This window comes from Enterobacter sp. CGMCC 5087 (assembly GCF_003144775.1).
Taxonomy (GTDB): Bacteria; Pseudomonadota; Gammaproteobacteria; order Enterobacterales; family Enterobacteriaceae; genus Enterobacter; species Enterobacter cloacae_M.
In genome coordinates, this window is sequence record NZ_QFXN01000221.1 from 1 (window position 1) to 55,697 (window position 55,697).

Sequence of the window (55,697 nt, forward strand, 5' to 3'; positions counted from 1 at the left end):
GCGTCTGGTTGCCGGGCCTGAAGCGGATGCTACCGTCATTGACCTGGTGCGTAAGCAGCTTGGCCTCGACCAGCCGCTGTATATGCAGTTCATCCATTACATTTGCAATGTTCTGCAGGGCGATTTTGGTATCTCGATGGTGTCGCGCCGTCCGGTGTCGGAGGAGATTGCCAGCCGCTTTATGCCGACGTTCTGGTTAACGATAGCCAGCATGAGCTGGGCGGTCGTGTTTGGGCTTGGTGCCGGGATTATCGCGGCCGTCTGGCGCAACCGCTGGCCGGACAAGCTCGGCATGGCGCTGGCGGTGACCGGCATCTCCTTCCCGGCGTTCGCGCTGGGGATGCTGCTGATGCAGATCTTCTCCGTCGAACTGGGCTGGCTGCCGACCGTCGGGGCCGATACCTGGAAGCACTATATCCTGCCTTCCATGACGCTGGGGGCTGCCGTTTCGGCGGTAATGGCCCGCTTTACCCGCGCCTCGTTCGTTGACGTGCTGAGCGAAGATTATATTCGCACCGCGCGGGCGAAAGGGGTCAGCGAGAAGTGGGTCATTCTCAAGCACGGGTTTCGCAATGCGATGATCCCGGTGGTGACGATGATGGGGCTCCAGTTTGGCTTCCTGCTCGGCGGCTCGATCGTCGTGGAAAAGGTCTTCAACTGGCCGGGACTGGGACGCCTGCTGGTCGACTCCGTCGAGATGCGCGACTACCCGGTGATTCAGGCGGAAGTTCTGCTTTTCTCGCTGGAGTTTATTCTTATCAACTTAGTGGTGGACGTGCTCTACGCCGCCATTAACCCGGCCATCAGGTACAAGTAAGATGCGATTGTTGAACTGGCGACGTCAGGCCGTTTTAAACGCGATGCCGGGGCTAAAACCGGACCACGTCCGCACCCCGTGGTCTGAATTCTGGCGGCGTTTTCGCCGTCAGCCGGTCGCGATGACCGCGGGGCTGTTTGTGCTGCTGCTGATTGCGGTGGCGGTGATTGCGCAGTGGGTGGCGCCGTTTGATGCGGAAAACTATTTTGACTACGACCGTCTGAACGACGGACCGTCGATGCTGCACTGGTTCGGCGTTGACTCACTCGGGCGCGATATCTTTAGCCGCGTGCTGGTCGGGGCGCAGATCTCGCTTGCCGCCGGGGTGTTCGCGGTGCTGATCGGCGCGGCCATCGGTACCGTACTGGGTCTCGTTGCCGGGTATTACGAAGGCTGGTGGGACCGCATCATCATGCGCATCTGCGACGTGCTGTTTGCTTTTCCCGGCATTCTGCTGGCGATTGCCGTGGTGGCGATCATGGGCAACGGCATGGCGAACGTCATCATTGCGGTCGCGGTCTTTTCGATTCCGGCGTTCGCGCGCCTGGTGCGCGGGAACACGCTGGTGCTGAAACAGCAGACGTTTATCGAATCCGCCCGCAGCATGGGGGCCAGCGACGCCACGATCCTGTTCAGCCATATTTTGCCGGGTACGGTATCGTCCATCGTGGTCTATTTCACCATGCGTATCGGCGTGTCGATTATCTCGGCGGCCAGCCTGTCGTTTCTGGGGCTAGGGGCGCAGCCTCCGACCCCGGAGTGGGGCGCGATGCTGAACGAGGCGAGGGCGGATATGGTGATTGCGCCGCACGTGGCGATCTTCCCGAGTCTGGCGATTTTCCTGACCGTGCTGGCGTTTAACCTGCTGGGTGACGGGCTGCGCGACGCGCTGGATCCGAGGATTAAGGGGTAGGGCAGTGAAATGTGCCGGGTGGCGGCTACGCCTTACCCGGCCTACAAAAGCGGAGTGGGGTGATTAAACCCGGCTACCCCACAGGTCATATTCGTCGGCGTTTTCAACCTTCACGCGAATAATATCACCCGGCTTAACGTTGGTTTCGCCGTTCAGGTACACCGCGCCGTCGATTTCAGGGGCGTCCGCCATGCTGCGGCCAATCGCGCCTTCTTCGTCCACTTCGTCAACGATGACCATGATCTCGCGGCCCACTTTTTCCTGCAGACGCTCGGCAGAGATCTGCTGCTGCAGCTGCATGAAGCGGTTCCAGCGCTCTTCTTTGACTTCTTCCGGCACCTGGTCCGCCAGCTCATTGGCGGTTGCGCCTTCTACCGGGCTGTACTTGAAGCAGCCTACGCGGTCCAGACGCGCTTCTTTCAGGAAGTCGAGCAGCATCTGGAAGTCTTCTTCGGTTTCACCCGGGAAGCCGACGATGAAGGTGGAGCGCAGGGTCAGATCCGGGCAGATTTCACGCCACTGCTTGATGCGCGCCAGCTGGCGATCAACGGAGCCAGGACGCTTCATCAGCTTCAGGATACGCGGGCTGGCGTGCTGCAGCGGGATATCCAGGTACGGCAGAATTTTGCCTTCCGCCATCAGCGGGATCACGTCGTCAACGTGCGGGTACGGATAGACGTAGTGCAGACGCGTCCAGATACCGAGTTTAGACAGCTGCTCGCACAGGCCGACCATGCTGGTTTTCACCGGCTCGCCGTTGTGGAAACCGGAGCGGTGTTTAACGTCCACGCCGTAAGCCGAGGTGTCCTGGGAGATGACCAGCAGCTCCTTCACGCCCGCGTCGGCCAGACGTTTAGCTTCCGCCAGCACTTCGCCAATCGGACGGCTTACCAGATCGCCACGCATGGACGGGATGATGCAGAAAGTGCAGCGATGGTTGCAGCCTTCGGAAATTTTCAGGTACGCGTAGTGGCGCGGCGTCAGCTTCACGCCCTGCTCTGGCACCAGGCTCAGGAACGGGTTGTGCTTTGGTTTTGGCACGTAGTGATGAACATGTTCCAGCACCTGCTCGTAGCTGTGCGGGCCGGTGATCTCCAGCACCTTCGGGTGCACTTCGCGGATCTGGTCTTCTTTCGCGCCCAGACAGCCGGTAACAATCACTTTGCCGTTTTCCGTCAGGGCTTCACCGATGGCTTCCAGTGACTCCTGAACCGCGCTGTCGATAAAGCCGCAGGTGTTCACGATCACCATATCGGCGTTGTCGTAGCTTGGCACCACGTCATAGCCCTCGGTGCGCAGTTCGGTCAGGATGCGTTCGGAATCCACGAGGTTTTTCGGGCAGCCCAGGGAGACGAAGCCGATTTTCGGCTGGTGCGTAACATTGCTCATAGGTTAAAAATTCATCAATTATGGAGTTATCAGGGCGGGATTTTACAGCGTATCGCGGGGGATTTATACACTCTTTGCAAGGCGGATGCGCCGGGCAGACGTTGTAACATTGTAAATAATGTTAATCAGTTAATAAAAATTGATCCCAGGCATTAAACTGTACAAAAAATGAACTTATCCTGACTATGCACAATGGCTGACAGAGGAGGAAAGAGCATGACCGTTGACAGACTTAAACGCGATCTGCTTACCAAGCTGATCAACGCCCGAATCGACCTGGCCGCGTACCTGCAGTTGAGGAAGGCAAAAGGGTATATGTCAGTCAGCGAAAGCGAACATCTGCGTGATAACCTGTTTGAACTTTGCAATTTCATGCGTGAAAAAGCACCGACCCTGAAGGCGAAATACGGCGAAAGTGAGCTGATCGCCCTGCGCCGCGCCGCTGAGGTGCTTTCTATCGCTGGGGTATGTTTGATGAACGGACGCCACGACTGCCCTAATTTTATCGCTGTTAACGCGGAGAAGCTTGAGAACTGCCTGACCACGCTCTCTCTATGCATCATGTGCCTGAACGAGCACGAGAAGCTTGAACAGCACTGACCCAGGGGGAGGCAACTCCCCCTTCTGATTAAGCTTTTGTAAAAGTGGTAACGCGCCCGGATGCAGTGGCTAACCTTTATGCCATATGCCGATAAAGGAGCGCGTTATGCCTCGATCCTCGCTAATTTCCCTGCCTGCGTTGTTCATTCCGTTTTCGCTTCTTGCTGCCCCAGAGGCGGTCAAGGTCGAGGTGCTGCAAAACAAACTCGATCATCCCTGGTCTCTGGCGTTTCTGCCGGACAATAAAGGCCTGCTGGTGACCCTGAAGGGCGGTCAGCTCAAACGCTGGCAGGCCGGAAAAGGGCTGTCCGATCCGATTGTCGGCGTGCCGAAGGTCTGGGCAAACGGTCAGGGAGGATTGCTGGATGTGGTGCTGGCGCCGGACTTTGAGAAGTCGCGCCGCGTCTGGCTGAGCTTCGCCGAAGCAGGAAGTGACGGCAAAGCCGGAACGGCGGTGGGCTATGGCCGGTTAAGCGATGATTTTACGCGCATTGAAGCCTTCCAGGTGGTGTTCCGCCAGATGCCGAAACTCTCCACCGGGAACCATTTTGGTGGGCGGCTGGTATTCGACGGCAAAGGCTCGCTCTTTATCGGACTCGGCGAGAACAACCAGCGTCCGACGGCGCAGGATCTGGATAAATTGCAGGGTAAAGTGGTGCGCCTCACCGAAGACGGAAAAGTGCCGCCGGATAACCCGTTTGTGAATACCCCCGGCGCGCGACCCGAAATCTGGTCTTACGGCATTCGCAACCCGCAGGGGATGGCGATGAATCCCTGGAGCGACGCGCTGTGGCTGAACGAGCACGGCCCGCGCGGCGGGGATGAGATCAACATCCCGGAGAAAGGAAAGAACTACGGCTGGCCGCTGGCGACGCATGGCATTAACTACAGCGGTCTGAAAATTCCGGAAGCCAAAGGCGAGCACGTTGAGGGAACCGAAAAACCGCTGTTCGTCTGGAAAGTGTCACCTGCCGTGAGCGGTATGGCGTTTTACAACAGCGACGTTTTCCCGCAGTGGAAAAACAAGCTGTTTATCGGCGCGCTGAAGGAAAAGGACGTTATCGTGCTGAGCGTGGAGGGCAATAAGGTAACGGAGGACGGGCGAATTCTGGGCGACCGGGATAAACGTATTCGCGATGTGCGGGTGGGGCCGGACGGCTATTTATATGTGCTGACCGACGAGACGGACGGGCAGCTGTTAAAAGTCAGCCCGTCCGGTGCGTAATCAGGTGACCGGGATCATTACCACGTTGCGGTACGCCGGGCGATCGCTCAGCTGTTTTAGCCAGCGCTCAAGGTGAGGGCGCGGCGTCCACTTCAGGCCCATATTGGTCAGGTTCCAGACGAACGGCGCCACGGCGATATCGCCCACGCCGAACGCCTCGCCGGAGAACCAGGCGTGCTTCGCCAGCTCGTCATCCATCATCGCGAAAAGATTTTCGCAGGCATCCTGCGCGGCGTGAATCGCGGGATAATCGCGTTCGGCTTCCGGCGTGCGGATAAGTCCCATCAGGATCACGCGGTGGGTCGGGGATAGCGTCTGGTTCGCCCAGTCCATCCACTTTTCACCCTGGGCGCGCTGCGCCGGGTTTTCTACCCACAGACGCCCTTGACCATACTGGGCGGCGAGGTAACGCACAATGGTGTTAGATTCCCAAAGCGTCGCGTCGGTTTCATCATCGCGCAGCAGCGGCACCAGGCCGTTCGGGTTCATGGCCAGATAGTCGGCCTCTTTATTCACGCCGAACGACATGCCGGCCATGATTTGATTGAACGGTAAATCCAGCTCCTCGAGCGTCCAGAGCACTTTCTTAACGTTGGTCGAGTTGTTCCTGCCCCAAAGCGTAATCATATTTACTCCTGATGAGATGTGAATCCGGGTCAGCTTTCGCCATGGTGAGATAAACCTAACAATTACGCAACAGAAGACAAAAAAATCGTCTGAATCAAAGCGTATCTGAATGTTATTGCATAAACTTTAATAACTTTACCCTCGTTGGGTTTCTTTAACCGTTTTAGTGCGCTATTACTCATCGCTTCTTGCGACACGGTGATGTGACGTAATTTTTGAATGGACACTCGGGTGGCATTTATGACGCGTAAAATGACTTCTCTGCGCAGCCTTGCGACAGGCTCTGCGCTCCTTTTCCTGTTTGCACCAACGCTCTACGCAGCTGAACAGGCTGCTCCCGAAGCGCCGCCTGTGGATGCGCGCGCCTGGATCCTGATGGACTACTCCAGCGGTAAAGTGCTGGCGGAAGGGAATGCGGATGAGAAACTCGATCCGGCAAGCCTGACCAAAATCATGACCAGCTATGTGGTCGGCCAGGCGTTGAAAGCGGGCAAGATCAAGCTGGACGATATGGTCACCATCGGGAAAGATGCCTGGGCGACCGGTAACCCGGCGCTGCGGGGCTCTTCGGTGATGTTCCTGAAGCCGGGGGATCAGGTCTCCGTTTCCGATCTGAACAAAGGGGTAATTATTCAGTCGGGAAATGATGCGTGCATCGCGCTGGCCGACTACGTTGCCGGCAGCCAGGATTCTTTCATTGGCCTGATGAATGGCTACGCGCAGAAATTGGGCTTAACCAACACCACGTTCAAAACGGTTCACGGTCTGGATGCACCGGGACAGTTCAGTACCGCGCGCGACATGGCGCTGCTGGGGAAAGCGCTGATCCACGACGTGCCGGATGAATACGCCATCCATAAAGAGAAAGAGTTTACCTTCAATAAAATCCGCCAGCCGAACCGCAACCGCCTGCTGTGGAGCAGCAACGTTAACGTGGACGGAATGAAAACCGGCACCACGGCGGGCGCGGGCTATAACCTGGTGGCCTCCGCGACCCAGGGCGACATGCGTCTGATTTCGGTGGTGCTGGGCACCAAAACCGACCGTATTCGCTTTAATGAGTCAGAAAAACTGCTGACCTGGGGCTTCCGCTTCTATGAAACCGTGACGCCGATTAAACCGGATGCCACGTTCGTCAGCCAGCGCGTCTGGTTTGGTGACAAGAGTGAAGTCAATCTCGGGGCGGGTGAAGGCGGCTCGGTGACCATTCCGCGCGGTCAGCTAAAAAACCTGAAGGCCAGCTACACCCTGACCGACCCGCAGCTCACCGCGCCACTGAAAAAAGGCCAGGTGGTCGGGACGATTGATTTCCAGCTAAACGGGAAGTCGATTGAACAGCGTCCGCTGATTGTGATGGAAGCGGTGGAAGAAGGCGGCTTCTTCAGCCGGATGTGGGATTTCGTGATGATGAAATTCCACGGGTGGTTTGGCAGCTGGTTCAGCTAAACCTGATGGGTTTTCTCCCTCTCCCTGTGGGAGAGGGCTGGGGTGCGGGCATCAGACCGCACCCTCTTAATACATCAACTTCACCTGCTGCGCCTTCGCGTGGGCCACAATCTCGTCGTCCGGGCGGCAGTCGCTGACGATGGCGTCGAACTGCGCCAGCTCGCCCATTCTTGCCGAACGGACCTTGCCAAACTTGCTGTGATCGACCACCAGAACATGGTACTGCGCGGCGCTTAATGCCCAGTGCTTCACCGGCAGCTCTTCCAGGTTAAAGCAGGTCGCGCCCTGACGCACGTTGACGCCCGCGGCGGAATAAAACGCGATATCCGGGCAGAGATTGCTGAGCGTATCCTGCAGGTTGAGCGGCTTAAAGATGGCGTTGCTGGCGTGAAACTCGCCGCCGCAGAGGATCACCCGGCACTCGGGTTTCTCCTGCAGCGCCAGAAAGGTGTTCAGGGAGTAGCACACGGCGGTAAAAGGGATGCTGCTGTCGATAGCTTCGATAATCCACGGCGTGGTGGTTCCGCAGTCAAAAAACAGCGTCTGGTGCGGCTGTACCAGTGAGGCCGCAAGCCGGGCGGCCTTACGCTTCTCTTCCACCAGGCGCGTCTTCTGGTCGCTGATCAGATAATGGCTGGCGCTACGCGGCTCAAGCACAATATACCCGCCCAGCAGCACGACGGGCGCGCTTTCGCTGTTCAGATCCCGACGAATGGTCATCTCTGAGACGCCGAGGAGGTTGGCGGCTTCCTTAAGATGCAGCTTATCACTGCGCTTCAGCGCCTGTAGCAGCTGAGCAATGCGGTCATCGCGACGTGTTTCCATAGTTCCTCGGGATAAAAAAGTGAACCCCCGCAGGGCGGGGGTTCAAGTGTAACCTGTCAGGTTGGGGTTAGTCACGTATCCAGCCTTTGCGGATCGGGATAGCGAAAATGGCGCGATAGAGCGAAGACAGCGTGCGGTAGAGCGCTTCACCGAAGAGGCTCCACAGGATAGCCGCGCTCACGCAGCCAATCATCCCGACCAGGAAACCGCCCACCATATCCAGCGGCCAGTGAACGCCCAGGTAAACGCGAGACCAGGCGATTGCCAGGGCCGCCACCATCAGGACCGCGCCGGACCACAGGCGATGCCAGAACAGGAAAGCCAGCGCGAAGGTAAAGATCACCGTTCCGTGATCGCTCGGGAACGAGTCATCCGGCGCGTGGTGCAGGAAGGTATAGCCGACGTGATCGACAAAAGGACGATCGTGCGGGAACGCATGGCCGAGAATGTAGCTGACCAGGACGCTTACCCCGAGCGCCATCGCGACTTTAATCACCAGCTGGCGCTGCGCCTTCACCTGGCTGCGGGGACCCCACAGCCAGAGAATCGCAGCCAGTGCAGGCACGATACTGATCAAATCTTTTGCCAGAAAGGTGGCAAAATCGATCGTCCACTCAGGCGAGGCTGGCGTGGCGTTGATCAGATAAAACAGCTGATAATTCAGATTCTCTAACATAGCGTTATCACTCTTTAGCAAACCGGGTGGAAATGAGTCCGTAGACAACCACCTGGGAAAACCAGACCCACCACCCGGCCCACAGGTTGTGAGAGAAAAAATGCGCCCCGCGCATGACCTGGCCGTAGCCCATCGCCAGACCTAACACCACGCCCAGCGCGACGAAGCACCAGGCGAGACGCGGACGCTCGCGCCAGAAGGCAAAAAACAGCCCCATCACCATAAAGCCGCTGGAGGCGTGACCGCCGGGGAAACAGCGCCCCGGACCGCTGTCGGCAGGGACGGCGCTGAAAAGGGGATAAGACACAGCCTTACCGCCATATTCCACCAGATCCCACGGGCAGCTGTGATGGCTCACGCTTTTCAGCACGCCTACCACCAGCGCACCAACGCCCATCAGCAGCGCCGCCGTGACCAGCCTTGCGTTGCGCTTCCAGGCGCCGTAAAACAGCGCTACGGCACCTAAGCCGATGGCGATGTACTTCGCCAGGCGGTGGTTCAGCAGATCCAGCAGGTGGTCCTTCTGCAGCGGAAAGCTCTGCGTTGCCGCGTCATACCAAAAGGAGGTGATCCATCTGTCGAGCGCTTCACTGCGCGATAGCCACGTAAACACCACGGCAAGGGCGATCAGTACGAAAAGCTGATAACCATAAAAGCGGGTCGGTAAGCGGTAAAGTCGTTTTGTCTTATTTGTCTGTAAGTTAGACAATTCTGAACGGCTGGAGGTGAGTGCCATAATTTGGGATCGTTGACGAGTAATCGGGCTATCATAAAAGCGTCAACTTAAGGAAACCTTAAACGAAGACGATATGTGCTTTATTTCTGTTTATCCTCGATAAATCACTATCTCGGGCTGCGGCATTTCATTAAACTCGTCGCGATTTTGTCATTATAAAGAGATTGCATGTTAAACCGTTCTTCTTCTGGTTCACGTCTGGGTCGTCAGGCGTTGCTTTTCCCCCTGTGTCTGGTGCTCTACGAATTCTCTACCTATATCGGCAACGATATGATCCAGCCCGGTATGCTGGCCGTTGTGGCGCAGTACAACGCGGGTATTGAGTGGGTGCCGACCTCCATGACCGCCTATCTGGCCGGCGGCATGTTTTTGCAGTGGCTGTTAGGGCCGCTGTCGGATCGTATTGGCCGTCGTCCGGTGATGCTGACGGGCGTGGTGTGGTTTATCATCACCTGTCTCGCCACGCTGCTGGCGCAAAACATTGAACAATTTACCCTGCTGCGCTTCCTGCAGGGGGTGAGCCTGTGCTTTATCGGCGCCGTGGGGTATGCCGCCATTCAGGAGTCGTTTGAGGAGGCGGTGTGTATCAAGATTACCGCGCTGATGGCGAACGTCGCGCTGATCGCCCCCTTACTCGGGCCGCTGGTGGGTGCCGCGTGGGTGCACGTTGCGCCGTGGGAAGGGATGTTTGTGCTCTTTGCGGTTCTCGCCGCCTTCGCGTTCTTTGGCCTGCACCGGGCGATGCCGGAAACGGCCACCCGCATCGGTGAGAAACTCTCGCTGAAAGAGCTGGGTCGGGATTACAAAGAGGTGCTGAAGAACGGCCGCTTTGTGGCGGGCGCGCTGGCGACCGGGTTCGTTAGCCTGCCGCTGCTGGCGTGGATCGCGCAGTCGCCGGTCATTATCATCAGCGGTGAAAAGCTCAGCAGCTACGAGTATGGCCTGCTGCAGGTGCCGATCTTTGGCGCGCTGATTATCGGGAACCTGGTGCTGGCACGTTTGACGTCACGACGCACCGTGCGTTCCCTGATTATCATGGGCGGCTGGCCGATTGCGGCAGGGCTGATTCTGGCTGCGGTGGCGACCGTCGCGTCATCCCACGCCTACCTGTGGATGACGGCGGGGCTCAGCCTCTATGCCTTCGGGATTGGCGTGGCCAACGCCGGGCTGGTGCGCCTGACGCTGTTTGCCAGCGAGATGAGTAAAGGCACGGTCTCAGCGGCAATGGGAATGCTGCAGATGCTGATTTTTACCGTCGGTATTGAAGTGAGCAAGCATGCCTACGCGATGGGCGGCAACGGGCTGTTCAGCCTGTTTAACCTCGCCAACGGCGCGCTGTGGGTTGGCCTGATGGTGGTGTTCCTGAAAGACAAACGCGTCGGCAACGCCCTGCAGCCTTAATTCTTATTCCCTCTCCCTGCTGGCGAGCACGGAACAAGTCCCCTCTCCCTGTGGGAGAGGGCCAGGGTGAGGGTACCAGACCGCACCGGTCAATTAAACGGCGCCTCTCCGTTCAACACCTTCTCAATCACGTTTAAAACGCCTTCATCATTATTATGCGGCGCTTCAAAACGCGCGGCCGCTTTAATATGCGGTCTGGCATTCGCCATCGCAAAGCTGAACCCGGACTGACGCAGCATCTCCACGTCGTTGCCGCTGTCGCCGAAAGCCACCACTTCGCTGTCGTCAATGCCCCAGCGCTTTTGCAGGATCCGCAGGCCGTTGGCTTTATGCACGCCGGGGATAATCAGGTCGATACTGCCGTGACCGGTGGTGACAGGCACCATGATGTCGCTCAGCTTTTCATGCAGCAGCGCCTGAATCCGCGGAATTTCATCATCAGATACGTTAAGCCCGAACTTGAAGAAAATATCGTTCAGGTTGTCGAAATTGCTGACCATTTCGAGGCGGTGGTAATACTTCGCCGCGATATCCTTAAAGCCCTCGTCATAGCATTTCAGCGTGTACGCGCTGCTTTTCCCGCAGGCGATGATCTCAATGCCCGGAACCTCGTTTAGCACGTTCGCTACGGTCTCGAAATGGGCTTTCGACAGTTCGCCGTTAAAGATGTCTTCACCTTCGCTCACGACCCAGCCGCCGTTTTCGGCGACGAAGGCAATTTCATGCGCAATCTCCGGGAAAAAGGAGATCAGCTGGTAGTACTGGTTGCCGCTGGCGACCACAAACCGAATGCCTTGCGCCTTCATGCGGGCATACTGCGCCAGAAAGCGCGGCCGATTATAGGTCTTGGCATCGCTCAGAAAAGTACCATCCATGTCGACGGCGATCAGTTTAACGCTCATATCCCTTCTCCAGTGTCGTTTGATTCGTTTCCGGCTTTGCCACCGCGCGCGCCACCAGCGCCGCGATGATGACTAACCCTAACACCACCAGCATGGCGCTGCGCAGCCCGTAGTGCTCGCCGAGGAAGCCGAGCAGCGGCGGCCCGACCAGGAAGGCGAGATAGCCCGTGGTTGCCACCACGCTGACGCGCGTCGGCGCATCCGGGCCGGTATCGCTGGCGGCTGAAATGGTCAGCGGGAAGCCGAGCGACGCGCCCAGTCCCCACAGGATCACGGAAACGCCGGCAATCCAGTCCACGTCCACAAAGATGATCATCGCGATACCCAGGCCGCCCAGCAGGGCGCTGGCGCGTACCACCGCCACGCGACTGTAGCGGTCGATAAACCAGCCGCCGGTGAAGCGCCCGACGGTCATCCCCAGCGTAAACCCGGCGTAAATCAGCGAGCCGGAGGTCGGGCTAAAGCCGTGACCGTCCACCATCAGCAGCGGCAGCCAGTCGTTGGCGGAACCTTCCGCGAACGCCATCGCCAGCACCACCACGCCGATCAGCATCAGCTGGAAGTCGCGGTAGAAGGGCTGCCCTTTTTCGGCCGAGTGCTGTTCGTCAGCGGAGTTCTTACCGGTGCCGTCCGGGATCGCCCGGATGCCGGTCAGAATGGGAATGATGCACACCAGCGCCGCCAGCAGGATATGCAGATTCGCGCTTACGCCAGTGGCCGTCAGCGCCATCCCCACGCCCGCACCGGCCAGCGTGCCGAGGCTGTAAAAACCGTGCATCATCGGCAGCACGGTTTTATTCATCTCATGTTCGACCGCCGCCCCTTCCACGTTGATAGCAACTTCAGCCGAACCGAAGCTGCCGCCAAATACCGTCAGGCCCAGGGCGAACAGCACTGGCGAAGCAAACCACAGCGCCACGCTCAATATTCCCATCCCGAACACGGCAAAGCACATGGTGGTGCGGATCACCGCTCGCGTACCAAAGCGCTTTACCAGCCACGCGGAGCAGAGGATGCCGCTCATGGAGCCTATCGACAGGCCGAACAGCACAATGCCCATCTCCGCGGTAGAAACGGACAAAATATCGCGAATGGCGGGGGTGCGCGTGGCCCAGGAGGCCATCAGCAGGCCGGGAATAAAGAAGAACATAAACAGCGCCCACAGGCGTCGCTGCAGGGCTTTGCGGGGAGAGGTCAGCGTCATCGGGATAGCACCAGAAGTACAACAATAGCGACAACACTAGCAAGTTTGTGTACATTTGTACACAAACCACGTGAGGAATTTATGAGCAGATCACCGAACGATCCGCATCGCCGGGAGAAGATCCTGCAGGCAACGCTCGATACCATCGCCGAGCACGGCATTCACGCCGTCACGCACCGTAAAATCGCCACCTGCGCGGGCGTGCCGCTGGGGTCGATGACCTACTATTTCGACGGCATGGAGCCGCTGCTGGAGGAGGCCTTCACGTGGTTTACCCGGCAGATGTCGCAGCAGTATCGGGATTTCTTTGCGGGCGTCACCGGGCCGGAAATGGCGTGCGAATCCATCACCACGCTGATCCATAGCTCGCAGGTGACCACGCCGCACAACATGGCGCTGATGTATCAGCTCTACGCCTTTATGCACCGCAGCGCGGCGCTCAAAACGGTGATGCAGGACTGGATGAAGATGAGCCAGACCACGCTGGAGCAGTGGTTCGACCCGGTTACCACCCGCGCGCTGGACGCGTTTATCGAAGGGATGACGCTGCACTACGTCACCGACCGGGCGCCGTTAACCCGGGAGGAGATCCGGGCGATGGTGGGGAGAATTGCGGGCGAGGGTAACCTTTAGGTAACACTCGCCCTGCCAGTTTTACCTGCGTTCGATTTTTTTCCCGCTGGCATCCACCACGGCTTCGCCATCCTCTTTCGTAAACGCCCGTTTCTGTGCATCCGGCAGGATGTCGAGGACGACTTCAGACGGTCGGCAGAGGCGGGTGCCCAGCGGCGTCACCACGATCGGACGGTTAATCAGGATCGGGTGTTGCAGCATAAAATCAATAAGCTGGTCGTCGTTGAAGCTATCTTCGGCAAGGCCGAGCTGTTCATAGGGCTCCACGTTTTTACGCAGCAGGTCCCGCACCGAAATGCCCATATCGGCAATCAGGGCGGTCAGCTCATCGCGCGACGGCGGGGTTTCCAGATAGAGGATAATTTCTGGCTCCGTGCCGCTGTTGCGGATCATCTCCAGCGTGTTGCGCGAGGTGCCGCAGGCCGGGTTGTGATAAATGGTGATGTGGCTCATATCAGTGGCTCATTACAGTGTGAAAGAGAGACGTAGCGCTAGCGCGGCGAGCGTCACAAACAGGACGGGCAGCGTCATAACGATGCCCGTCCGGAAATAGTAGCCCCATGTGATCGTCATGTTTTTCTGCGCCAGCACGTGGAGCCAGAGCAGGGTGGCGAGGCTACCGATAGGCGTGATTTTCGGCCCCAGGTCGCAGCCAATCACGTTGGCGTAAATCATTGCTTCCTTGATCAAACCTGTCGCCGTACTGCCCTCGATGGAGAGCGCGCCAATCAGCACCGTGGGCATATTGTTCATTATGGATGAGAGAAACGCGGTGATGAATCCGGTTCCCAGCGTGGTGACCCACAGTCCGTGTCCGGCCAGGCTATTCAGTACGCCTGAAAGAGATTCCGTCAGCCCGGCATTGCGCAGGCCATACACCACCAGATACATCCCCAGCGAGAAGATGACGATTTGCCACGGTGCGCCGCGCAGCACTTTTCCGGTGTTTATCGCATGTCCGCGCTTTGCGACAGCGAATAAAATCAGCGCGCCGACGGTCGCGATGGCGCTGACCGGAATGCCGAGAGGTTCAAGCACAAAGAAACCCACGAGCAGAAGCAGCAGGACGATCCAGCCCGTTCTGAACGTCGGGAGATCGTGAATGGCCCGCGCGGGCTCTTGGAGTTTCGCCAGGTCATATTCCGGGGGAATTTCCTTACGGAAGAAAAGATGCAGCATCATCAGCGTTGCGGCAATGGCGGCGATATCAACAGGGATCATCACCGAGGCGTATTCGCTGAACCCCAGCTTAAAGAAGTCTGCCGACACGATGTTGACCAGGTTGGAGACAATCAGCGGCAGGCTGGCGGTATCGGCGATGAAGCCCGCCGCCATGACAAACGCCAGCGTGGCCTGCTTGCTGAACCCCAGCGCCAGCAGCATGGCGATAACGATAGGCGTCAGGATCAGCGCCGCACCGTCATTGGCAAACAGCGCCGCCACGGCTGCGCCCAGCAGCACAATATAAGTAAACAGCAATCGCCCGCGACCGTTCCCCCAGCGGGCAACGTGCAGCGCCGCCCACTCGAAAAAGCCGGACTCATCCAGCAGCAGGCTGATGATGATGACGGCGATGAACGTTGCCGTGGCGTTCCAGACGATATTCCACACGACCGGAATATCGTTAATATGAATCACGCCGCTGGCCAGCGCCAGTACGGCGCCGATAGTCGCGCTCCAGCCGATACTGAGCCCTTTGGGCTGCCAGATGACCAGTACCAGCGTAAACAGAAAAATAGCCCCTGCCAGAAACATCGCTTACTCCATTATATCTGTTTTTGTGAATGTGTTTTGCCTAGCACGAGCCCGAGAGTCGGTTTTTCAGCTTCATGCGCGTCTCTTCCCGCAGGCAGTTCCAGCTGTTGTCGATAACGGTTGCCGCCCAGGCAGGCATGTTGGGAGATAGACGGTAATGGACCCATTTCCCTTCACGGCGATCGATAACCAGCCCGGATTCGCGCAGCAGGGCCATGTGGCGGGAGACCTTCGGCTGCGATTCTGTGGTCGCGGCACAGAGATCGCAGACGCACAGTTCTCCCGCTTCGCGGAGCAGCATGACGATGGCGAGCCGCGTTTCGTCGGAGAGGGTTTTGAAGAGCTGGAGCGGGTGGAGCATGGGATTTCCTGCAGGTGTGATTTTATATATGTTTAATCATATGTGTTTTGGTGGCAAGAGAGAAGAAAAGAATAGAGGAAGGTGAATTTAAGGCAACAAAAAACCCATCAACCTTGAACCAAAACGGCGGGGTTGATGGGCTCCACAAATTGGGGACATCAAAGAAAAGCAGTGGCACTAGTTATGACTGCCCCCCGATAAAAAAGTTCTGCGCGTAACAAAAATATTTTCCACTACGCGCATTCTTAGGAGTTATCCGAGTCCTGGCCAGATGATGATAATCAGCGTACCCGCCAGTGTCAGCAGCACGTTAGCGATAGCATACGTGCCCGCATACCCCAGCGCCGGGATGTTGCTGCGCGCGGTATCGCTGATGATTTCCATAGCAGGCGCACAGGTACGCGCCCCCATCATCGCCCCGAAGAGCAGGGCGCGGTTCATGCGCAGCACGTAGGCGCCGAACAGGAAGCAGATCACCACCGGCACCAGGCTGACGATAAGTCCGGAAACCAGCATCTGCCAGCCGACGGCGCCCAGACTGTGGCCGATACCGCTGCCCGCGCTTAAGCCGACGCCCGCCATAAAGACCATCAGACCGAACTCTTTCACCATGTTCAGCGCGCCCTGCGGAATGTAGCCGAAGGTCGGGTGGTTTGCTCGCAGGAAGCCCAGCATAATCCCGGCAAACAGCAGCCCGGCGGCGTTACCGATGCCGAAGCTAAAGTTGCTGAACTGGAAGGTGATCATCCCGATCATCAGGCCAACGATAAAGAAGGCGCAGAAGGCCAGCAGGTCGGTGACCTGGCTGTGAATGGAGATAAAGCCGATGCGGTCGGCAACGGTTTTCACGCGTCGCGCGTCGCCGCTAACCTGCAGTACGTCGCCTTTGTTGAGCACGACGTTGTCGTCGATCGGCATCTCTATCTGGCTGCGGATCACGCGGTTGAGGAAGCAGCCGTGGTCGGTCAGCTTCAGCTGGGCCAGTCGGCGGCCCACGGCGTTATGGTTTTTCACCACGATCTCTTCGGTGACGATACGCATGTCGAGCAGGTCGCGGTCAAACACCTCTTTGCCGTTACGGAAGCTCGGGTCGAGACGGGCGTGGGCGTCCGGGTAGCCCACCAGCGCGATGTCGTCGCCCATCTGCAGCACCGCGTCGCCGTCCGGGTTCGCCAGAATGCCGTTGCGGCGGATACGTTCGATATAGCAGCCCGTCTGGCGGTAAATCCCCAGCTCGCGCAGGTTTTTGCCGTCAGCCCATGCCACCAGCTCTGGCCCGACGCGATAGGCGCGGATTACCGGAAGATAGACTTTACGTTTGGAATCGGTATCGAGACCGCGCTCGCGCGCGATTTGCTGGGCGCTGGTCTGCAGATCCTGGTGCTGCAGTTTTGGCAGGTAGCGTGCGCCGACAATCAGGCTCACCAGACCAATCAGATAGGTCAGGGCATAGCCCAGGCTCAGGTGGTCGAGCGCGGTAGAGAGCTGCGCGCCGGCCATGCCGGAATGGCGAAGGGTATCACCGGCACCCACCAGCACGGGGGTGGAGGTCATAGAGCCTGCCAGCATACCGGCCGTTAACCCGATATCCCAGCCAAACAGTTTACCCAGCCCTAACGCGATCAGCAGCGCGCTGCCGACCATCACCAGCGCCAGCATCAGATAATTTTTGCCGTCGCGGAAGAAAATTGAAAAAAAGTTCGGTCCCGCTTCTACGCCAACACAAAAAATAAACAGCATAAAGCCTAAGTTGAGCGCGTCCGTGTTAATGCTGAAGTGCTGTTGACCTAATAATAAGGAGACGACTAAAACGCCAATGGAATTACCAAGTTGAACTGAACCCAGGCGCAATTTACCCAGGCAAAGGCCCAGCGCCAGTACCACAAATAATAACAGGATGTAATTCCCATTTAACAAGTCTGCGACGTTTATATTCACGGAGGCTAACTTCTTGTTTACCAGTAAGTTGTTGAATGAAAGGACTATTTGGGCTACTGTTTTCTGGGCCAGGGAACGCGTTCAACCCTCCCTGTTACCTAATTTATTCCCTAAAACATTAGCTGGCCGATAGTTTAATCGTATTAGCTACTGACAGCTACCTATTATCGCATCACCCTGTGCGTACTTTGGCAAGGATTGCCGCACTGCTTTATCTGACTGGGCGTCTACCCGACGAAGGTGTATTTGATAGAGATAAGTCAGGAGGATAGTTTGAACATTAAACGAAACTGGGCGGGGGTGATCAGCTGTTTTTTGCTGTTTACCGTCGTGTGCATGTCGCTCGCTTTTAATGTGAAAGGGGCATTCAGGGCAGCCGGACATCCGGAGCTGGGGCTGCTCTTTTTCACCCTGCCGGGAGCCGCTGCCAGTTTTCTTTCCCGTAAAGGGGAGGTGGTCAAGCCGCTTATTGGCGCAATGCTGGCGGCACCGCTGTGTCTGCTGCTGATGCGCATGCTGTATGTGTCAACGCGAAGTTTCTGGCAGGAGATGGCGTGGTTGCTGAGCGGCGTCTTCTGGTGCGCCCTCGGCGCGCTGTGCTATTTGTTTGTGTGCAGCCTGATTAAGCATCGACGGCACCACAAATAAAAACGCCCTCCGGGTGAGGGCGTCTTCGTATTACTGGGCGGCAAACAGGCCCAGATGCTCTTTGGCGTAAGCTTCAAAGTCAGTGCAACCACCGATGTGTTTCTGATCGAGGAAGATCTGCGGTACGGTTTCAACCGGCTTACCGACGGTTTTTTCGAGATCCGCTTTGGTGATGCCTTCCGCGTGGATGTCCACGTAGCGGAAGTTGAAGTCATCGCGCTCTTCAGTCAGTTTCTCAGCCAGCTCTTTCGCGCGCACACAGTAAGGGCACCCTGGACGACCAAAAATTACTGCAAACATTTCTCTCTCCTCAAAAAACAAGCCTGACGGCGAATAGGACATATAGTGCCCGATAACCTGCCGCCATTAAAGAAGGTTTCGCCTGTCGCTTTGATACAGTAAGGCTATGTTTCGCCAATTACACCGCGCAAATCATTGCCTATACTGGCTGCCATACGGTTTAAGCACGACAAAGAGAGACAAGATGACGCCAACCATAGACCTGCTCACATCCCACCGTTCCATCCGCCACTTCACCGACGAGCCGATTACCGAGGCGCAGCGCGAAGCGATTATTAACAGCGCCAGGGCGACCTCCAGCTCCAGCTTCCTGCAGTGCAGCTCGATTATCCGCATCACCGACCCGGCCATGCGTGAACAGCTGGTGACGCTGACCGGCGGGCAGAAGCATGTGGCCCAGGCCGCGGAGTTCTGGGTGTTCTGCGCCGACTTTAACCGCCACCTGCAGATCTGCCCTGAGGCCGAACTGGGGCTGGCCGAACAGCTGCTGTTGGGCGTGGTGGATACCGCGCTGATGGCGCAAAACGCCTTTACTGCGGCGGAGTCGCTGGGATTAGGCGGCGTCTACATCGGAGGCCTGCGTAACAACATTCAAAGCGTGACCGACCTGCTGAAGCTGCCAAAACACGTCCTGCCGCTGTTCGGCCTGTGCCTCGGCTGGCCTGCGGATAACCCGGATCTAAAGCCGCGCATTCCTGCCGCCATGCTGGTGCACGAAAACCACTACCAGCCGGTCGATCAGGACGTCCTGAATCAATATGACGAAGAGCTGGCGAACTACTACCTGACGCGCGGCAGCAATAACCGCCGCGATACCTGGACTGACCATATTCGTCGCACCATCATTAAAGAAAATCGCCCGTTTATTCTTGATTACCTCCACAAACAGGGATGGGCGACGCGATAGTCCATTCCTCCTGCGCCTGCCTGCGTATATGATACTCAGGCTTTTTCCATGTCTTCAGAGAGGTGCAGGGTGAAAATTGCCATATTGTCCCGGGATGGAACGCTCTATTCATGTAAACGCCTGCGTGAGGCGGCGGCGAAACGCGGGCATCAGGTTGAGATCCTCGACCCGATGTCCTGCTATATGAACATTGACCCGGCCGCCTCGTCGATTCACTACAAAGGCCGCAAGCTGCCGCACTTTGATGCCGTGATCCCGCGCATCGGCTCCCAGATCACCTATTACGGCACCGCCGCGCTGCGCCAGTTCGAGATGCTGGGCAGCTATCCGCTCAACGAATCCGTCGCCATATCCCGCGCCCGCGACAAGCTGCGCTCGCTGCAGCTGCTCGCCCGTCAGGGGATCGATCTCCCCGTTACGGGGATTGCCCATTCACCGGACGACACCAGCGATCTTATCGATATGGTGGGCGGCGCGCCTTTGGTGATTAAGCTGGTGGAAGGGACGCAAGGCATTGGCGTGGTGCTGGCGGAAACGCGTCAGGCGGCGGAGAGCGTCATTGACGCCTTTCGCGGCCTCAATGCCCACATTCTCGTGCAGGAGTACATCGAAGAGGCGAAAGGGCGCGATATTCGCTGCTTCGTGGTCGGCAATGAGGTGGTGGCGGCCATTGAGCGCCAGGCGAAAGAGGGCGATTTCCGCTCTAACCTTCACCGCGGCGGCGTGGCGCGGGTAGCCGATATTAGCGATCGCGAACGGGAAATTGCCGTGAAAGCGGCGCAAACCCTGGGGCTGGACGTGGCGGGCGTAGACCTTCTGCGGGCGACGCGCGGGCCGCTGGTCATGGAGGTGAACGCCTCGCCGGGGCTGGAAGGCGTGGAAAAAACCACAGGAGTCGATATTGCGGGTAAAATGATCTCATGGATCGAGCGTCATGCCACGCCGGGCTACTGTCTGAAAACGGGCGGTTAAATGGTATTGAACGCACTTTTTGCGTACCCTATGCACAGATTATATTGAAGAGGCTGCACAGCGATGGATTTACAGGTCGTACCTACACTGGATACGTTACGTCAATGGCTTGATGATGCCGGAATTACATTCTTCGAATGCGATTCCTGCCAGGCGCTGCATCTGCCTCATATGCAGAATTTCGACGGCATTTTCGATGCCAAAATCGATCTCATTAACGACGTAATCCTTTTCTCCGCGCTGGCCGAAGTGAAGCCGTCCGCGCTTCTGGCGCTGGCCTCCGACCTGTCAGCGATCAACGCCAGTTCTTTGACGGTGAAAGCATTTCTCGACATACAGGATGATAATCTGCCAAAACTGGTCGTTTGCCAGTCTTTATTCTCCGGTGCCGGGCTGTCGTTCAAGCAGTTCTCCTGGTTTATGCGCTTGAGCGAAGAGCAAATTTCCATGGTCATGATGGAAGCCAATGCGCACCATCTGCTGTATAGCGCGGAAGATGATGCAGAGAATAATGATGCATCTCCCAATTTTCTTCACTAAGCCTGTCTGACTTTTGCGCAGTCGCTGCCATAGCGGCTGCAGAAGGCCATTTTTTCTGCTGCTTTTAACCTTTCTTTAAAGAATTTTTCACCTCCCTGAAGGCCGTTTCGGCTTATCACGTAGACATAACCTGCATAAAAAATTGATAAAAGGCGTTTTTTCGTCTGGGCTATAGCCGGAGACACGGGCTACAGTTATTCTTGCGATGCTTAAAAAAGCGAGCGGAAGCTGCCGGGTAAAGAGGTTTCTTTTTATTTTAGGCAGAGCGACAAACTATGCATGATTATTGCATATCTTCAGATTGCACAGTTTTAGTTCGTTTGTTAACGAGCTTTCAGAAGGAATAAAGATATGATCGCCTTGAATAAAAAATGGTTATCGGGTCTGGTTGCGGGTGCTCTGATGGCCGTCTCTGCCGGCACGCTCGCTGCGGAACAAAAAACGCTGCACGTTTACAACTGGTCTGACTATATTGCGCCGGACACGGTGGCGAATTTTGAAAAAGAGACCGGCATTAAAGTGGTCTACGACGTTTTCGATTCCAACGAAGTGCTGGAAGGAAAACTGATGGCGGGCAGCACCGGGTTTGATCTCGTGGTGCCTTCTGCAAGCTTCCTTGAGCGCCAGCTGACGGCAGGCGTCTTCCAGCCTCTGGACAAGAGCAAATTACCGAACTGGAAAAACCTCGATCCGGAAGTGCTGAAGCTGGTGGCGAAGCATGACCCGGACAACAAATACGCGATGCCTTACCTGTGGGCGACCACCGGTATCGGCTACAACGTAGATAAAGTCAAAGCGGTGCTGGGCCCGGACGTCAAGCTGGACAGCTGGGACGTGGTGCTGAAGCCGGAAAACCTTGAGAAGCTGAAAAGCTGCGGCGTCTCCTTCCTCGATGCGCCGGAAGAGATTTTCGCGACCGTGCTGAACTACCTGGGCAAAGACCCGAACAGCAGTAAAGCCGATGATTACACCGGCCCGGCGACCGATCTGCTGCTGAAGCTGCGTCCAAACATTCGTTACTTCCACTCGTCTCAGTACATCAATGACCTGGCGAACGGCGACATCTGCGTCGCGATCGGCTGGGCAGGGGACGTGTGGCAGGCGGCTAACCGCGCGAAAGAGGCGAAAAACGGCGTGAATGTCTCTTACTTCATTCCGAAAGAGGGGGCGCTGGCCTTCTTCGACGTCTTCGCGATGCCGGCTGATGCGAAGAACAAGGACGAAGCCTATCAGTTCCTCAACTACCTGATGCGTCCTGAGGTGATCGCCCACATCAGCGACCACGTTTACTACGCGAATGGTAACAAGGCCTCCCTGCCGCTGGTAAGCGAAGAAATCCGTAACAACCCGGCTATCTATCCGCCAGCGGATGTGTTCGCCAAGCTCTTCACCCTGAAAGTTCAGGATCCAAAAATTGACCGCGTGCGTACCCGCGCGTGGACCAAGGTGAAAAGCGGTAAATAACGGCGTTGGGTATTGTTGCCCGGTGGCGCTGTCGCCTACCGGGCCTTCACAACCCGTAGGCCGGGCAAGCGTTAGCGCCGCCCGGCGATGCGCACCCTGACGGTGCGTTTGCACCAGTACTGATCTATGCCGGAGAACACCCCGTGAATGACGCGATCCCCCGCCCGCAGGCGAAAGTCCGTAAAGCGCTGACCCCGCTTCTTGAAATTCGTAACCTCACCAAATCTTTTGATGGCCAGCATGCCGTGGACGACGTCAGCCTGACTATCTATAAAGGCGAAATTTTTGCCCTTCTGGGGGCTTCTGGCTGCGGTAAATCGACCCTGCTGCGTATGCTGGCCGGTTTTGAACAGCCCACCGCCGGGCAAATCATGCTCGATGGTGTGGATCTCTCCAGCGTGCCGCCGTATCAGCGTCCGATTAACATGATGTTCCAGTCCTACGCGCTGTTCCCGCACATGACGGTGGAGCAGAACATCGCCTTTGGCCTGAAGCAGGACAAGCTGCCGAAGGCCGAAATTACCGCGCGTGTGGCCGAAATGCTGAGCCTGGTGCACATGCAGGAGTTCGCGAAGCGTAAGCCGCACCAGCTCTCCGGCGGCCAGCGCCAGCGCGTGGCCCTGGCCCGCAGTCTGGCAAAACGCCCGAAACTGCTGCTGCTCGACGAACCGATGGGCGCGCTGGATAAAAAACTGCGCGACCGTATGCAGCTCGAAGTGGTGGATATCCTCGAGCGCGTGGGGGTGACCTGCGTGATGGTGACCCACGACCAGGAAGAGGCGATGACCATGGCCGGGCGTATCGCGATCATGAATCGCGGGAAGTTCGTGCAGATCGGAGAGCCAGAAGAGATTTATGAGCACCCGACGACCCGCTACAGCGCGGAGTTTATCGGCTCGGTCAACGTTTTCGAAGGGCTGCTAAAAGATCGTCAGGAGGATGGCCTGGTCATCGAATCGCCGGGGCTGCAGCATCCGCTTAAGGTCGATCCTGACAACTCGGTGGTGGATAACGTGCCGGTCTACGTCGCGCTGCGTCCGGAGAAAATCATGCTCTGCGAGGATCCGCCTGCCGATGGCTATAACTTTGCCGTGGGCGAAGTGGTGCACATTGCCTATCTGGGCGACCTGTCTATCTACCACGTGCGTCTGAAAAGCGGGCAGATGCTCAGCGCGCAGCTTCAGAACGAACATCGCTACCGCAAGGGGCAGCCGACCTGGGGTGACGAAGTGCGCCTCTGCTGGGACGCTGACAGTTGCGTCGTGCTGACGGTATAAGGAGCGGCAAATGAGTGCACTTGAACCTCCAGCCCGCGCAGAAAAGCCGGGCGGCCTTGCCCAGTGGCTGACGCGCATGCAGATGAAACACGGCCGCAAGCTGGTGATCGCCTTGCCGTACGTGTGGCTGATCCTGCTGTTCCTGCTGCCGTTTCTGATTGTTTTCAAGATAAGCCTGGCGGAAATGGCGAGGGCGATACCGCCTTACACCAACCTGCTGGACTGGGCCGACGGGCAGCTTACGCTGACGCTTAACCTCGGCAACTTCCTGCAGCTCACCGACGACCCGCTCTATTTCGAAGCCTATCTGCAGTCGCTGCAGGTGGCGGCGATTTCGACGCTCTGCTGTCTGGTGATGGGCTACCCGCTGGCGTGGGCGGTGGCGCACAGCAAGCCGTCGACGCGTAACATCCTGCTGCTGCTGGTGATCCTGCCGTCGTGGACCTCGTTCCTGATCCGCGTTTATGCCTGGATGGGGATCCTGAAAAACAACGGCGTGCTGAATAACTTTCTCATGTGGCTTGGGGTTATCGATCAGCCGCTGACGATCCTGCACACCAACCTCGCGGTCTATATCGGCATTGTGTACGCCTATCTGCCGTTTATGGTGCTGCCGATCTACACGGCGCTGACGCGCATTGATTATTCGCTGGTGGAAGCGTCGCTCGATCTCGGCGCCCGCCCGTTAAAAACCTTCTTCAGCGTCATTGTCCCGCTGACCAAAGGCGGCATTATCGCCGGGTCAATGCTGGTCTTTATCCCGGCGGTCGGGGAGTTTGTGATCCCGGAACTGCTCGGCGGCCCTGACAGCATTATGATTGGCCGCGTACTGTGGCAGGAGTTCTTCAATAACCGCGACTGGCCGGTGGCCTCGGCGGTGGCGATTGTTATGCTCCTGCTGCTGATCGTGCCGATCATGTGGTTCCACAAGCATCAGCAGAAACAGATGGGAGATCACGGATGAACAACTTACCGGTAGTGCGCTCCCCGTGGCGAATTGCGATCCTGGTGATTGGCTTTACCTTCCTGTATGCGCCGATGCTGATGCTGGTGATCTACTCGTTCAACAGCTCTAAGCTGGTAACGGTCTGGGCGGGCTGGTCGACGCGCTGGTACAGCGAGCTGTTCCACGACGATGCTATGATGAGCGCGGTGGGGCTGAGCCTGACGATTGCCGCCCTGGCGGCGACAATGGCGTCGGTGCTGGGCACGATCGCCGCGCTGGTGATGGTGCGCTTCGGGCGTTTTCGCGGCTCAAACGGGTTCGCCTTTATGATCACCGCGCCGCTGGTTATGCCGGACGTGATCACCGGACTCGCGCTGCTGCTGCTGTTCGTGGCCCTTGCGCACGCCATCGGCTGGCCGGCGGATCGCGGAATGCTCACCATCTGGCTGGCGCACGTCACCTTCTGTACGGCCTACGTGGCGGTAGTGATCTCCTCGCGCCTGCGCGAGCTGGATCGCTCCATTGAAGAGGCGGCGATGGATCTTGGCGCGACGCCGCTGAAGGTCTTTTTCATCATCACCCTGCCGATGATTATGCCGGCGGTGATCTCCGGCTGGCTGCTGGCGTTTACGCTGTCGCTGGACGATCTGGTTATCGCCAGCTTTGTCTCCGGACCGGGCGCGACGACGCTGCCGATGCTGGTCTTCTCCAGCGTGCGCATGGGGGTCAACCCGGAGATTAACGCCCTGGCTTCCATCATCCTCGGCGTGGTCGGAATTGTCGGATTTATCGCATGGTATTTGATGGCGCGCGCGGAAAAACAGCGCGTGCGCGATATCCAGCGTGCAAGACGCGGCTGAAGGATTTAAAATTTCCAGTGATGTGCCGCGCATGACGCGGCACTGTTTTTCAGGGAAGTAAAACATTGGGATTATTAAAAAAATCACGTACTACGCACGCGCGACCTAACGTACCTGCTCTGGTTCAGGTGGCGGCGCTCGCCATTATTATGATCCGCTGCCTCGACGTGCTGATGATTCTGAACACCCTGGGCGTGCGCGGCATCGGTGAATTCATTCACCGCAGCGTGCAGACGTGGAATCTGACGCTGGTCTTTTTGAGCAGCCTGGTGCTGGTGTTTATCGAGATCTACTGCGCGTTTTCGCTGGTTAAAGGGCGCAACTGGGCGCGCTGGGTCTATATGCTGACGCAGATTACCGCGGCGAGCTATCTCTGGGCCGCTTCGCTGGGGTATGGCTACCCGGAGCTGTTCAGTATTGCCGGTGAGTCCAAACGCGAGATCCTGCGCGCGCTGTTTATGCAAAAACTGCCGGACATGCTGGTGCTCTTTCTTCTCTTCGTTCCGGCCTCCAGTCGGCGGTTCTTCCGCCTGCAATAATGTGTATAATCGCAGCCCTCGTGATTTTTAAGGTTTTCATATGCAGTGCGCACTCTATGCCGCCGGACGCTGCCGCTCCTGTCAGTGGATAGAACAACCGGTCTCTCAACAACTCACCGCCAAAATGGCCGACCTGCAACAGCTGCTGGCAGAACACGCGGTGGGCGAGTGGTGCGCACCCGTCAGCGGCCCTGAGCAGGGTTTTCGCAATAAAGCCAAAATGGTGGTCAGCGGCAGCGTGGAAAAACCGCTGCTGGGGATGCTGCACCGCGACGGCACGCCGGAAGACTTAACCGACTGCCCGCTCTATCCCGCTTCCTTTGCGCCGGTCTTTGCCGCACTCAAGCCGTTTATTGCCCGGGCAGGGTTAACGCCCTATAACGTGGCCCGCAAGCGCGGCGAGCTGAAATACCTTCTGCTGACGGAAAGCCAGGTCGACGGCGGCATGATGCTGCGCTTCGTGCTGCGTTCGGAAGCCAAGCTCGAGCAGCTGCGCGCGGCGCTGCCGTGGCTGCAGGAACAGCTGCCGCAGCTGAAGGTCATTACGGCGAATATTCAGCCGGTGCATATGGCAATCATGGAAGGGGAGGAAGAGATTTTCTTCACCGACCAGCACGCGCTGGCGGAGAGCTTCAACGGCGTGCCGCTGTGGATCCGCCCGCAAAGCTTCTTCCAGACTAACCCGACCGTGGCAAGCAGCCTGTACGCCACCGCCCGCGACTGGGTACGTGCGTTAAACGTCCATCATATGTGGGATCTCTTCTGCGGCGTGGGCGGCTTTGGCCTGCACTGCGCCACGCCAGAGATGCAGCTCACCGGCATTGAGATCTCTGCCGAAGCGATTGCCTGCGCGAAGCAGTCCGCCGCCGGGCTGGGGTTAACGAATCTGCACTTCCAGGCGCTCGACTCCACGCAGTTTGCGACCGGCCAGGGCAACGTGCCGGAGCTGGTTCTGGTTAATCCGCCGCGCCGCGGCATCGGCAAGGCGCTGTGCGACTATCTGAGCCAGATGGCGCCGGAATACATCATCTATTCCAGCTGTAACGCCCAGACCATGGCGAAAGACATCGCCAGCCTGCCGGGCTACCGCATTGAACGCGTTCAACTTTTCGATATGTTCCCGCATACCGCGCATTACGAAGTGCTGACGTTGCTCGTGAAATCTTAAACAAAATGTGAACTCTTCCCCCGCTCGAAATCAGGTAAGCTTACGTCATAAGACATGAATAAAGGCTTACCCATGAAGCAGATCCTGCTGGTGGAAGACGACCACGATATCGCGGCGCTTCTGCGACTCAATTTAGAAGACGAAGGCTACGCCATTACCCACGAGCCCGACGGGGGCAAGGCCTTACTGCGTCTTGAAAAACAGCCGTGGGATGCGGTGATCCTCGACCTGATGCTGCCCAGCGTTGACGGTCTGGAGATTTGCCGCCGCATCCGTCAGATGACGCGCTACCTGCCGGTGATCATCATCAGCGCCCGCAGCAGCGAGACCGACCGCATTACCGGGCTGGAAACCGGCGCCGATGATTATCTGGCTAAGCCGTTTTCGGTGCAGGAACTCATTGCGCGCATCAAAGCGCTGTTCCGCCGCCAGCAGGCGATGGGGCAGGCGCAAACTGACGGACACATTCAGGCGCACGGACTGACCATCGATCCGCTGGCGCGCAGCGTGCTGCTACACGGCCAGGTGGTGGACCTCACCCCGCGCGAGTTCGAGCTGCTCTACTTCTTTGCCCGTCATCCCGGCGAGGTGTTCTCCCGTCTGGCGCTGCTGGAGCAGGTCTGGGGCTACCAGCACGAAGGCTACGAGCACACCGTCAACACCCATATCAACCGCCTGCGCATCAAGATAGAGAAGGACGCCGCCGAGCCGGAGATCATTCGCACCGTCTGGGGCAAGGGCTACAAATTTGCGGAGCCGCAGAATGATGCGTCGCTTTAGCCTGAGCCAGCGCCTGACGCTGCTCTTCATCATGCTGATGATGCTCTGCGCCGCCGTCGCCTGCGCGGTACAGCTCTACAGCAGCATGCAGTACGGTAACGCAATGGTGCAGCGTTTGTCGGGTGGGCTGGCGCAGCAGATCGTCCAGCGCGAACCGATTCTGGACGCGCAGGGCCGGGTCGACCGCAGCGCGCTGAAACCGCTGTTTGGCCGGCTGATGACCTTTAATCCGAGCGTTGAGCTGTACGTTGTCTCCCCGGACGGCGATATCATGGCCGATGCCGCACCGCCGGGCCACATTCAGCGGCAAAAAATCGATCTGGCCCCGGTTCAGACCTTCCTGAGCGGTACCGCCATACCGGTCCTGGGCGACGATCCTCGTAGTCAAAATAAAAAGGTCTTTAGCGCCACGCCGCTGCGGCAGGACGGCGAGCTTAAGGGCTACCTGTACATTATTTTGCAGGGAGAGGAGTCAAACGCCCTGGCGGAAATGGCCTGGCATAAGGCGCTGTGGAGCACGGTGCTGTGGTCATTGCTGTGGGTCGCGCTGTTTGGCCTGCTGGCAGGTTTACTGGTCTGGTACTGGGTCACGCGCCCGGTAAAACAGCTGACGGTGGAGCTCGCCGGGCTGGAGCAGGACAGCATCAGCGCTATCAGACAGCTGGCGGCGCAGCCGTCGGACGCGGCGGCGAAGGATGAAGTGGCGATCCTGCGCAACAGCTTTATCGAGCTGGCGCGCAAAATCACACGCCAGTGGGACCAGCTGGCCGACAGCGATCGCCAGCGCCGGGAGTTTATCGCTAATATTTCGCACGATCTCCGTACGCCGCTGACCTCGCTGCTGGGCTATCTGGAAACCCTGTCGCTCAAATCCGCCACCCTGACGCCGCAGGAGCACCAGCAGTATCTCGCCACCGCGCTGCGTCAGGGACAAAAAGTCCGTCATCTTTCGCAGCAGCTGTTCGAGCTGGCGCGCCTTGAGCACGGCGGCATTAAGCCGCAGCGCGAGCGTTTCGCGATGGGGGAGTTAATTTCCGACGTGGCGCAGAAGTTTGAGCTCACCGCCCGCACGCGAGAAGTGAATCTGCACATTGACGTGCCGGGACCGCTGCCGCTGATTAACGCCGACGTGTCGATGATCGAACGCGTGGTGACCAACCTGCTCGATAACGCGATGCGCCATACGCCATCTGGTGGGGAAATTCGTCTGGCGGTCTGGCAGGAGAATGAACGGCTTCAGGTCGAAGTGGCTGACAGCGGAACGGGCGTGGATGCCGCGCTGCGCGACGATCTGTTCCAGCGGCCATCGGCGTTGAATACCCAGGCATCGCGGGAGAATCGCGGCGGGCTGGGGCTGTTAATCGTGAAACGTATGCTGGAGCTGCACGGCGGCGGGATCAGGCTGATGGAGTCGGTGAGCGGGGCGCGGTTCAGGTTCTTTGTGCCGCTGTGAGAGAGTGCCGGGTGGCGGCTTCGCCTTACCCGGCCTACAGACTACCACCCCCGTAGGCCGAGCCACCCGGCAAAAAAATCTTACTGCGGGAACCACTGATCGCTGATTTTCTGATAGGTGCCGTCCGCTTTAATCGCTTTCAGCGCGCCGTTCAGTTTTTCCAGCAGGGCCTTGTTATCCGGACGTACCGCGATGCCCAGACCCGTACCGAAGTACTGCGGATCGGTCACTTTCTCGGTTGCGGTGCCCAGCTGCGGATTGGTTTTGAGCCACTCGTTCACCACGGCGGTATCGCCGAACACGCCGTCGATACGGCCATTTTTCAGGTCGATAATCGCGTTCTGGTAGCTGTCGTAGGCTACGGTTTTCACTTCAGGATGCTTGTCCTGCAGGTATTTCTGGTGCGTGGTGCCGTTTTCCATCCCGATGCGTTTGCCTTTCAGCTGATCGAAAGAGGTATACGCGCCTTTCTTCGCAATCACCACCGCCGAGTTGGCGTAGTACGGGTCGGTGAACGCCACCTGCTTGCTGCGCTCAGGCGTGATGTCCATCCCGGAGATCACCGCGTCGTATTTTTTGAACTTCAGCGACGGGATCAGGCTGTCAAAAGCATGGTTAGTAAAGGTGCAGTCGGCCTGCATCTGTTTGCACAGCGCTTTCGCCAGATCGATATCGAAACCGACGATCTGGTTGCTGGCATCCAGCGACTCAAACGGCGGATAGGTGGCGGACACGCCAAAATTGATTTTATCAGCTGCGGATGCGCCAGCGGCGAAGGTGGCGAGTAATGCGGCCAGAACTAACTTTTTCATTGTAATGCTCCCGTCTGTCTTATTTATGCGCCGTGTCTGCGGCATGGATGTACAATGCCATTTAATGAATTTGTATGCAATAAAAATGATTAATTATTATTTTTATGGCAAAAAAAAGCGGATAACCAGAAAGTTACCCGCATTGATTAATCACATTTATGCACTTCTTGCCGGGTGGCGCTGCGCTTAGCCCGCCTACGATCTGCGCTCAAACGCCAGCGCTTTACGCTCGATCAGGCGCATCATCAGCGTCAACAGGCCGTTAACCACCAGGTAAACCACGCCTGCGGCACCGAACACCATCACGTCATAGGTGCGTCCATACAGCAGCTGTCCGTGACCCATCACCTCCATCAGGGTGATGGTGTAGGCCAGGGAGGTACTCTTGAACACCAACACCACTTCGTTGGAGTAGGAGGAGAGCGCGCGCTTAAAGGCGTACGGCAGCAGGATCGCCAGCGTGTCTTTCTTGCTCATGCCCAGCGCTCCGCAGGACTGCCATTGTCCTTCCGGAATGGCGCGGATCGCGCCGTAGAACAGCTGGGTGGTATAGGCCGCACTGTTAAGCGAAAGGGCAATCAGGGCACACAGCCACGGTTCAGAGAGCAGATGCCAGATAACCGGATATTCCTGCAGCGACGGGAACTGGCCCGGGCCGTAGTAAATCAGGAAGATCTGCACCAGCAGCGGCGTACCGGTAAACAGGGTGATGTAGCCGCGCACAATCCACACCAGCACCGGCGTTTTCAGCGTCAGGATGATGGTGAAGATAAGGGCCAGGATCAGCGCCACGATAATGGACGCCACGGTCAGCGTCAGGCTGGTGTGCAACCCTTTCATCAGCTCGGGGAAATATTCAAGCATCAGCCTGGTCTCCGTTCAAAGCGCGTCGCACGCAGGTCAATACGCTTGAGGATGTACTGACTGAGCAACGTGATCACCAGGTAGATAGCCGCCGCCACAATGTACCAGGTAAAAGGCTCCTGGGTGCGGGTGGCGATGCTTTTGGTTTGCAGCATCAAATCGTTAACGCTTATCAGGCTCACCAGCGCGGTATCTTTCAGCAGCACCAGCCACTGGTTGCCGAGGCCCGGCAGGGCATGACGCCACATCTGCGGCATCACCAGACGGAAAAAGATGGCGGATTTCGACAACCCTAACGCCTGACCCGACTCCCATTGTCCCTGCGGCACGGCCTTCAGCGCACCGCGCAGGGTTTGCGACGCGTACGCGGAGTAGAGCAGGGAGAGGGCAATCACGCCGCACAGGAACGGGCTGACGTCGAAGTTTTCAATCTGCATCTGCACCGGGATCTGCGCAAAGCCAAGATTGATCGTGAAGCCGTCCGACAGCGTGAGCAGCAGCTGTGAGGAGCCGAAATAGATAAACAGGACCACCAGAATTTCCGGTAGCCCACGCAGCACGGTGACCAGCGCGGAGCCTGTCCAGGCGACGGGGAACCATTTCGCGGATTCCCACACCGCAAAGAACATCGCCAGCACGAGGCCGATAATCAGTGCGCAAACGGCAAGGCCGACGGTCATCCCGGCGGCGCTTGCTAAAGGAAAAATTTCATTCATCAGGAATTACTTCTGGAACCATTTTTTGTAGATGGTTTCGTAGGTGCCGTCTTTCTTCACTTTTTCCAGCGCAGCGTTGAATTTCTGCTGCAGCTCAGTGTTGCCCTGACGAACGGCAATCCCCAGACCGGTACCGAAGTAATCCTTATCGGTCACTTTGTCGCCCACTGGCGCCAGCTTATCGTTGGCTTTCAGCCACTCGGTCACGACTGCGGTATCACCAAATACGCCGTCGATACGGCCATTTTGCAGATCCAGCTTCGCGTTCTGGTAGCTGTCATACGGAACGGTGGTGATTTCCGGATGTTTATCCATGATGAATTTCTGGTGCGTGGTGCCGTTCTGCACGCCAACTTTTTTGCCTTTCAGCTGATCGACAGAGGTGAATTTACCTTTCTGACCAATGAACAGGGCGGAGTTGTCGTAGTAAGGGGTGGTGAACAGCACCTGCTTTTCACGCTCCGGAGTGATGTCCATACCGGCCATCACGGCGTCGATACGGCGGAACTTCAGGCTCGGGATCAGGCTGTCGAACGCCTGGTTGCTGAAGGTACAGGTCGCGTCGATCTCTTTACACAGGGCGTTAGCCAGGTCCACGTCGAAGCCAACAATTTTGTTGTTCGCATCAATCGACTCAAACGGAGGGTAAGAGGCTTCCGTGGCGAAACGAATGGTCTGGGCTGCGGTAGCAGAAAGGGTAACGCCAGCAAGCAGCACGGCAAGTAATACTTTTTTCATTATATTTCCCCTGACACAATCAATGAGATAAATAGTTTTTGAAGGCATCGGTTTGCGGGTTCGCGAAGCAGCTCGCATCACCTTGCTCAACGATATACCCGTTTTCCATGTAGACCACACGGCTGGCGGTTTTACGCGCCACTTCCACTTCGTGGGTGACGATAACCTGCGTAATATTGGTTTCCGCCAGCTCGCGAATGATGCTGACGATCTGGGCGGTGATTTCCGGGTCCAGCGCCGCGGTTGGCTCATCAAACAGCAGTACCGCAGGTTCCATCATCAGCGCGCGGGCAATGGCTACGCGCTGCTGCTGACCACCGGAAAGGTGCAGCGGAAAGCGGTCGCTGTAAGGCTTAAGGCGCAGACGATCCAGCAGCTTTTCAGCGCGCGCGATCGCCTGATCCTTGCTTAACCCCAGCACGCGGCACGGCGCTTCAATCAGGTTTTGCAGGACGGTCAGATGCGGCCAGAGATTGTATTGCTGGAAGACCATGCCAACGTTTTGACGCAGTTCGCGAATCGCTTTATCAGACGGCGTTTTCGCGAAATCAAAATGGTTACCGGCAATTGCCAGCGTACCTGAACGGGGCATTTCAAGCAGATTAAGGACGCGCAGAAGGGAGCTTTTGCCTGCACCGCTTGGGCCAAGCAAAACCAGCGTTTCGCCTTCCGGGCAGTTCAGCGTGATGTCAAACAGCGCCTGGTGTGCGCCGTAAAAGCAGTTAATGCCGTTTAGTTTAATACTCATCGGGGCAGTCTTTACTCATCCAGGCAATCTATAGCAATTGAGGCCGCAGATAGTACCGTTGACAGAATAGTTATGCAATATTTATGCGTTAAAAGTTAAATATAACCCGCGTTTCCTCTTAAACATAGCACAAAATAGCGAACGGTAAGGTCGGCGAGTATAAATGTCGGCATTCCGCATGAAATGCCGCACATTTTACGGGGGTTACCGGGTTGAATCGGTGGGTTTAGCGATTCTCAATCGACTGGCGAAGCGTGCCTGCCGGGGCATGAACGCTGCCGCCAACGTAGCGCACGTCATCAACCGCCCAGCACTGTCCTTCACGGATCATCAGTACTTCATCCTGCCAGGTTTGGGTTCCCTGCGTCAGCTTCACGCGCAACGGAATATTGCGGGCATCGGTATTCGGGATGGTTGACGCGCTGGCCACTTCGGCGCTGTCCGGCAGCGTGGTGCGGCTGGAGAACGGATCGGATTTCAGCAATGTGTTGTGCTGAGGATCGCGGGTGGCGTCGTTAAGCAGTTTTGCCAGACCGTCGCTCAGATACGGGCGCAGGCCGGTGAGATCGTTGCTGCGGTGCTGAATGCGATAATCATAGAACTGCTGCGCTACGGCGTCCGGGCCGCCCTCAATGCAGGGGCCGCTGCGGGTACCGATATCCTTAAAGGCTGGCGTGACCGTGGTGGTACAGGCGCTGAGCACCAGCGCGCAGGGCACCAAAAGTGTTAAAGCAGAATAGCGCATGTTGATTTCCTTATTTATTAACTATCCTTTCAATCATAGCGTAACGAACCGATAATGCTGTGCCTAAGGCATTGAACGCTAAAGAAGGAGAGAAACCATGCAGTTTTCAACAACGCCAACCCTGGAAGGACAGACAATAACCGAGTATTGCGGTGTGGTTACCGGCGAAGCGATTCTCGGCGCCAATATCTTCCGCGACTTTTTTGCCGGTATCCGCGATATCGTTGGCGGCCGCTCGGGCGCATACGAAAAAGAGCTGCGCAAAGCGCGCGAAATCGCCTTTAAAGAGCTTGGCGAGCAGGCGGAAGCCCTCGGCGCTGATGCGGTCGTGGGGATTGATATCGACTACGAAACGGTCGGAAAAGATGCCAGCATGCTGATGGTGAGCGTAAGCGGTACGGCGGTGAAAACCCTCCGATGAGGCGTTCGCTTGCCACGCTCCTGCTGGCGCTGCTGCTGGCAGGATGCGTCACGGAAAAAGGGATTATCGACAAAGGCGCCTACGAGCTGGACACGCGCCATCAGGCGCAGGCGGCTTACCCGCGCATCAAGGTGCTGGTGATCCACTACACCGCGGATGACTTTGACAGCTCGCTGGCCACGCTGACTGATAAGAACGTCAGCTCTCACTATTTGATCCCGGCTAAACCCCCGGCACCGGACGGTAAGCCGCGTATCTGGCAGCTGGTACCCGAAAGCGAACTGGCCTGGCATGCGGGCATCAGCTTCTGGCGCGGCACCAACCGCATTAACGATACGTCGGTCGGCATTGAGCTTGAGAACCGCGGCTGGCAAAAAACGTCGGGCGTTAAGCATTTTACGCCGTTTGAGCCTGAGCAAATTGCGGCGCTGGTTCCGCTCGCCAAAGACATTATTACCCGCTACAACATCAGGCCTGAAAATGTGGTAGCCCATTCTGACATCGCCCCGCAGCGCAAAGACGATCCCGGCCCGCTGTTCCCGTGGCAGGCGCTCGCCATGCAGGGCATCGGCGCGTGGCCCGACCCGGCGCGGGTGGCGTTTTACCTGAACGGCAAGCCGCGCGATGAGCTCGTGGAGCCAAAGGTGCTGCTCGATCTGCTGGCGCGCTACGGCTATGAGATGACCGATAACATGACGAACGCACAGCAGAAGCGCGTTATCGTCGCGTTTCAGATGCATTTTCGCCCGGCGCGCTGGGACGGCGTGGCCGATCGCGAAACGCTGGCTATCGCGGAGGCGCTGTTAGAGCGCTACGGGCAGGGGTAATCCTCCGGGTTACCCGACGCCACTTTACACGGTCTTCTTTTGGACATTTTTTTAATCACATTCACGACGTGAATATTTTATAGTTTCCTCAGTCGAAATTACTCGCAAACGTGTTTGACAATATATCAGCACGACAAATAAGAAATACGGATACGCTTACGTCTTAGCGTTACTTTACATTTGTTAAATGGACTACGCATTTATGCGCTGTGATTGCACACGTTCACCTTTTCCAACTTAATATTAATAGGTTTAACTATGTTAAGTATCTACAGTAAAAATAGCCGTCCCAAAGATGAACTCGACGCCATTATCGCGGTAACTGAAGGTTTTGAAGAAAGGACCTTACGAAAATGGCAGCGTATTAGTACAGAGAATAACGAAAATATTCATTTTATCATTAGCGGTGAGGTTGAATTCCGCCGCGAGTCCGATGAACTATGTATGTTCACCTTACAGAATAAATGTATTTTCGGGCTCTCCTCTATTTATTACAACTCAACGCATATGTACGGCCTGGTTCGTTCCAATACCGTGGTGCGGACCATTAAAAAAGATGATTTTGTCCGCCTGATGAACGAAAAAAACCTGTGGGAAGCCTTGAGTAAAGTCCTCTCCTGGTATATTTGCCTGCTCAGCAAACGTGACGAAGTGCTGGTGGCCCGCAGCGCGTACTCGATTGTTCGCGAGTTCTTGCTGGAAATCAACGAACTGATGGTGCACCATCAGCGCGATATCAATGTTTACGACTATATTCAGGAATATACCAGCCTGGCCCGGAGTACCATTATTAAAATCCTCGCTGACCTGAAGAAAGGTAATTATATTCAGGTTGAGAAAGGTCGTCTTATGTATTTGTCAGCATTGCCAGAGAAATATTAATCGCTTTTATCTCCTTTTTAACTGAAAGGAGGGCTATGTTTCAGTAAATTATTTGCCTGCGTTCCTGACGTGGTTTCATCCACGGGAGGCGTGGGCATTTTCCCCTGCGAATAATCTTTTTCCTGCTCTTTTAACGCCTTCAGCAATAATGCCTTTATTGCTCCGTCATCTACTGCCTGACCGGTATTGTCCTGTTCGGGGGAAGCTGCGTTGTTCACTTCTGTTCCTGGTAATGTATCCCGGGAAATATCATGCGGCATTTCACCGTCGGGCGCCTGCTGCCAGTCTGCATCGCCGCTATCAATGGGCATCTCATGCAGCGGCGGCATCTCTTTGGTCACCGGTTCTTGCTTTGGTTCAGGCTGCGGGAACGGTTTACTGACATAGACATAATGCATATCCGATAGCGTCGTTTCTGGCTTAACGGCGCTTGCTTTTACTGGCTCAGGTACGGGATGCCGCAGATCCCAGTAGAGATGAGCATAGAGTCCCGCAGCGATCGTCACCACTATTCCCACCACCCAGATCAGGGTGGCACAGACCACTTTTTTCAGCGAGGGGCGTCGGTATGAAAACCAGACCGGCGCGTTCAGAGTATAGCTGCGCTGGGCAGCCAGAGTGATCGTCGACATTATGAATGCTTCTCCTGCGCGGTGGGGGTCGCAGATATATTTGTGGACTGAATAAGTACGCTTGGCGTAGTCCTGGTTTCACGCATTAACTGCATCAATGTATCTTCACCCGCAATCCCGTCCACATGCAGATGCATTTTCTGCTGAAACTCACGGGTACGCTGCATCAGTTCGGCCGTCCACACCTTGGCGTGGGTTTCGGGCTGATTCAGCGCCAGGCTAAGCTGCTGATCTATCCAGCCCAGATCGTTGGCGCTGCTTTCGGCGCTCACGGCATCTTTCCCCTGCGGCGTCAGGCGGTGCAGCTGGGTGTAATTGCCCGTTGCATGCTGGTTATACCAGCTGCGACTTACCTGCCAGGTGCGATTATTCATCAGCAGATCCAGCGAGTTATCATCCACTCTGGCCACCACGGCATAGTTCAGGTGATCGCCGGTTTTGAGCTCGCCGATCCACGGATAACCCTCTTTTGCCAGCTCTTCGACCGGAGCGCTGCCCTCCTTACACATCAGGTTGACCCGCCCGGCGTTCTGGCAGAGCGCCTCATCCGCCGTGGCGTCATAGCCCCACATGGTATAGAGCTGATGCATCGCATCGGGCTTATTCACCACTTCATTATCAATAACCGGCACCACCGGGGCGTCGGTGTTTGGCGTCTGCGGTTTCCAGCTGGCCATCACGGGCAGCTGTACAGGCAGTCTGGCGGTAATGGTGGGCATCAATGTCCAGCCGCAGGCGGCAAACAGTACAGAGGCAAAAAGGCCCATAACGGCAAGACGTTTGCCCTTCGGTTTCGCCGGCAGAACTTCTCCTGCGGCCAGGCGCAGATGGCGCGGCGATACCTGCGCTGAACGCTCGGTCCAGGCGGCCAGCATCGCAAGATGCGCCAGCTCATTGAGCTTGCCTGTCTGTCCATTGGTCAGAGCGTGCATCTTGCGCACGCGGGCCGGGGTAAACGGCGCGGCGTCGCTGCCATGCGCCTCACACTGGGCCTGAACATAGCTCAGAGACTCGCGGCAGGTGAGGTGCCGGAGCGTGTGATGCGTATGAAGAGATTCACGCAACGCGGACTGCTGAAGGGCGGCCTCCTGGTCGGCCGATCCCATCAGCACAACCGACAGAGGCACACCCAGCTCCTGCGCGCGGGTTAACAACATGGACAGTGCGTCATGGCAATTCGCTTTCATCGACTGAATATGCGAAATGACCAGCACTTTACGCGTGGTTTTGCGGGACAACATCTCGTCCTTCCACTGACGCAGCACAGCATCAATAGCCTGGATCCGGGTTTTGCTCTCTTTAGTGGTGGTGTTGAGTTTATAGAGCAGGCCGCTGGCGCTGAGTTTCGGGAAGGCATTAATCGCAAGCAGCGTGCCGTCATGCGCTTTTAGCGCATCGCAAAACTGCGCGGCGAGATAGCTATCGTTGCTAAAGAGCGCAGTAACGCCTGTTGTCTGGCACTTCTCTTTCAGCAAACCGAACACATCCTGATGATACGGAACAAAAAAATCACCTGGCATCCGGGTGATAGTCCGGAAAGGCTGGGTAGTGAAATTAAAATGGCGCATATACATAGCGTATTACCGTCTCTTTCATTCATAACAAGGAGACGAAAAAGTAAAGGATAGAGACAGAAGGGGCAATTTGAATGCTGGATAAAAATATTCGCTCTGCGCTTCTATCATAGGTGTATCTCACGATCAATATTTTTCTAAATTATTGTTAGCGCATGTGTGAATGGGCGGGGACGAGGAAACACACTAGTATTTTGTCACTCACTTATACAGCCCTGTGCTGTGAATTACTGACTGGCAGAAAGGCTCGTTAAAAAATGCGGATGTCATTTGTTACTCAATTGATTATGCCCTGCGTCATGTTTGTGCTGCTTATTTTCTGCGGCCAGCAAGGGTATATGGTTTATAAAGATTATAAGAAAGTGACGAACAGGTTATCTGATTCAAAACAGAAGATGCAAAAAAAAAGTCACGATGAAACCCCGTTTGTACTTTTTACGCCGGCGGTGATGCCAGCGAAACAGCCAGCGGCGGTGAAAAAACAGCTCAGTGCGGAAATCGAAGGTATTCTCAGCAGCGATGAAGCCTGGCTGTCCTTTGCGGTGATAAAAACCCCCGCGGGACAAAAGAGCTATCGCGAGGGCGAAATGCTCGCTGGTTTTGACAATGCCTATATTGCCGAAATTCATCCCGATAATGTGGTGGTGAATTATGAAGGCGCACCGCAGGTTATCTCACTTAAAAAACCAGACTATTTCAAAGGCGGCGTTGACAGTGCCCCGGTAACAAAATCGAAGAAAGATGCAGGGTTGGATAATCTGCATCTGGATGATTATCTGGTGTTAAAGCCGTTAATCGAAAAAGGCCAGCTGGAAGGCTACAACATTAATCCACGCAATGCGTCGCCTTTCTACAGCCATGCTGGCCTTGAAAAAGGTGATGTGGTGGTGAAAGTTGACGATGTGGATATGACTAAAGAGGCGCAGGCAAAAGAGATCGTTGCCCGCTGGTCAAAAATGAAAGCAGCGGATGTCATTATTCGACGTCACGCTCACCTTGAAAATATTCGGGTCAATGTTCTAAACAATTAATAAGTGTACAGACATGAAGAAATTTCCATGGGCGTGCGTAGCGCTGACCGCATTGTCGTTATATTCCGGTTCGCTGTTCGCGGCGAACTTTAGCGCCAGTTTTAAAAATACCGATGTTCGCGAATTTATCGATACCGTCGGGCGTAACCTCAATAAAACTATTCTGGTCGATCCTTCCGTTCAGGGAACGGTGTCGGTCCGCACCTACAACGTACTGACGGAAGATGAATATTACCAGTTCTTCCTCAGCGTGCTGGATCTCTATGGTCTGTCAGTGATCCCGATGGATAACGGGATGGTGAAAGTCGTGCGCTCTTCGGTGGCCCGCATGTCGGGCGCACCGATTGCCGACAGCCAAAACCCCGGCAAAGGCGACGAAATCATCACCCGCGTGGTGCGGATGGAGAACGTCCCGGTACGTGAGCTGGCCCCCCTGTTGCGTCAGCTGAACGACGCCTCCGGCATCGGTAACGTGGTCCATTTTGAGCCGTCAAACGTGCTGCTGTTAACCGGCAAAGCCTCGGTGGTTAACCGTCTGGTGGATCTGGTGCAGCGTGTGGATCAAAGCGGCGTCCAGCGCCGTGAAATCGTGCCACTGCGTTTTGCCTCGGCCAAAGATCTTTCTGACATGTTGAACAATCTCAACAACGAAGAGCAGAAAGGGCAAAATGCCCCTCAGCTGGCGACCAAAGTGGTCGCCGACGATGAAACCAACAGCCTGGTGATCAGCGGCAGCCCGGACGCGCGTCAGCGCACCCGGATGCTGATTTCCCAGCTCGATCGCGAGCAGAACAACGAGGGCAACACCCGCGTCTTCTACCTGAAATACGCCAACGCCACCAAAGTGGTGCCGGTGCTGACGGGGATCGGCGAGCAGCTGAAAGATAAAGCGGGCGGTGGCAAGAGCAAAGCCGCGCCGATGGCAGGTGACCTGAATATTACCGCCGACGAGTCTACCAATTCACTGGTGATCACCGCCCAGCCAAATGTCATGAACTCGCTTGAAAAAGTGATCGACAAGCTGGATATCCGCCGTCCGCAGGTGCTGGTGGAGGCGATTATCGCCGAGGTACAGGACGGTAACGGTCTGGATCTGGGCGTGCAGTGGACCAGTAAACACGGTGGGGTTCAGTTTGGTTCGACCGGCCTGCCGATCAGCCAGATCAAGAAGTCCAAAGTCATTGGCAGCTATACGGGCCTGGCGACCGGCTTCTTTAACGGCGACTTCGGCGCGCTGATGACGGCGCTGTCCACTAACGGCAAAAACGACATTCTGTCGACGCCGAGCGTGGTCACGCTGGATAACAAAGAGGCGTCGTTCAACGTCGGTCAGGACGTGCCGGTGCTTTCCGGTTCGCAGACCACCAGCGGTGATAACGTCTTTAACTCGGTGGAGCGTAAGACCGTTGGTACCAAGCTGAAAATCGTTCCGCAGATCAACGATGGCGACATGATCCATTTGAAGATCGAGCAGGAGGTCTCCAGCGTGGACAGCAACGCGACGGCTGACGCCAGCCTCGGCCCAACCTTCAACACCCGCACCATCAATAACGAAGTGATGGTCCACAGCGGGCAGACGGTGGTGCTGGGGGGGTTGATGGAAAACGTCACCAAACAGTCGGTTTCGAAAGTGCCGTTGCTGGGCGATATTCCAGTGGTGGGACAGCTGTTCCGCTACACCTCGCAGGACAGCGCCAAGCGTAACCTTATGGTGTTTATCCACACCACCGTACTGCGCGACGACGACAACTACAGCGCGGCTTCGAAAGAGAAATATGACCAGATCCAGGCGCGTCAGCAGCAGCGTATGGAGGAGCATAAGCTGGGTATTATCGAGAATGCGGACAACCCAATGCTGCCAGCCTATCCGTCCCAGAGCCACGCCGCACCGGTGAGCGCCAGTGCGCCGGTGTCGTCCCGCAACCCGTTTAAAGAATAAGGCGCAAGCGACATGACCGAGATGAGTAATGCGCTCTGTACCAGCACCTGGGCGAAAGAGAACGGGGTTCTGTTCTATAACGACGAGGTTTATATCCGCGAGGATGCGCAGGCGTATGCCCTGCTGGAGATGCGCCGCGTGCTGGGGCGCTCCTATGCCCCGACGATCTTGACGGCGGAAGCGTTTGACGAACTGCTGACCAACATCTGGCAGCAGAACAGCGGCGTCTCGCAGCAGCTGGTGGACGACATGGACGCCGATATTGACCTGATGGCGTTAACCGAGGAGATCCCTGACAACGAAGATCTGCTGGATAACGACGAGAACTCGCCGGTGATCCGCCTGATCAACGCCATTATGGGTGAAGCAGTGAAAGAGGGGGCCTCCGATGTTCACATCGAGACCTTCGAGCGCACCCTGAGCATTCGTTTTCGCGTTGACGGCGTGCTGCGTCCGGTGCTGCAGCCGGCGCGCAAGCTCGCGCCGCTGCTGGTGTCGCGTATCAAAGTGATGTCCAAACTGGACATCGCCGAAAAACGTCTCCCCCAGGACGGTCGTATCTCGCTGCGCATTGGTCGTAAGGCCATTGACGTGCGTGTCTCCACTATTCCGTCTCAGTACGGCGAACGCGTGGTGATGCGTCTGCTGGACAAAAGCAACCTTAAGCCGGACATCAACAAGCTCGGTCTGATTGACGAAGAGCTGGTGAAGTTAAAGGGACTGATTGAACGTCCGCACGGCATCATCCTGGTGACCGGCCCGACCGGTTCGGGGAAAAGTACCACCCTGTACGCGCTGCTTTCGGCGCTTAACGGCCATGAACGCAACATTCTGACCGTGGAAGATCCGATCGAGTATGAACTGGAAGGGGTCGGGCAGACCCAGGTCAATCCGCGCGTGGACATGACCTTTGCGCGCGGGCTGCGCGCCATTCTGCGCCAGGACCCGGACGTGGTGATGATCGGGGAAATTCGTGACGGTGAAACCGCGCAAATCGCGGTACAGGCCTCGCTCACCGGTCACCTGGTGATGTCCACGCTGCACACCAACAGTGCCGCGGGCGCCATTACCCGTCTGCGTGATATGGGGCTGGAGTCATTTTTAATTGGTTCGTCGCTGCTTGGCGTCATTGCCCAGCGTCTGGTGCGTCGGCTGTGTCCGCACTGTCGCACGACCAGTCCGCTGGATGACAACGAGAAAGCGCTGTTCACCTTTATGGAAACGCCGCCGAAAGCGATTTATCGCGCCGTGGGCTGTGAACAGTGTCGCCAGAGCGGCTACCAGGGACGCGCAGGCATCCATGAATTTCTGGTGGTCGACAGCGCCATGCGGCGTGCGATCCATGAAGACAAAGATGAGATGTCCATCGAAACGCAGCTTTTCAAAGAGGCCTACAGCCTGCGTGAAAACGGTCTGCTGAAGGTGATCTCCGGCGTGACCTCGCTGGAAGAGGTGATGCGCGTCACCGCCGAGCGCGGAGGGGATGCGTAATGGCCTGGTATGCGTGGTCCGCGACGGATGCCGCGGGGAAAACGCAGCGCGGCAATCTGCAGGCCGAAGGGCCAAAGCAGGTGCGCCAGATGCTGCGTGAACAGAAGCTGATGCCGGTAAATATCTCCCCAATCAGCGATCCGGCGGCAGGAAAAAACGCCCGTAAAGGGGCAAAACTGTCGATTCCAGTGCTGTCGATGTTTACCCGACAGCTCGCGACGCTGGTCAATGCCGCGCTGCCGCTGGAGAGTGCGCTGAAGGCGATTGCGAAGCAGACGGAAGATAAAACCCTGGCAGCGATGGTGACCGAGATCCGCGACAAGATTGTGGAAGGTCACACGCTGTTCGACGCCTTCAGCCAGTTTCCGCGCAGCTTCGACAAGCTCTACTGTACCCTGGTGATGGCCGGTGAAAAGACCGGCCATCTCGGTGGCGTGCTGGAAAAGCTCGCCGAGTACAACGAGCAGCGCCAGAAGATGAAAAGCAAGCTTACCCAGGCGATGGTCTACCCCATCACCCTGACGGTGGTGGCGATCGCGGTGATCTCCATTCTGCTGGTCGCCGTGGTGCCCCAGGTCATCGACCAGTTTACCCACATGAAACAAGAACTGCCCGTGACCACCCGCACGCTGATTGCGGTAAGCGACTTTTTACAGGCCTGGGGAATCGTTATCGCCAGCGGCCTGTTCGGGGCGTCGGCGAGCTTTAAATTTTGGATAAAAAAAGAAAAGAACCGATTTGTTTATCATCGGTGGCTGTTGCTAAAGTCGCCGCTGAAGAAACTGGTCTGCGCCATTAACAGCGCGCGCTACATCCGCACGCTGAGTATTTTGCAGGCCAGCAGCGTTCCGTTGCTGGAGGGGATGTATATCGCGATGGACGGGATTGAAAACCTCTATGCCCGGCAGGTGCTTGAGCAGGCGGCGGACACCGTGCGCCAGGGGGCATCCCTCTACAACGCGCTGGAACAGGCGAGAATTTTCCCACCCACCATGCTCTACATGGTGGCCTCCGGGGAGGAGAGCGGCGAGCTGGGCTCGTTGATGGATCGTGCGGCGGAAAACCAGGAATCTGCATTACAGCATCGAATTACGTTAACGCTGTCGGTATTTGAACCGGCACTGGTAGTAACTATGGCGACCGTTGTTTTATTTATCGTTCTTTCAATATTACAACCGCTTCTTCAACTTAATAATATGGTGGGTTAATCATGTCAGTTAAAAAAAATAGCCTGAAGCGTCAGGCGGGATTCACGCTGCTCGAATTAATGGTAGTGATCGTTATTCTCGGTGTGCTGGCCAGTATGGTCGTGCCTAATTTAATGGGCAATAAAGAAAAAGCCGATATTCAGAAAGCAACCAGCGATATTGTGGCGCTGGAAGGTTCGCTGGATATGTATAAACTCGACAACCATCGCTATCCGACTACCGAACAGGGGCTGCAGGCGCTGGTGATCAAACCTGAAATTGCGCCCATTCCGAAAGGCTACCGCGACGACGGCTATATTCGCCGCCTGCCGCAGGACCCCTGGGGCAACGACTATATTCTGGTCAGTCCGGGTGAGCATGGTGCTGTCGATATTTTCTCAGCCGGACCGGATGCAGAAGCGAATACTGCCGACGATATCAGCAACTGGTCTTTTGATAAAAAAGATAAGTAATGAATAAGCAACGTGGATTTACCCTGCTGGAAATTATCGTGGCGCTGGTGATATTCGCCCTGAGCGCCATGATGGTGGTCACCACCATTCCATCACGCAGCGGCGCAGATACATTTGGTCAGCAGCTAAAATCCCTCGTTGAATATGGTTCTGACCGTGCGGTAATGGACGGAAATATTGTCGGGCTGGTGATGACCTCGTCAGAATTTAAGCTGGTTACACAGGTTGGAAATAACGGCGAACGCCACTGGGCACCGTTAAAGGCGGGGCGGATCGCCACCCGCGGCGAGTTTCCGGAGGAGATGCATGTCTCCCTCTCGCCGCGAACGCTGGCGGCCACGCTGAACGATGAACCGCAAATCATTTTTTTGCCGGACGGCGAGCTTAGCCGCTTCACGCTCAGCCTCGAAAGCCTGGATAAAAAGCAGCGCTTTCACGTGACGTCGCAGGGCTCTGTTCCCGTGGTGGTGGAAAACGATGACTAAACGCAAAACCAACGAGCAGGGGATGACCCTGCTGGAAGTGATGGTGGCGCTGGTGATTTTTTCCACCGCGGCGCTGGCGCTGATGAACTCCGTCACCCTCAACGTGCGCTTCACCCACAGCCTGTCAGAAACGCTTCAGGCCAGCTGGGTGGCGGAAAACCAGCTGGCGCAAGCGCAGCTGGCTCAGACCGATTTCCCGGACGCAGAGCAGGAGGGCACCGAAACCATGGGCGGACAAACCTGGACCTGGCATATCCAGCGGGTAAAAACTGCCGAAAATACCTTTGCCGATGAGGTTCGTGTGTACAGCGAAGGAAGCGATGCGCAACCGGTTGTGGCGCTTCAGCTCGCCGAACCGGAGGTGGATCGTGAGTAAGGTGCAGCGTCAGCAGGGTTTTACCCTGCTGGAAATCATGATTGCGCTGGCTATCTTCGCGGTGATCAGCATTCTCGCCTGACGGGGCGATGCGCACCTCGACGGCCAGCGACGAGGCGGCGACAAAGGTGACGGCGCTTCAGCGTACGTACAACCTGCTCTCGCGTGACTTTTATCAGCTGCAGGCGCGCGCGCCGCGCAACAGCGGCGAGGTGTTCGTTCAGCAGCCGAATGGTCTGGAAATGACAACCCTGAACGGCATCAGCGGCCAGGTGCAGCTGGAGCGGGTGCGCTGGACGTTAAGAGACAAGCGCCTGTGGCGCAACGTCCGGGCTGCCATCGATGGTCCCGCCAGCGCGCAGCCGGAAGAAGTGCCGATTTTAAGCGAAGTGAAAGCGCTGAAATGGCGCTTCTGGCACGAAGGCTGGCAGGAGAAATGGACCGACGTCGCCCATCAGCCGGACGGCGTTGAGCTGAATCTGACCATGGAAAACGGCGAAACCTGGCGCTGGGTTTTTATCACTCCCGGCGATATGCCTGAGATCCAGGCAGCGTCAAAAGAGACCAATGCGAACCCGGCGCAGCCGGCAGCGGAGAATGCGGCCCAGCCCGTAACAACCCCGCAGCCCGATACGGCAGTACAGCCAGGAGTGAGTTCATGAGCGGCAAAACAGCGCGAAAAGAGCGCGGCGTGGCGCTACTGGTGGTGCTGATCCTGCTGGTGATGATGTCCGCCCTGGCGGCGAAAATCAGTCAGCAGTTCTGCCGCCACCTGCAAAAAACGCATTATCAGGTCAGCCAGCAGACGCTGCGCTGGGCCATTGCCCGTCAACAGAAGGTACTGGAAAACGTATTGCAGAAAGCGGCCAGTTCAGAAGGGGCGGGCCTGTCGCCGCAAGGTGACTGGGCGCAGCCGCTGGAAACCCACGGGGATAATTACACCGTGGTGAGTCAGGTAGAAGATGCCCGGACCTGCTTTAACGTCAACAGTCTGCTGGCCGTTGACGCCGCGCCAGCGGCGCCGGCCGACGCTGCTGCGCTACCGGAAAAACCGGTGAAAGAGCAGATTATCGAACAACTGCTGACAGAAAGTGGTGTCGGTACGCTGGCGGCGGAAGAGATTTACCAGCAGCTGGTGGATTATCTTGACGCCGACGACGTGACGGCGAAACAGGGCCAGGAGGCCGACGCCTGGGCAAGCGTGACTCCCGCCCGTGGTCCAGCGAATCAAATGATGCGCACCATTAACGAAATCAGACTGCTGCCCGCCTTTCCGCAGGAGGCGTGGCCGAAGGTCAGCAAGCTGCTGTGCGCCTTGCCGGATACGGATGGCACCCTAAATGTGAATACCTTAACACGGGAACAGGCGCCGCTGCTGGCGGCGGTTTTTACCGGCGTGTTAAACACGGATGACGCTGCCCGCCTGATCGATTCACGCCCGGAAGAGGGATGGGAATCGCTGGAGGCGTTCAGCAAAGTGCTGGAGAGCACCTATCCGCAGACCAAAGATATCCTGGCGCAGATTCAGGACAGGGTTGCGGTCAACACTCGCTATTTTCGGGTGGATACCATCGGCAATACCGATGATTTAACGCTGCGCGTCGTCAGTCAGCTTCACGTTGACAGTGAGGCGGGTAAGGTCGTGACCTGGCAACGCCGCTTCCGAATGGTTGAATAAGATAAGTAGAAGATGATGAAAAAGGTGCTTTTTATTCGTCCCGACACCCGCGAGGACGGCAAAATTTGGTGGTGTGAATCCGGTAACGATCGGGTGGAATATCTGACGGGCTGGAGCGCGTTGAGCGAACTTTCCAGCCACCCGCTTTCTCAGCAGGTGTGCCTGCTGCTGCCGGCGAGCGAGACAATCTTTCGTCATTTTACCCTGCCAAAAAAAGGGTTTTCCGCCCAGACGGCGCAGTTCTCGTGGATGGCGGAAGAGACGTTGCTCGGCGAGGTGGAGACGCTGCACTGGACGGTGCTGAACAAAAAGGGACAGGAGGTGGATGCCGTAGCCATCGACGCTGAACGTCTGCGCCACTGGCTTGCGCTGTTCGCTCAGGCGGGCCTCGCGGTGGTTCAGGTTCTGCCGGATGCCTGGCTGCTGCCGGTGAGCGAAGGGGGCACTACGCTGGTGAGCCTGGAGGAGAGCTACTGGCTGCGTTTTTCTCCCTGCAGCGCTGGCGAAGCCGATGCGGTTCTGCTGCCGCTGCTGTTGCGTAAATGCCTGGCGGGAGAGGTGCGCTGCTACGGCGATGCGCCGCACGGGGTACAGGTGGATGAACTGCTGGCGTGGCAGCATCCGCTTGTGCTGATCCAACCCCAGTGGCAGGGCTGTCGTATCAACATGCTGCACGGAGAGTTTTCCGGGTGCAGCGCCAGCGGTCCGCGTTTTCGTCACGCGAAAACCGCTCTCACTGCGGCAATGCTGCTTTGCGTCGGCCTGCTGATCGGCCCCCGCATGGGTATGGCGTGGATGCTCACTCATCAGCAAAATGAGATCCACCGGGAGATGACCACCGTAGCGCAGCACTATTTCCCGACCCTGCGTCAGACCAGCAACCTGAAGTACTACGTCGGGCAGAATATCAGCAAGGCGAAAAAAGGGATCTTCCTGCAGCTCGAAGCGCTTAATCAAATCAAGCAGTCATTACCGTCTCTGGAGATCAACAGCGTGGAATATGACGAAACGCAAAATCAGCTGACGCTCAATGTAAAATCCATAGATAAACAAACCCTGCAGGATTTTGTCGCCCGCAGCGCCGAAACCTTTGACTTTGCGATGCAGCCGATTTCCGGCGAGGCGCCTTATACCGCCATTATTACCGGGAGCTATAAATGAAAACGCAAATAGCCCAGTTAAAAACCCGCTGGCAGAATTATAGCCCACGCGAGCGTAATTTATTTAAACTCTGCGGCGGGGCACTCTGCTGTGCGATGGTTTATTACGGCGCGATGATGCCGCTCGATACTCTGATCAAAAATAACGAGGCCGTGTTAATTAAGCAGAAGCAGACGCTGAACTGGATGCGTCAGGAAATTGATAAAAATCACCTCCAGTCCAGAGTGGTTAATACCCCTAACCCGCGCAGCGTGGTGGAAGAAAGTGCCAAAGTCGTGCACGTCGCGTTGACAGACGTGCGTCAGGAAGAGCAGTCGCTGACCTTTAACGTCGAGCGCGTCAACGTTTCTGCCCTGCAAAACTGGCTGCGTGAGATGAACGTCTCTTCCGGTATACACCTGGAGAAACTCGCGTTAACGCCGGTGGATCGTCAGAGTGACGTGAAAGCGCACATTACGCTGAGCTGGGCGAAAAGCGCATGACCCCGCTAATGCTGTTGCAGCAGGCGAATCTGCCGGGGCTGTGCGTCATGAGCGGAGCGCTGGGGGCAATCCTTGGCAGTTTTCTGGGCGTAGTCGCCGAGCGTATTCCGCCGCTGGTCATGGAAGAAGAGGGGGCAGGCAATCTGCTGTTTCCCGCCTCTCACTGCCCGGAATGCCACCATGCCCTGAGCGCGTGGGAAAATATTCCCATCATTAGCTGGTTCGCGCTGCGCGGTCGCTGCCGCCACTGCCATTGCGCGATTCCGCTGCGACTGCTGCTGGTGGAAGTCTGTAGCGCTGTCTTCTTCGCCGTCAGCGCCGCGCTGGCACCGTCATTTTCGGCGCTCATCGCGCTGTGGGTGATGTGGAGTTTTCTGCTGCCGCTGGTGGCGATCGATGCGCGCCATATGCTGCTGCCGGACTGCCTGACCCAGCCGCTGCTGTGGACGGGGCTGATGTTCCATGCCCTGTTCCGGACGCTACCGCTGACCGATGCTATCTTTGGCGCGGTGGCGGGCTATCTGTCGCTCTGGCTGGTTTACTGGGCATTCCGCCTGCTGACCGGCCGGGAAGGATTAGGCTATGGTGATTTTAAGCTGCTGGCGGCGCTGGGCGCCTGGTGCGGCTGGCAGGCGTTACCCTCTATTTTGCTGATCGCGGCGCTGGGGGGCATTATTATACATTGTCTGTTAAAGCCCTTTGAGAATAAAAATAACCTTATTTCCTTTGGCCCCTATATTGCATTTTCCGGGATGGGTGTATTTATTGCGCAAGTTTCGCATCTCATCTTGTAAATAATCTAGTCAAGTTTTTTTTGAAGTTTTTTCATTGGGGGAATGAAAGGAGAAAATAAATTTCCCACTGTATTCTCCTCTCCGCAATAAAAGATTTGTTGAATGTTTTATGAGTGGAGGAAGGTACGGCGTAATAATAAAAAGGTCTCTCGTGAACCAGAAGCGTTCACGATTAATTTATCAGTAAATAACGTTCGTCCATGTTTAATGGAAAAGCATGGGTATTTAATTTCACAAATCGTATTATCAGGATCAAATAATGAAATTTCTGAAGCCTAAATATCTGGCACTCTTCGTTGCAGCGGCTGCAAGCCCGGTATTCGCAGCAGTGCCAGGTAAAGCAACTATCGCCAGCGGTAATGATAAATTTGCCATTGTCGAAGTTGATCAGTCTGCTTCTGCTTACAACAGCCTCGTCAAAGTTCATGATGGCGCCGATGTTAAAGTGCAGTGGGACGTCTGGAGCGGCGCGGCGCCGACTTCAGCGAAAGTACTGCTCGACGGCAAAACCGTCTGGACCGGTGCTGGCAGCATGTCCGGCACGGCGACATTTAAAGTGAAGAAAGGCGGTCGTTATCAGGAAACGGTTGAGCTCTGCAACGCCAGCGGGTGCAGCACCAGCGCCAGCAAACTGATTATCGTCGCGGATACCGACGGTAGCCATCTGCTGCCGCTCAACACCACCATGCAGGAAAATAATAAAACCCTCTCTAAGCACACCGATAAAGTGGTCGGTGCCTATTTCCCTGAATGGGGCGTTTATGACCGTAATTTCCCGGTGGATAAAATCCCGGCCGCCAACCTCAACCACATTTTGTACGGCTTCATTCCGATCTGCGGCGGCGATGGCATCAACGACAGCCTGAAAACCATCGAAGGCGGTAACAGCTTCGAAGCGCTGAAACGCGCCTGTGCGGGCCGTCAGGACTTCCAGGTGGCGATTCACGACCCCTGGGCCGCCCTGCAGAAACCTCAGGCTGGCGTCAGCAACTGGGACGACCCCTACAAAGGCAACTTCGGCCAGCTGATGGCGATGAAGAAAGCCAATCCAGGGCTGAAAGTGCTGCCGTCTATCGGTGGCTGGACGCTGTCTGACCCGTTCTTCAAAATGCACGACCCGGCGATCCGCGCGCGCTTCGTCGCGTCCGTAAAAGATTTCCTGAAAACCTGGAAATTCTTCGACGGCGTAGACATCGACTGGGAATTCCCTGGCGGCGGCGGTCAGAACGAAACGCTGGGCAACCCGCAGCAGGATAAAGAGACGTATACCGCACTGATGCGCGAACTGCGCACCATGATGAATGAACTGTCAGCCGAAACCGGCCGTACCTTTGAACTGACCTCAGCAATCGGTTCAGGCAGCGACAAAATTGAAGACGTTGATTACACCGCTGCCCAGCAGTACATGGATCATATCTTCCTGATGAGCTACGACTTCTACGGCGGCTGGAGCAACACCGATCTGGGTCATCAGGCGGCACTGCGTGCGCCGGCGAACAAACCGGATACTAATTACACCACCGAAAACGGCGTGAATGCGCTGCTGGCACAGGGCGTACAGCCCGGCAAAATTGTCGTGGGGACGGCCATGTACGGTCGCGGCTGGACCGGCGTTCACGGTTACAGCAATAACAACCCGTTCACCGGCACGGCAACGGGCATGGTGAAAGGGACCTGGGAGCCGGGCGTGGTTGACTATCGTCAGATCGTTAACGACTACAAAGGCAAACCAGGCTGGGAATACAATTATGACGCGACCGCAGAAGCGCCATACCTGTTTAACAAAAATACCGGTGATCTGATCACCTATGAAGACGCGCGTTCCGCAACGGCGAAAGGCCAGTATGTGCTGGCGAAAAACCTGGGCGGTCTGTTTGCCTGGTCTATCGACTCCGATACCGGAGACATTCTGAACGCGATGAATGAAAGTCTCACCAGCGGTGGTGCCGCGCCGGTTGATCCTGTGGTGACCAACCATGCGCCGGTGGCAACGGCGGCTGACCAGACGGTGACCGGTCCGGTAACCGTGACGCTGGATGGTTCTGCCTCCACCGATCCGGATGGCGATGCCATCACCTACAAATGGACGCAGATCTCAGGCCCGTCGGTGACCATCACCAACAGCACCAAAGCGAAAGCGACCTTCAACGCTGCAGCGGTTACCACTAACCAGACTCTGGCGTTCCGCCTGACGGTAACTGACGCGAAAGGGTTGAGCAGCACCGCTGACGTTCAGGTTGTGAACAAGGCGCCGAAAGCGAACCAGGCACCGGTGGTTAACCAGATGGAAGCCGTTACCCTGGAAGCGGGCCAGAACTACTCTCTGCACGCTCAGGCCAACGATCCAGATGGCGATGCGCTGACCTACTCCTGGAGCGTTCCTGCCGATATGCAGGCGACAGGTGCAGATACTGCAAACCTGAACATCACCGCCCCGGACGTGGACACGGAGTCTACCTACACCCTGACCGTGGTAGTGAACGATGGCAAGACCAGCGTACAGACTAATGTCCAGGTAACCGTGACGCCTAAAGCAGCGGAAACTCCGTCTGACGAAGGCAATACCCCTTCCGATGAAGGCAACACTCCGTCTGACGAAGGTAACACCCCTGCCGATGAAGGCAACACTCCGTCTGACGAAGGTAACACCCCATCCGATGAAGGCAATACGCCGTCTGACGAAGGTTCTGCCACCAATAGCTGCGATAACCCTGTTGATGCCAATGCCAGTAAGTATGCTGCCTGGAGCGCAAGCAAGGTTTACAACGCCGGGAATACCGTCAGCTTCGACAACCTGGTCTGGAAAGCAAAATACTGGACTCAGGGCAACCAGCCGGGCTTCGGCGTGGATGCATGGGAGCTGGTCAGTCAGGTGAAATTCAACTGGCGCTCCGACGTGGTCTATAACGGCGGCGATACCACTACCTACAATGGTTACACCTACACCGCGAAATGGTGGACGAAGGGTGATAAACCAGATAGCAGCGATGTATGGGTGAAAAAAGGCCCTGCGACTGACTGCCAGTAAGTCACTGCCATAACGATGCGGGTAAGGAACTTGCCCGCGATCACGGTCCACGTCCCGCAACGGACGTGGACCGTAAATCAGGAAACAGAGCAATAAGCGCGTAAGGAGACAATGAAAAAGAGCCGGACTGAAAATGAAAACGTTATTTTTATTGTTGCTGATAATAAGCCATAGCGTCTTTGCCAACTGCTGGGATAAAGCCGCCAGTTATTATCATGTGGATCCTTATCTGTTGTATGCCATTGCTAATGTTGAATCGGGAATGAATCCCAACGCGATTGGACAGAATAATGATGGCACGCGTGATGTCGGCCTGATGCAGATTAACAGTTCACATTTTTCCGAGCTGGAGCGAAAAGGCATTAATGAGTACCGGTTAATTACCGAGCCCTGCACCTCGATTATGGTTGGCGCATCGATATTATCCGGAATGATTAAAGTTTATGGCTATAACTGGGAGGCGGTCGGCGCCTATAACGCGGGTCTGAAAAAAGAGAATTACCCGCAGCGCATGGTCTATGCCCGTAAGGTCTGGAATAAATATCAGAAGTTAAAACGTAGCACCCGTAACCGTTATTATTATTGATTTTTATTTTTTGAAGAGTACCGACTGGTGTTCTTCATAAAACGAAAACTGCTCCCGGGTTTATTTATTAAATGATTAATAAATAAACCGCGAAACAAATTAACTTTTATAGACCCTTAATATCCTTAAGAGGACCATTGAATATGAACAAAAGGACATTACTCAGTGTTCTTATTGCGGGCGCATGTGTTGCACCGTTTATGGCTCAGGCAACCCAGCTGCAGGCCAGCAGCGAACCTTACACCGTTAAGGCCAGCGATCTGCAGAAGAAAGAGCAGGAGTTGACCAACTTCCCGCTGATGGCTTCAGTGAAGTCAACCATTCGCACGCTGGACAACAGCCTGGTGGAACAAATTGAGCCGGGTAAATCGACAAACCCGGAAAACGTCAAGCGCGTGGAAGGGATTATCAAGGCCAGCGACTGGGAATACCTTTTCCCACTGCGTGCGCCAGAATATACCTACAGCAACTTCCTGAAAGCGGTCGGTAAATTCCCGGCGCTGTGCCAGACCTATACCGATGGTCGTAACAGCGATGCCATCTGCCGTAAGTCTCTGGCAACCATGTTCGCGCACTTCGCGCAGGAAACCGGCGGCCACGAGTCCTGGCGTCCGGAAGCCGAGTGGCGTCAGGCGCTGGTTTACGTGCGTGAGATGGGCTGGAGCGAAGGTCAGAAGGGTGGCTATAACGGCGAATGTAACCCAGATGTCTGGCAGGGGCAGACCTGGCCGTGCGGTAAAGACAAAGATGGTGATTTCGTTAGCTACTTTGGTCGCGGTGCGAAACAGCTCTCCTATAACTACAACTACGGCCCGTTCTCTGAAGCGATGTACGGCGACGTCCGCGTATTGCTGGACAAACCTGAGCTGGTGGCGGACACCTGGCTGAACCTTGCTTCCGCGATCTTCTTCTTCGCCTACCCGCAGCCGCCAAAACCGAGCATGCTGCAGGTTATCGATGGCACCTGGCAGCCGAACGATCACGATAAGGCGAATGGTCTGGTACCGGGCTTCGGCGTGACCACGCAGATCATCAACGGCGGCGTGGAGTGCGGTGGCCCGACTGAGATCGCCCAGTCTCAAAACCGTATCAAATACTACAAAGAGTTTGCCAACTACCTGAAAGTGCCTGTTCCGTCTAACGAAGTGCTGGGCTGCGCCAACATGAAGCAGTTCGACGAAGGCGGTGCCGGCGCGCTGAAGATCTACTGGGAACAGGACTGGGGATGGAGCGCGGATACCCCGTCAGGCCAGACCTACTCTTGCCAGCTGGTGGGTTACCAGACGCCATTCAGCGCCTTTAAAGGGGGTGACTACACCAAATGCGTGAAGCATTACTTCAACGTCAACGTGGTGGGTGAAGACGGGACTTCCGACGGCGGTAGCGTCACGCCAGCTCCGACGCCGACCCCTGTCGACCCAACGGACGAAGGCAATACCACGCCGGTGCCAGATGATAACACCCCGGCTCCGGATGATAATACGCCAGCGCCGGTAAACCATGCGCCGGTAGCAAAAATCGCCGGTCCAGTGGGGGCGGTTGAAGCGGGGAAATCTGTTTCTCTGAACGCGTCTGGCTCGACTGACGAAGACGGTAACCACCTGACTTATACCTGGACGGCTCCGAACGGCCAGACCGTAAGCGGCGATGATAAAGCGATTATTACGTTCAATGCACCGGAAGTGGCGGCGGCGACGCAGTACCCGATCAACCTTACCGTCAGCGACGGCGAGCTGAGCAGCACCACAACCTATACGCTGAACGTACAGGCTAAGCAGACCAACGGCGGCCAGACCGGGACTTACCCGACCTGGACTTCCAAAACCAAATGGAAAGCAGGCGATATCGTTAACAACCGCGGCCAGCTGTTCCAGTGCAAACCTTATCCGTACAGCGGCTGGTGCAATAACGCGCCATCCTACTACGAGCCAGGTAAAGGGATTGCATGGCAGGACGCGTGGACTGCGCTGTAATCAGCAAAACAGTAAAATGACAAACGGCAACCTTCGGGTTGCCGTTTTTTTCTCATCGTAAAAATGCAGGACCCGATCTACCGATGAAGCTTCCCGTGATCCCGCAGCCACGCCGCCGTACGCGTAATCCCTTCATCCAGCGTCACGATCGGTTTGTACCCAAGTTCGTTCTCCGCCCGCGAAATATCCAGCGTGAAATCAAAGTTAAGCTTCGATACGCCGTAATGCGTCAGCGCAGGCTCTTTGGCCGATTTACTGCCAAAACGCTCCATGCTGCGGGCAATCATATCCAGCATTGGGTAAGGGACTGAACGGATGCGGCAGTCGATCTGCAGCTCGTCAATTAAGCGCTGCACAATGCTGCGCAGCGTGCAGGGTTCGCCGTTCGTGATGTTGTAGGCGCGACCGGAGATGAGCTTATCGCAGTCCGGCTGGCTTGCCAGCCACATGGCGTGAACGGCGTTTTCGTAATAGGTCATATCCACCATCGCATCGCCGCCGCGCGGCAGCAGCACGCTGCCGTAGTGGTGCATCATCTGCGCCAGACGCGGAATAAACACTTTGTCGTGCGGCCCGAACAGGCTCTGCGGACGTAAGACCGTAAAACGAGTGTGCGGGTTCGACTGTGCCAGCAGGTCAATTACCTCTTCGCTGGCCGCCTTGCTGCGGGCAAACTCGCAGGCAAAGCGAGCAGGGCGGAAATCTTCCTGCACGTCACGATGGTGGTGATAGTCAAAATAGAGCGACGGTGA

At 56.5% G+C, this 55,697-nt stretch carries 57 protein-coding genes and 1 pseudogene (1 of these 58 running past the window's edge); 37 read left to right on the plus strand and 21 right to left on the minus strand.

From position 1 onward, the window contains the following. Both gsiC and gsiD read left to right on the plus strand, forming a co-directional pair. On the plus strand, positions 1–817 hold an 817-nt coding region (gene gsiC / locus DEO48_RS18655), incomplete at its 5' end, for a glutathione ABC transporter permease GsiC (RefSeq protein WP_109845965.1). A gap of 1 nt (position 818) precedes the next feature. After that, a complete protein-coding gene (gene gsiD / locus DEO48_RS18660; protein ID WP_109845966.1) occupies positions 819–1,730 on the plus strand; it encodes a glutathione ABC transporter permease GsiD in 912 nt (303 codons plus the stop codon). Between the two features lie 63 nt (positions 1,731–1,793). Here the strand turns inward: gsiD and rimO are convergent, their stop codons facing one another. Beyond that, positions 1,794–3,119 (minus strand): 30S ribosomal protein S12 methylthiotransferase RimO, encoded by a 1,326-nt coding sequence (gene rimO / locus DEO48_RS18665; protein ID WP_023310913.1) that lies wholly within the window; start codon positions 3,117–3,119, stop codon positions 1,794–1,796. A 216-nt stretch (positions 3,120–3,335) separates the two neighbouring features. Between rimO and bssR the strand changes: the two genes are divergently transcribed. Together bssR and DEO48_RS18675 are read left to right on the plus strand one after the other, a co-directional pair. Next, positions 3,336–3,719, plus strand: coding sequence for a biofilm formation regulator BssR (gene bssR / locus DEO48_RS18670; protein WP_045355708.1), 384 nt, complete (start codon positions 3,336–3,338; stop codon positions 3,717–3,719). A 106-nt stretch (positions 3,720–3,825) separates the two neighbouring features. Next, positions 3,826–4,944 carry a PQQ-dependent sugar dehydrogenase gene (locus tag DEO48_RS18675; protein ID WP_109845967.1) on the plus strand — a complete coding sequence of 373 codons (1,119 nt, stop codon included), beginning with the start codon at positions 3,826–3,828 and terminating at the stop codon, positions 4,942–4,944. Here DEO48_RS18675 and DEO48_RS18680 read toward each other — a convergent pair whose 3' ends face one another. Beyond that, positions 4,945–5,571, minus strand: coding sequence for a glutathione S-transferase family protein (locus DEO48_RS18680; protein WP_047742382.1), 627 nt, complete (start codon positions 5,569–5,571; stop codon positions 4,945–4,947). Positions 5,572–5,811: 240 nt separating this feature from the next. Between DEO48_RS18680 and dacC the strand changes: the two genes are divergently transcribed. Then, complete coding sequence (dacC, locus tag DEO48_RS18685; RefSeq protein WP_023310917.1) at positions 5,812–7,017, plus strand: serine-type D-Ala-D-Ala carboxypeptidase; 1,206 nt, start codon at positions 5,812–5,814, stop codon at positions 7,015–7,017. A gap of 66 nt (positions 7,018–7,083) precedes the next feature. Here dacC and deoR read toward each other — a convergent pair whose 3' ends face one another. The 3 genes from deoR to DEO48_RS18700 all read right to left on the minus strand — a co-directional run bounded on the left by deoR (position 7,084) and on the right by DEO48_RS18700 (position 9,254). Further along, positions 7,084–7,842: a DNA-binding transcriptional repressor DeoR gene (deoR, locus tag DEO48_RS18690; protein WP_008503427.1), complete on the minus strand. Its 759-nt coding sequence runs from the start codon at positions 7,840–7,842 to the stop codon at positions 7,084–7,086. 67 nt (positions 7,843–7,909) lie between these two features. Beyond that, positions 7,910–8,518, minus strand: a complete 609-nt coding sequence (ybjG, locus tag DEO48_RS18695; protein WP_109845968.1) for an undecaprenyl-diphosphate phosphatase — start codon at positions 8,516–8,518, stop codon at positions 7,910–7,912. 7 nt (positions 8,519–8,525) lie between these two features. Then, positions 8,526–9,254 (minus strand): phosphatase PAP2 family protein, encoded by a 729-nt coding sequence (locus tag DEO48_RS18700; protein WP_109845969.1) that lies wholly within the window; start codon positions 9,252–9,254, stop codon positions 8,526–8,528. Between the two features lie 168 nt (positions 9,255–9,422). On the opposite strand from DEO48_RS18700, the gene DEO48_RS18705 reads away from it, so the two are divergent. Further along, positions 9,423–10,655 (plus strand): MFS transporter, encoded by a 1,233-nt coding sequence (locus DEO48_RS18705; RefSeq protein WP_109845970.1) that lies wholly within the window; start codon positions 9,423–9,425, stop codon positions 10,653–10,655. Between the two features lie 89 nt (positions 10,656–10,744). On the opposite strand, the gene DEO48_RS18710 is transcribed toward DEO48_RS18705, so the two are convergent. Further along, on the minus strand, positions 10,745–11,557 hold the full coding sequence (locus tag DEO48_RS18710) for a Cof-type HAD-IIB family hydrolase (RefSeq protein ID WP_109845971.1): 813 nt from the start codon (positions 11,555–11,557) through the stop codon (positions 10,745–10,747). After that, on the minus strand, positions 11,547–12,761 hold the full coding sequence (locus tag DEO48_RS18715; protein WP_109845972.1) for an MFS transporter: 1,215 nt from the start codon (positions 12,759–12,761) through the stop codon (positions 11,547–11,549). Before DEO48_RS18715 ends, DEO48_RS18710 begins: the two co-directional genes overlap by 11 nt. Positions 12,762–12,842: 81 nt before the next feature. On the opposite strand from DEO48_RS18715, the gene DEO48_RS18720 reads away from it, so the two are divergent. Beyond that, positions 12,843–13,394: a TetR/AcrR family transcriptional regulator gene (locus tag DEO48_RS18720; RefSeq protein ID WP_109845973.1), complete on the plus strand. Its 552-nt coding sequence runs from the start codon at positions 12,843–12,845 to the stop codon at positions 13,392–13,394. 21 nt (positions 13,395–13,415) lie between these two features. On the opposite strand, the gene arsC is transcribed toward DEO48_RS18720, so the two are convergent. From arsC to DEO48_RS18740, 4 genes are all read right to left on the minus strand, one after another. Then, a complete protein-coding gene (gene arsC, locus DEO48_RS18725) occupies positions 13,416–13,847 on the minus strand; it encodes a glutaredoxin-dependent arsenate reductase (RefSeq protein ID WP_109845974.1) in 432 nt (143 codons plus the stop codon). A 12-nt stretch (positions 13,848–13,859) separates the two neighbouring features. Beyond that, positions 13,860–15,149 carry an arsenic transporter gene (locus DEO48_RS18730; RefSeq protein ID WP_109845975.1) on the minus strand — a complete coding sequence of 430 codons (1,290 nt, stop codon included), beginning with the start codon at positions 15,147–15,149 and terminating at the stop codon, positions 13,860–13,862. A 40-nt stretch (positions 15,150–15,189) separates the two neighbouring features. Next, positions 15,190–15,510: a metalloregulator ArsR/SmtB family transcription factor gene (locus tag DEO48_RS18735; RefSeq protein WP_109845976.1), complete on the minus strand. Its 321-nt coding sequence runs from the start codon at positions 15,508–15,510 to the stop codon at positions 15,190–15,192. Between the two features lie 252 nt (positions 15,511–15,762). Then, positions 15,763–17,448 (minus strand): aspartate:alanine antiporter, encoded by a 1,686-nt coding sequence (locus tag DEO48_RS18740; RefSeq protein ID WP_014169303.1) that lies wholly within the window; start codon positions 17,446–17,448, stop codon positions 15,763–15,765. Between the two features lie 273 nt (positions 17,449–17,721). Here DEO48_RS18740 and DEO48_RS18745 point away from each other — a divergent pair, with 273 nt between their 5' ends. After that, complete coding sequence (locus tag DEO48_RS18745) at positions 17,722–18,096, plus strand: inner membrane protein YbjM (RefSeq protein ID WP_033145040.1); 375 nt, start codon at positions 17,722–17,724, stop codon at positions 18,094–18,096. Between the two features lie 30 nt (positions 18,097–18,126). Here DEO48_RS18745 and DEO48_RS18750 read toward each other — a convergent pair whose 3' ends face one another. Further along, positions 18,127–18,396 (minus strand): GrxA family glutaredoxin, encoded by a 270-nt coding sequence (locus DEO48_RS18750; RefSeq protein WP_006809455.1) that lies wholly within the window; start codon positions 18,394–18,396, stop codon positions 18,127–18,129. Between the two features lie 184 nt (positions 18,397–18,580). Here DEO48_RS18750 and nfsA point away from each other — a divergent pair, with 184 nt between their 5' ends. The 11 genes from nfsA (at position 18,581) to DEO48_RS18810 (ending at position 29,302) form a co-directional block, all read left to right on the plus strand. After that, positions 18,581–19,303 carry a nitroreductase NfsA gene (gene nfsA, locus DEO48_RS18755; RefSeq protein WP_109845977.1) on the plus strand — a complete coding sequence of 241 codons (723 nt, stop codon included), beginning with the start codon at positions 18,581–18,583 and terminating at the stop codon, positions 19,301–19,303. 69 nt (positions 19,304–19,372) lie between these two features. Continuing rightward, a complete protein-coding gene (rimK, locus tag DEO48_RS18760) occupies positions 19,373–20,275 on the plus strand; it encodes a 30S ribosomal protein S6--L-glutamate ligase (protein WP_048990925.1) in 903 nt (300 codons plus the stop codon). 63 nt (positions 20,276–20,338) lie between these two features. After that, the gene (locus DEO48_RS18765; RefSeq protein WP_014169308.1) at positions 20,339–20,815 is read left to right on the plus strand and encodes a YbjN domain-containing protein; all 477 of its coding nucleotides are present in this window, start codon (positions 20,339–20,341) and stop codon (positions 20,813–20,815) included. Between the two features lie 351 nt (positions 20,816–21,166). Continuing rightward, entirely contained in the window at positions 21,167–22,279 is a 1,113-nt protein-coding gene (gene potF / locus DEO48_RS18775) for a spermidine/putrescine ABC transporter substrate-binding protein PotF (RefSeq protein WP_047742363.1), read from the plus strand. Between the two features lie 143 nt (positions 22,280–22,422). Continuing rightward, complete coding sequence (gene potG / locus DEO48_RS18780) at positions 22,423–23,556, plus strand: putrescine ABC transporter ATP-binding subunit PotG (RefSeq protein ID WP_024907855.1); 1,134 nt, start codon at positions 22,423–22,425, stop codon at positions 23,554–23,556. Positions 23,557–23,566: 10 nt separating this feature from the next. Continuing rightward, the gene (potH, locus tag DEO48_RS18785) at positions 23,567–24,520 is read left to right on the plus strand and encodes a putrescine ABC transporter permease PotH (protein ID WP_109845978.1); all 954 of its coding nucleotides are present in this window, start codon (positions 23,567–23,569) and stop codon (positions 24,518–24,520) included. Next, positions 24,517–25,362: a putrescine ABC transporter permease PotI gene (gene potI / locus DEO48_RS18790; RefSeq protein ID WP_023310934.1), complete on the plus strand. Its 846-nt coding sequence runs from the start codon at positions 24,517–24,519 to the stop codon at positions 25,360–25,362. The genes potH and potI overlap by 4 nt, the downstream gene beginning before the upstream one ends. A 65-nt stretch (positions 25,363–25,427) precedes the next feature. After that, positions 25,428–25,901: a YbjO family protein gene (locus DEO48_RS18795; protein ID WP_109845979.1), complete on the plus strand. Its 474-nt coding sequence runs from the start codon at positions 25,428–25,430 to the stop codon at positions 25,899–25,901. Positions 25,902–25,941: 40 nt separating this feature from the next. Further along, positions 25,942–27,069, plus strand: coding sequence for a 23S rRNA (uracil(747)-C(5))-methyltransferase RlmC (rlmC, locus tag DEO48_RS18800; RefSeq protein ID WP_109845980.1), 1,128 nt, complete (start codon positions 25,942–25,944; stop codon positions 27,067–27,069). A 72-nt stretch (positions 27,070–27,141) separates the two neighbouring features. Continuing rightward, the gene (locus DEO48_RS18805; RefSeq protein WP_109845981.1) at positions 27,142–27,849 is read left to right on the plus strand and encodes a response regulator transcription factor; all 708 of its coding nucleotides are present in this window, start codon (positions 27,142–27,144) and stop codon (positions 27,847–27,849) included. Continuing rightward, positions 27,833–29,302, plus strand: coding sequence for an ATP-binding protein (locus DEO48_RS18810; RefSeq protein ID WP_109845982.1), 1,470 nt, complete (start codon positions 27,833–27,835; stop codon positions 29,300–29,302). Before DEO48_RS18805 ends, DEO48_RS18810 begins: the two co-directional genes overlap by 17 nt. Positions 29,303–29,382: 80 nt before the next feature. On the opposite strand, the gene artJ is transcribed toward DEO48_RS18810, so the two are convergent. From artJ to DEO48_RS18845, 6 genes are all read right to left on the minus strand, one after another. Then, entirely contained in the window at positions 29,383–30,114 is a 732-nt protein-coding gene (artJ, locus tag DEO48_RS18815) for an arginine ABC transporter substrate-binding protein ArtJ (RefSeq protein WP_033145047.1), read from the minus strand. Positions 30,115–30,309: 195 nt separating this feature from the next. Next, a complete protein-coding gene (gene artM, locus DEO48_RS18825; RefSeq protein WP_033145048.1) occupies positions 30,310–30,978 on the minus strand; it encodes an arginine ABC transporter permease ArtM in 669 nt (222 codons plus the stop codon). Next, positions 30,978–31,694 carry an arginine ABC transporter permease ArtQ gene (gene artQ / locus DEO48_RS18830; protein WP_023310941.1) on the minus strand — a complete coding sequence of 239 codons (717 nt, stop codon included), beginning with the start codon at positions 31,692–31,694 and terminating at the stop codon, positions 30,978–30,980. Before artQ ends, artM begins: the two co-directional genes overlap by 1 nt. 6 nt (positions 31,695–31,700) lie before the next feature. Next, positions 31,701–32,432, minus strand: coding sequence for an arginine ABC transporter substrate-binding protein ArtI (artI, locus tag DEO48_RS18835; protein ID WP_008500032.1), 732 nt, complete (start codon positions 32,430–32,432; stop codon positions 31,701–31,703). 19 nt (positions 32,433–32,451) lie between these two features. Further along, entirely contained in the window at positions 32,452–33,180 is a 729-nt protein-coding gene (gene artP / locus DEO48_RS18840) for an arginine ABC transporter ATP-binding protein ArtP (protein ID WP_047061479.1), read from the minus strand. 226 nt (positions 33,181–33,406) lie between these two features. Beyond that, the gene (locus tag DEO48_RS18845) at positions 33,407–33,925 is read right to left on the minus strand and encodes a lipoprotein (protein ID WP_045403666.1); all 519 of its coding nucleotides are present in this window, start codon (positions 33,923–33,925) and stop codon (positions 33,407–33,409) included. A 97-nt stretch (positions 33,926–34,022) separates the two neighbouring features. Here DEO48_RS18845 and DEO48_RS18850 point away from each other — a divergent pair, with 97 nt between their 5' ends. From DEO48_RS18850 to DEO48_RS18860, 3 genes are all read left to right on the plus strand, one after another. Further along, complete coding sequence (locus DEO48_RS18850) at positions 34,023–34,346, plus strand: heavy metal-binding domain-containing protein (RefSeq protein ID WP_023310944.1); 324 nt, start codon at positions 34,023–34,025, stop codon at positions 34,344–34,346. Further along, positions 34,343–35,173, plus strand: coding sequence for an N-acetylmuramoyl-L-alanine amidase (locus DEO48_RS18855; RefSeq protein WP_109845984.1), 831 nt, complete (start codon positions 34,343–34,345; stop codon positions 35,171–35,173). The genes DEO48_RS18850 and DEO48_RS18855 overlap by 4 nt, the downstream gene beginning before the upstream one ends. A gap of 258 nt (positions 35,174–35,431) precedes the next feature. Next, on the plus strand, positions 35,432–36,055 hold the full coding sequence (locus DEO48_RS18860; protein WP_109845985.1) for a helix-turn-helix domain-containing protein: 624 nt from the start codon (positions 35,432–35,434) through the stop codon (positions 36,053–36,055). A gap of 17 nt (positions 36,056–36,072) precedes the next feature. On the opposite strand, the gene DEO48_RS18865 is transcribed toward DEO48_RS18860, so the two are convergent. Then, positions 36,073–36,687, minus strand: coding sequence for a hypothetical protein (locus DEO48_RS18865; protein WP_109845986.1), 615 nt, complete (start codon positions 36,685–36,687; stop codon positions 36,073–36,075). Next, positions 36,687–38,261 (minus strand): ExeA family protein, encoded by a 1,575-nt coding sequence (locus DEO48_RS18870; protein WP_109845987.1) that lies wholly within the window; start codon positions 38,259–38,261, stop codon positions 36,687–36,689. The genes DEO48_RS18865 and DEO48_RS18870 overlap by 1 nt, the downstream gene beginning before the upstream one ends. A gap of 299 nt (positions 38,262–38,560) precedes the next feature. On the opposite strand from DEO48_RS18870, the gene DEO48_RS18875 reads away from it, so the two are divergent. The 15 genes and pseudogenes from DEO48_RS18875 to DEO48_RS18945 all read left to right on the plus strand — a co-directional run bounded on the left by DEO48_RS18875 (position 38,561) and on the right by DEO48_RS18945 (position 54,945). After that, positions 38,561–39,292: a type II secretion system protein N gene (locus DEO48_RS18875; protein WP_109845988.1), complete on the plus strand. Its 732-nt coding sequence runs from the start codon at positions 38,561–38,563 to the stop codon at positions 39,290–39,292. Positions 39,293–39,305: 13 nt separating this feature from the next. Continuing rightward, a complete protein-coding gene (gene gspD, locus DEO48_RS18880; RefSeq protein WP_109845989.1) occupies positions 39,306–41,231 on the plus strand; it encodes a type II secretion system secretin GspD in 1,926 nt (641 codons plus the stop codon). Between the two features lie 12 nt (positions 41,232–41,243). Further along, positions 41,244–42,722, plus strand: coding sequence for a type II secretion system ATPase GspE (gspE, locus tag DEO48_RS18885; protein ID WP_109845990.1), 1,479 nt, complete (start codon positions 41,244–41,246; stop codon positions 42,720–42,722). After that, the gene (gene gspF / locus DEO48_RS18890; protein ID WP_109845991.1) at positions 42,722–43,930 is read left to right on the plus strand and encodes a type II secretion system inner membrane protein GspF; all 1,209 of its coding nucleotides are present in this window, start codon (positions 42,722–42,724) and stop codon (positions 43,928–43,930) included. Before gspE ends, gspF begins: the two co-directional genes overlap by 1 nt. Before the next feature lie 2 nt (positions 43,931–43,932). Then, entirely contained in the window at positions 43,933–44,382 is a 450-nt protein-coding gene (gene gspG / locus DEO48_RS18895; protein WP_109845992.1) for a type II secretion system major pseudopilin GspG, read from the plus strand. Then, positions 44,382–44,867 (plus strand): type II secretion system minor pseudopilin GspH, encoded by a 486-nt coding sequence (gene gspH / locus DEO48_RS18900; protein WP_109845993.1) that lies wholly within the window; start codon positions 44,382–44,384, stop codon positions 44,865–44,867. The genes gspG and gspH overlap by 1 nt, the downstream gene beginning before the upstream one ends. After that, complete coding sequence (gene gspI, locus DEO48_RS18905; RefSeq protein ID WP_109845994.1) at positions 44,860–45,243, plus strand: type II secretion system minor pseudopilin GspI; 384 nt, start codon at positions 44,860–44,862, stop codon at positions 45,241–45,243. The genes gspH and gspI overlap by 8 nt, the downstream gene beginning before the upstream one ends. Beyond that, a pseudogene (gene gspJ, locus DEO48_RS18910) lies at positions 45,236–45,905 on the plus strand (type II secretion system minor pseudopilin GspJ). The gene gspI and the pseudogene gspJ overlap by 8 nt, the downstream one beginning before the upstream one ends. Beyond that, positions 45,902–46,921 (plus strand): type II secretion system minor pseudopilin GspK, encoded by a 1,020-nt coding sequence (gspK, locus tag DEO48_RS18915; RefSeq protein ID WP_109845995.1) that lies wholly within the window; start codon positions 45,902–45,904, stop codon positions 46,919–46,921. Before gspJ ends, gspK begins: the two are co-directional and overlap by 4 nt. A 15-nt stretch (positions 46,922–46,936) precedes the next feature. Next, positions 46,937–48,082, plus strand: coding sequence for a type II secretion system protein GspL (gene gspL, locus DEO48_RS18920; protein WP_109846043.1), 1,146 nt, complete (start codon positions 46,937–46,939; stop codon positions 48,080–48,082). Continuing rightward, complete coding sequence (gspM, locus tag DEO48_RS18925) at positions 48,079–48,564, plus strand: type II secretion system protein GspM (protein ID WP_109845996.1); 486 nt, start codon at positions 48,079–48,081, stop codon at positions 48,562–48,564. The genes gspL and gspM overlap by 4 nt, the downstream gene beginning before the upstream one ends. Beyond that, positions 48,561–49,358: an A24 family peptidase gene (locus DEO48_RS18930; protein WP_109845997.1), complete on the plus strand. Its 798-nt coding sequence runs from the start codon at positions 48,561–48,563 to the stop codon at positions 49,356–49,358. The genes gspM and DEO48_RS18930 overlap by 4 nt, the downstream gene beginning before the upstream one ends. Before the next feature lie 259 nt (positions 49,359–49,617). After that, a complete protein-coding gene (locus DEO48_RS18935; protein WP_109845998.1) occupies positions 49,618–52,386 on the plus strand; it encodes a glycosyl hydrolase family 18 protein in 2,769 nt (922 codons plus the stop codon). A gap of 133 nt (positions 52,387–52,519) precedes the next feature. Next, entirely contained in the window at positions 52,520–52,972 is a 453-nt protein-coding gene (gene iagB / locus DEO48_RS18940) for a type III secretion system invasion protein IagB (protein ID WP_029739471.1), read from the plus strand. Positions 52,973–53,115: 143 nt separating this feature from the next. Next, entirely contained in the window at positions 53,116–54,945 is a 1,830-nt protein-coding gene (locus tag DEO48_RS18945; RefSeq protein WP_109845999.1) for a chitinase, read from the plus strand. Between the two features lie 77 nt (positions 54,946–55,022). Here DEO48_RS18945 and DEO48_RS18950 read toward each other — a convergent pair whose 3' ends face one another. After that, a protein-coding gene (locus DEO48_RS18950) for an NAD(P)-dependent oxidoreductase (RefSeq protein WP_063439202.1) crosses the window boundary here: on the minus strand, positions 55,023–55,697 show its 3' portion. 339 nt of this gene lie beyond the right edge of the window; 675 of the gene's 1,014 nt are visible here — the last part of the coding sequence; its start codon lies beyond the right edge, outside the window; its stop codon occupies positions 55,023–55,025.

What these genes read in the sequence shown, in the direction of transcription:
- gsiD (WP_109845966.1), top strand. Translation starts at nt 819, where the DNA reads ATGCGATTGTTGAACTGGCGACGTCAGGCCGTTTTAAACGCGATGCCG.
- rimO (WP_023310913.1), bottom strand. Translation starts at nt 3,119, where the DNA reads ATGAGCAATGTTACGCACCAGCCGAAAATCGGCTTCGTCTCCCTGGGC.
- bssR (WP_045355708.1), top strand. Translation starts at nt 3,336, where the DNA reads ATGACCGTTGACAGACTTAAACGCGATCTGCTTACCAAGCTGATCAAC.
- DEO48_RS18675 (WP_109845967.1), top strand. Translation starts at nt 3,826, where the DNA reads ATGCCTCGATCCTCGCTAATTTCCCTGCCTGCGTTGTTCATTCCGTTT.
- DEO48_RS18680 (WP_047742382.1), bottom strand. Translation starts at nt 5,571, where the DNA reads ATGATTACGCTTTGGGGCAGGAACAACTCGACCAACGTTAAGAAAGTG.
- dacC (WP_023310917.1), top strand. Translation starts at nt 5,812, where the DNA reads ATGACGCGTAAAATGACTTCTCTGCGCAGCCTTGCGACAGGCTCTGCG.
- deoR (WP_008503427.1), bottom strand. Translation starts at nt 7,842, where the DNA reads ATGGAAACACGTCGCGATGACCGCATTGCTCAGCTGCTACAGGCGCTG.
- ybjG (WP_109845968.1), bottom strand. Translation starts at nt 8,518, where the DNA reads ATGTTAGAGAATCTGAATTATCAGCTGTTTTATCTGATCAACGCCACG.
- DEO48_RS18700 (WP_109845969.1), bottom strand. Translation starts at nt 9,254, where the DNA reads ATGGCACTCACCTCCAGCCGTTCAGAATTGTCTAACTTACAGACAAAT.
- DEO48_RS18705 (WP_109845970.1), top strand. Translation starts at nt 9,423, where the DNA reads ATGTTAAACCGTTCTTCTTCTGGTTCACGTCTGGGTCGTCAGGCGTTG.
- DEO48_RS18710 (WP_109845971.1), bottom strand. Translation starts at nt 11,557, where the DNA reads ATGAGCGTTAAACTGATCGCCGTCGACATGGATGGTACTTTTCTGAGC.
- DEO48_RS18715 (WP_109845972.1), bottom strand. Translation starts at nt 12,761, where the DNA reads ATGACGCTGACCTCTCCCCGCAAAGCCCTGCAGCGACGCCTGTGGGCG.
- DEO48_RS18720 (WP_109845973.1), top strand. Translation starts at nt 12,843, where the DNA reads ATGAGCAGATCACCGAACGATCCGCATCGCCGGGAGAAGATCCTGCAG.
- arsC (WP_109845974.1), bottom strand. Translation starts at nt 13,847, where the DNA reads ATGAGCCACATCACCATTTATCACAACCCGGCCTGCGGCACCTCGCGC.
- DEO48_RS18730 (WP_109845975.1), bottom strand. Translation starts at nt 15,149, where the DNA reads ATGTTTCTGGCAGGGGCTATTTTTCTGTTTACGCTGGTACTGGTCATC.
- DEO48_RS18735 (WP_109845976.1), bottom strand. Translation starts at nt 15,510, where the DNA reads ATGCTCCACCCGCTCCAGCTCTTCAAAACCCTCTCCGACGAAACGCGG.
- DEO48_RS18750 (WP_006809455.1), bottom strand. Translation starts at nt 18,396, where the DNA reads ATGTTTGCAGTAATTTTTGGTCGTCCAGGGTGCCCTTACTGTGTGCGC.
- nfsA (WP_109845977.1), top strand. Translation starts at nt 18,581, where the DNA reads ATGACGCCAACCATAGACCTGCTCACATCCCACCGTTCCATCCGCCAC.
- DEO48_RS18765 (WP_014169308.1), top strand. Translation starts at nt 20,339, where the DNA reads ATGGATTTACAGGTCGTACCTACACTGGATACGTTACGTCAATGGCTT.
- potF (WP_047742363.1), top strand. Translation starts at nt 21,167, where the DNA reads ATGATCGCCTTGAATAAAAAATGGTTATCGGGTCTGGTTGCGGGTGCT.
- potH (WP_109845978.1), top strand. Translation starts at nt 23,567, where the DNA reads ATGAGTGCACTTGAACCTCCAGCCCGCGCAGAAAAGCCGGGCGGCCTT.
- potI (WP_023310934.1), top strand. Translation starts at nt 24,517, where the DNA reads ATGAACAACTTACCGGTAGTGCGCTCCCCGTGGCGAATTGCGATCCTG.
- rlmC (WP_109845980.1), top strand. Translation starts at nt 25,942, where the DNA reads ATGCAGTGCGCACTCTATGCCGCCGGACGCTGCCGCTCCTGTCAGTGG.
- DEO48_RS18805 (WP_109845981.1), top strand. Translation starts at nt 27,142, where the DNA reads ATGAAGCAGATCCTGCTGGTGGAAGACGACCACGATATCGCGGCGCTT.
- DEO48_RS18810 (WP_109845982.1), top strand. Translation starts at nt 27,833, where the DNA reads ATGATGCGTCGCTTTAGCCTGAGCCAGCGCCTGACGCTGCTCTTCATC.
- artJ (WP_033145047.1), bottom strand. Translation starts at nt 30,114, where the DNA reads ATGAAAAAGTTAGTTCTGGCCGCATTACTCGCCACCTTCGCCGCTGGC.
- artM (WP_033145048.1), bottom strand. Translation starts at nt 30,978, where the DNA reads ATGCTTGAATATTTCCCCGAGCTGATGAAAGGGTTGCACACCAGCCTG.
- artQ (WP_023310941.1), bottom strand. Translation starts at nt 31,694, where the DNA reads ATGAATGAAATTTTTCCTTTAGCAAGCGCCGCCGGGATGACCGTCGGC.
- artI (WP_008500032.1), bottom strand. Translation starts at nt 32,432, where the DNA reads ATGAAAAAAGTATTACTTGCCGTGCTGCTTGCTGGCGTTACCCTTTCT.
- artP (WP_047061479.1), bottom strand. Translation starts at nt 33,180, where the DNA reads ATGAGTATTAAACTAAACGGCATTAACTGCTTTTACGGCGCACACCAG.
- DEO48_RS18845 (WP_045403666.1), bottom strand. Translation starts at nt 33,925, where the DNA reads ATGCGCTATTCTGCTTTAACACTTTTGGTGCCCTGCGCGCTGGTGCTC.
- DEO48_RS18850 (WP_023310944.1), top strand. Translation starts at nt 34,023, where the DNA reads ATGCAGTTTTCAACAACGCCAACCCTGGAAGGACAGACAATAACCGAG.
- DEO48_RS18855 (WP_109845984.1), top strand. Translation starts at nt 34,343, where the DNA reads ATGAGGCGTTCGCTTGCCACGCTCCTGCTGGCGCTGCTGCTGGCAGGA.
- DEO48_RS18860 (WP_109845985.1), top strand. Translation starts at nt 35,432, where the DNA reads ATGTTAAGTATCTACAGTAAAAATAGCCGTCCCAAAGATGAACTCGAC.
- DEO48_RS18865 (WP_109845986.1), bottom strand. Translation starts at nt 36,687, where the DNA reads ATGTCGACGATCACTCTGGCTGCCCAGCGCAGCTATACTCTGAACGCG.
- DEO48_RS18870 (WP_109845987.1), bottom strand. Translation starts at nt 38,261, where the DNA reads ATGTATATGCGCCATTTTAATTTCACTACCCAGCCTTTCCGGACTATC.
- DEO48_RS18875 (WP_109845988.1), top strand. Translation starts at nt 38,561, where the DNA reads ATGTTTGTGCTGCTTATTTTCTGCGGCCAGCAAGGGTATATGGTTTAT.
- gspD (WP_109845989.1), top strand. Translation starts at nt 39,306, where the DNA reads ATGAAGAAATTTCCATGGGCGTGCGTAGCGCTGACCGCATTGTCGTTA.
- gspE (WP_109845990.1), top strand. Translation starts at nt 41,244, where the DNA reads ATGACCGAGATGAGTAATGCGCTCTGTACCAGCACCTGGGCGAAAGAG.
- gspF (WP_109845991.1), top strand. Translation starts at nt 42,722, where the DNA reads ATGGCCTGGTATGCGTGGTCCGCGACGGATGCCGCGGGGAAAACGCAG.
- gspG (WP_109845992.1), top strand. Translation starts at nt 43,933, where the DNA reads ATGTCAGTTAAAAAAAATAGCCTGAAGCGTCAGGCGGGATTCACGCTG.
- gspH (WP_109845993.1), top strand. Translation starts at nt 44,382, where the DNA reads ATGAATAAGCAACGTGGATTTACCCTGCTGGAAATTATCGTGGCGCTG.
- gspI (WP_109845994.1), top strand. Translation starts at nt 44,860, where the DNA reads ATGACTAAACGCAAAACCAACGAGCAGGGGATGACCCTGCTGGAAGTG.
- gspK (WP_109845995.1), top strand. Translation starts at nt 45,902, where the DNA reads ATGAGCGGCAAAACAGCGCGAAAAGAGCGCGGCGTGGCGCTACTGGTG.
- gspL (WP_109846043.1), top strand. Translation starts at nt 46,937, where the DNA reads ATGAAAAAGGTGCTTTTTATTCGTCCCGACACCCGCGAGGACGGCAAA.
- gspM (WP_109845996.1), top strand. Translation starts at nt 48,079, where the DNA reads ATGAAAACGCAAATAGCCCAGTTAAAAACCCGCTGGCAGAATTATAGC.
- DEO48_RS18930 (WP_109845997.1), top strand. Translation starts at nt 48,561, where the DNA reads ATGACCCCGCTAATGCTGTTGCAGCAGGCGAATCTGCCGGGGCTGTGC.
- DEO48_RS18935 (WP_109845998.1), top strand. Translation starts at nt 49,618, where the DNA reads ATGAAATTTCTGAAGCCTAAATATCTGGCACTCTTCGTTGCAGCGGCT.
- iagB (WP_029739471.1), top strand. Translation starts at nt 52,520, where the DNA reads ATGAAAACGTTATTTTTATTGTTGCTGATAATAAGCCATAGCGTCTTT.
- DEO48_RS18945 (WP_109845999.1), top strand. Translation starts at nt 53,116, where the DNA reads ATGAACAAAAGGACATTACTCAGTGTTCTTATTGCGGGCGCATGTGTT.